Annotated in this window: 34 protein-coding genes and 3 pseudogenes (1 of these 37 running past the window's edge); 21 read left to right on the top strand and 16 right to left on the bottom strand. The window is 70.5% G+C overall.

Annotated features, from left to right (window positions below; all coding sequences use genetic code 11):
* From ACZ4WQ_RS36015 to ACZ4WQ_RS36005, 3 genes are all read right to left on the bottom strand, one after another.
* Positions 1–3301, bottom strand: the 5' end (the start) of a protein-coding gene (locus ACZ4WQ_RS36015; protein ID WP_468022720.1) for an amino acid adenylation domain-containing protein. It extends 3890 nt beyond the left edge of the window; 3301 of the gene's 7191 nt are visible here — the first part of the coding sequence; the start codon lies at positions 3299–3301; its stop codon lies off the left edge, out of view.
* 468 nt (positions 3302–3769) lie between these two features.
* Entirely contained in the window at positions 3770–5110 is a 1341-nt protein-coding gene (gene lysA / locus ACZ4WQ_RS36010) for a diaminopimelate decarboxylase (protein WP_311723924.1), read from the bottom strand.
* A 14-nt stretch (positions 5111–5124) separates the two neighbouring features.
* Positions 5125–5559, bottom strand: coding sequence for an SAV_915 family protein (locus ACZ4WQ_RS36005; RefSeq protein ID WP_311723923.1), 435 nt, complete (start codon positions 5557–5559; stop codon positions 5125–5127).
* 325 nt (positions 5560–5884) lie between these two features.
* Here ACZ4WQ_RS36005 and ACZ4WQ_RS36000 point away from each other — a divergent pair, with 325 nt between their 5' ends.
* Positions 5885–6451, top strand: a complete 567-nt coding sequence (locus tag ACZ4WQ_RS36000) for a universal stress protein (RefSeq protein ID WP_468022719.1) — start codon at positions 5885–5887, stop codon at positions 6449–6451.
* A 168-nt stretch (positions 6452–6619) separates the two neighbouring features.
* On the opposite strand, the gene ACZ4WQ_RS35995 is transcribed toward ACZ4WQ_RS36000, so the two are convergent.
* The 6 genes from ACZ4WQ_RS35995 to ACZ4WQ_RS35970 all read right to left on the bottom strand — a co-directional run bounded on the left by ACZ4WQ_RS35995 (position 6620) and on the right by ACZ4WQ_RS35970 (position 14605).
* Entirely contained in the window at positions 6620–7288 is a 669-nt protein-coding gene (locus ACZ4WQ_RS35995) for a potassium-transporting ATPase subunit C (RefSeq protein ID WP_468022718.1), read from the bottom strand.
* Between the two features lie 5 nt (positions 7289–7293).
* Complete coding sequence (gene kdpB / locus ACZ4WQ_RS35990; RefSeq protein WP_311723920.1) at positions 7294–9426, bottom strand: potassium-transporting ATPase subunit KdpB; 2133 nt, start codon at positions 9424–9426, stop codon at positions 7294–7296.
* On the bottom strand, positions 9423–11087 hold the full coding sequence (gene kdpA / locus ACZ4WQ_RS35985; protein ID WP_468022717.1) for a potassium-transporting ATPase subunit KdpA: 1665 nt from the start codon (positions 11085–11087) through the stop codon (positions 9423–9425). Before kdpA ends, kdpB begins: the two co-directional genes overlap by 4 nt.
* 8 nt (positions 11088–11095) lie before the next feature.
* Positions 11096–11185 (bottom strand): K(+)-transporting ATPase subunit F, encoded by a 90-nt coding sequence (kdpF, locus tag ACZ4WQ_RS35980; RefSeq protein ID WP_009326374.1) that lies wholly within the window; start codon positions 11183–11185, stop codon positions 11096–11098.
* A gap of 307 nt (positions 11186–11492) precedes the next feature.
* Entirely contained in the window at positions 11493–13961 is a 2469-nt protein-coding gene (locus ACZ4WQ_RS35975; RefSeq protein ID WP_468022716.1) for a sensor histidine kinase, read from the bottom strand.
* A gap of 122 nt (positions 13962–14083) precedes the next feature.
* Positions 14084–14605: a hypothetical protein gene (locus ACZ4WQ_RS35970; protein WP_398375210.1), complete on the bottom strand. Its 522-nt coding sequence runs from the start codon at positions 14603–14605 to the stop codon at positions 14084–14086.
* Between the two features lie 261 nt (positions 14606–14866).
* On the opposite strand from ACZ4WQ_RS35970, the gene ACZ4WQ_RS35965 reads away from it, so the two are divergent.
* Positions 14867–15241 (top strand): hypothetical protein, encoded by a 375-nt coding sequence (locus ACZ4WQ_RS35965; protein WP_311723917.1) that lies wholly within the window; start codon positions 14867–14869, stop codon positions 15239–15241.
* 28 nt (positions 15242–15269) lie between these two features.
* Positions 15270–17345: a hypothetical protein gene (locus ACZ4WQ_RS35960; protein WP_468022715.1), complete on the top strand. Its 2076-nt coding sequence runs from the start codon at positions 15270–15272 to the stop codon at positions 17343–17345.
* A gap of 52 nt (positions 17346–17397) precedes the next feature.
* Here the strand turns inward: ACZ4WQ_RS35960 and ACZ4WQ_RS35955 are convergent, their stop codons facing one another.
* Complete coding sequence (locus tag ACZ4WQ_RS35955; RefSeq protein ID WP_311723913.1) at positions 17398–19344, bottom strand: potassium transporter Kup; 1947 nt, start codon at positions 19342–19344, stop codon at positions 17398–17400.
* A 280-nt stretch (positions 19345–19624) separates the two neighbouring features.
* Here ACZ4WQ_RS35955 and ACZ4WQ_RS35950 point away from each other — a divergent pair, with 280 nt between their 5' ends.
* The 4 genes from ACZ4WQ_RS35950 to ACZ4WQ_RS35935 all read left to right on the top strand — a co-directional run bounded on the left by ACZ4WQ_RS35950 (position 19625) and on the right by ACZ4WQ_RS35935 (position 23748).
* Positions 19625–20614 (top strand): FecCD family ABC transporter permease, encoded by a 990-nt coding sequence (locus tag ACZ4WQ_RS35950; RefSeq protein WP_311723912.1) that lies wholly within the window; start codon positions 19625–19627, stop codon positions 20612–20614.
* Between the two features lie 2 nt (positions 20615–20616).
* Positions 20617–21723: a FecCD family ABC transporter permease gene (locus tag ACZ4WQ_RS35945; protein WP_398374929.1), complete on the top strand. Its 1107-nt coding sequence runs from the start codon at positions 20617–20619 to the stop codon at positions 21721–21723.
* An 18-nt stretch (positions 21724–21741) separates the two neighbouring features.
* Complete coding sequence (locus ACZ4WQ_RS35940; protein WP_394816745.1) at positions 21742–22560, top strand: ABC transporter ATP-binding protein; 819 nt, start codon at positions 21742–21744, stop codon at positions 22558–22560.
* Between the two features lie 129 nt (positions 22561–22689).
* Positions 22690–23748 carry an iron-siderophore ABC transporter substrate-binding protein gene (locus ACZ4WQ_RS35935; protein WP_398374927.1) on the top strand — a complete coding sequence of 353 codons (1059 nt, stop codon included), beginning with the start codon at positions 22690–22692 and terminating at the stop codon, positions 23746–23748.
* Positions 23749–23815: 67 nt separating this feature from the next.
* Here the strand turns inward: ACZ4WQ_RS35935 and ACZ4WQ_RS35930 are convergent, their stop codons facing one another.
* Positions 23816–25435 (bottom strand): MFS transporter, encoded by a 1620-nt coding sequence (locus ACZ4WQ_RS35930; protein ID WP_398374926.1) that lies wholly within the window; start codon positions 25433–25435, stop codon positions 23816–23818.
* 172 nt (positions 25436–25607) lie between these two features.
* On the opposite strand from ACZ4WQ_RS35930, the gene ACZ4WQ_RS35925 reads away from it, so the two are divergent.
* Positions 25608–26243: a TetR/AcrR family transcriptional regulator gene (locus tag ACZ4WQ_RS35925; protein WP_398374924.1), complete on the top strand. Its 636-nt coding sequence runs from the start codon at positions 25608–25610 to the stop codon at positions 26241–26243.
* A gap of 1 nt (position 26244) precedes the next feature.
* Here ACZ4WQ_RS35925 and ACZ4WQ_RS35920 read toward each other — a convergent pair whose 3' ends face one another.
* From ACZ4WQ_RS35920 to ACZ4WQ_RS35905, 4 genes and pseudogenes are all read right to left on the bottom strand, one after another.
* On the bottom strand, positions 26245–26862 hold the full coding sequence (locus ACZ4WQ_RS35920) for a TetR/AcrR family transcriptional regulator (RefSeq protein WP_311724165.1): 618 nt from the start codon (positions 26860–26862) through the stop codon (positions 26245–26247).
* A gap of 54 nt (positions 26863–26916) precedes the next feature.
* Positions 26917–27157 (bottom strand): annotated as a pseudogene (locus ACZ4WQ_RS35915) (TetR/AcrR family transcriptional regulator); the annotation flags it as partial.
* 77 nt (positions 27158–27234) lie between these two features.
* Complete coding sequence (locus ACZ4WQ_RS35910; RefSeq protein WP_398374921.1) at positions 27235–28269, bottom strand: VOC family protein; 1035 nt, start codon at positions 28267–28269, stop codon at positions 27235–27237.
* Positions 28266–29141, bottom strand: a complete 876-nt coding sequence (locus tag ACZ4WQ_RS35905; protein ID WP_398374919.1) for an alpha/beta fold hydrolase — start codon at positions 29139–29141, stop codon at positions 28266–28268. Before ACZ4WQ_RS35905 ends, ACZ4WQ_RS35910 begins: the two co-directional genes overlap by 4 nt.
* 103 nt (positions 29142–29244) lie before the next feature.
* Here ACZ4WQ_RS35905 and ACZ4WQ_RS35900 point away from each other — a divergent pair.
* Positions 29245–29583 (top strand): annotated as a pseudogene (locus tag ACZ4WQ_RS35900) (amidohydrolase family protein); the annotation flags it as partial.
* Positions 29584–29675: 92 nt separating this feature from the next.
* Here ACZ4WQ_RS35900 and ACZ4WQ_RS35895 read toward each other — a convergent pair.
* Positions 29676–30134, bottom strand: a complete 459-nt coding sequence (locus ACZ4WQ_RS35895) for an Lrp/AsnC family transcriptional regulator (protein ID WP_311723903.1) — start codon at positions 30132–30134, stop codon at positions 29676–29678.
* 165 nt (positions 30135–30299) lie between these two features.
* Between ACZ4WQ_RS35895 and ACZ4WQ_RS35890 the strand changes: the two genes are divergently transcribed.
* The 12 genes and pseudogenes from ACZ4WQ_RS35890 to ACZ4WQ_RS35835 all read left to right on the top strand — a co-directional run.
* Positions 30300–30944 carry an AzlC family ABC transporter permease gene (locus ACZ4WQ_RS35890; RefSeq protein WP_398375208.1) on the top strand — a complete coding sequence of 215 codons (645 nt, stop codon included), beginning with the start codon at positions 30300–30302 and terminating at the stop codon, positions 30942–30944.
* Positions 30937–31266 carry a branched-chain amino acid transporter permease gene (locus tag ACZ4WQ_RS35885; RefSeq protein WP_398374917.1) on the top strand — a complete coding sequence of 110 codons (330 nt, stop codon included), beginning with the start codon at positions 30937–30939 and terminating at the stop codon, positions 31264–31266. Before ACZ4WQ_RS35890 ends, ACZ4WQ_RS35885 begins: the two co-directional genes overlap by 8 nt.
* 123 nt (positions 31267–31389) lie before the next feature.
* The gene (locus ACZ4WQ_RS35880; RefSeq protein WP_311723901.1) at positions 31390–31752 is read left to right on the top strand and encodes a DUF2089 domain-containing protein; all 363 of its coding nucleotides are present in this window, start codon (positions 31390–31392) and stop codon (positions 31750–31752) included.
* Positions 31749–32009, top strand: a complete 261-nt coding sequence (locus ACZ4WQ_RS35875) for a hypothetical protein (RefSeq protein ID WP_311723900.1) — start codon at positions 31749–31751, stop codon at positions 32007–32009. The genes ACZ4WQ_RS35880 and ACZ4WQ_RS35875 overlap by 4 nt, the downstream gene beginning before the upstream one ends.
* Positions 32010–32029: 20 nt before the next feature.
* Entirely contained in the window at positions 32030–32455 is a 426-nt protein-coding gene (locus ACZ4WQ_RS35870; RefSeq protein ID WP_398374915.1) for an SHOCT-like domain-containing protein, read from the top strand.
* A pseudogene (locus ACZ4WQ_RS35865) lies at positions 32412–33023 on the top strand (DUF4097 family beta strand repeat-containing protein). Before ACZ4WQ_RS35870 ends, ACZ4WQ_RS35865 begins: the two are co-directional and overlap by 44 nt.
* A 62-nt stretch (positions 33024–33085) precedes the next feature.
* Complete coding sequence (locus ACZ4WQ_RS35860) at positions 33086–34087, top strand: ATP-binding cassette domain-containing protein (RefSeq protein WP_468022714.1); 1002 nt, start codon at positions 33086–33088, stop codon at positions 34085–34087.
* Entirely contained in the window at positions 34084–34875 is a 792-nt protein-coding gene (locus tag ACZ4WQ_RS35855; protein WP_398377813.1) for an ABC transporter permease, read from the top strand. Before ACZ4WQ_RS35860 ends, ACZ4WQ_RS35855 begins: the two co-directional genes overlap by 4 nt.
* Before the next feature lie 120 nt (positions 34876–34995).
* The gene (locus ACZ4WQ_RS35850; protein WP_385343750.1) at positions 34996–35217 is read left to right on the top strand and encodes a hypothetical protein; all 222 of its coding nucleotides are present in this window, start codon (positions 34996–34998) and stop codon (positions 35215–35217) included.
* 66 nt (positions 35218–35283) lie between these two features.
* Entirely contained in the window at positions 35284–35745 is a 462-nt protein-coding gene (locus tag ACZ4WQ_RS35845) for an Lrp/AsnC family transcriptional regulator (RefSeq protein WP_311723895.1), read from the top strand.
* 127 nt (positions 35746–35872) lie between these two features.
* Positions 35873–48976, top strand: a complete 13104-nt coding sequence (locus ACZ4WQ_RS35840) for a type I polyketide synthase (RefSeq protein ID WP_468022713.1) — start codon at positions 35873–35875, stop codon at positions 48974–48976.
* Between the two features lie 71 nt (positions 48977–49047).
* Positions 49048–57671 (top strand): type I polyketide synthase (locus tag ACZ4WQ_RS35835; RefSeq protein ID WP_468022712.1); only part of this gene is annotated, 8624 nt, incomplete at its 3' end.

The raw sequence follows: 57671 nt of genomic DNA, 5'->3' as shown, positions 1-57671 counted from the left end.
AGCGGAACACGTCCTTGTAGAGGGAGGATCGACGCTGCTGACGGCTGTGGTAGATCAGGCCGAGTTGCATGCGAGTGAGCGGGTAGGCGTCCGAGGCCGAGCCCAGCCGTGCCCGGTCGATACCGGAGACCGTCTCGAAGGGGAGCGGTCCGCACTCGGCCACGTCGGTGGGGAATTCGTCGTGGTGGGCCCGCGCGGCCAGGCCGGCGACGGTGGAGTGCCGTACCAGGTCGGCCAGTGAGAAGCGCAGGCCGCGCTGCTCTGCCAGGGCGCGGATGCGCAGCATTTGCAGCGAGTCGCCGCCGAGCGCGTAGTAGTCGTCCTCGGCGCCCACCGGTCCGCACCGCAGCACCTCCTGCCACACGTCCGCCACGATCTCTTCGGCGGAGGTGAGCGGGCGTGAGACCGGTACGCCGCCGCGGGCCACCGGTTCCGGCAGCGCCCGGCGATCCGCCTTGCCGTTGGGCGTCAGCGGAATGCGGTCGAGCGGCACCAGCAGTGCCGGGATCATGAACTCCGGGAGCGTGTCGGCGAGATGGCGGCGGATGTCCGCGGCGGCGATCCCGTCCTCCGCGACGTAGTAGCCGACCAGATGGACACCACGCTCGTCATCGGTGCGGTCCACCACCAGGGCGTCCCGGACCCCGGGCACGGCGATCAGGGCCCCGCCGACCTCGCCCGGCTCCACGCGGTTCCCGCGGATCTTCACCTGGTCGTCGAGGCGGCCGAGGTATTCGAGCGTGCCGTCGGCGAGCCACCGCACGAGGTCACCGGTGCGGTACAGACTGCCTTCGCCGGTGAACGGGTCGGCGATGAACCGCTCCCCGGTCAGGGCGGGCCGGTTCAGATATCCCGCGGCCACCCCGGCGCCGCCGATCCACAGCTCGCCCGGGACCCCCTTGGGCTGCGGCTGCCCGTTCCGCCCCACCACATACAGACAGGTGTTGTCGATCGGCCGTCCGATGGGCACACGGCCGACGGGGCGGCCGGGCTCCCCGGGGCAGTCGTGGAACGTCACGTCGACGGTGGCCTCGGTCGGGCCGTACAGGTTCACCAGGGCCGGCGTGGCACGCTCGGCACCGTGGAAGATCCGGTTGAACCGGTCGACACGGGCGGCCGGCAGCGCCTCTCCGCTACAGAAGACCCGGCGCAGCGTCCGTGTTCCGGCGTGTACGTCCGGGTCCTGCTCCACGGCGTCGAGGAAGGCACCGAGCATGGACGGCACGAAGTGGGCGACGGTGACGCCCCGGTCGTGGATGGTCCGGCCGATCACGCGGGGGTCCTTCTCACCGCCCGGCGGCAGCAGGGCCACGCTCGCCCCCTCGATAGCCCACCAGAACAGCTCCCACACGGACACGTCGAAGGACACGGGCGTCTTCTGGAGCAGTACGTCGCCCTCGCCGATGGGGTACGCGCGCTGCATCCAGGCCAGCCGGTTGACCACCGAGTGGTGGCGGACCAGCACGCCCTTGGGCCTGCCGGTGGAACCGGAGGTGTAGATCACATACGCGAGGTCCGAGCCGTCGGCCGCCGGCTCCGGCGGGGAGTCGTCGCCATGCAGCAGGTCCGGGACGCGGTGCACGGGCACACCCGCCGCCGTCGAGATCCGTGGCTCGCTCTCGTCCGAGGTCAGGATGGCAGCCGGGCGGCTGTCGTCGAGCAGGAAGCCGATGCGCTCGCGCGGATATCCCGGGTCCACCGGGACATAGGCACCGCCCGCCTTGCCCACGCCCATCAGCGCGACGAGCAGGTCCGGGCCGCGCTCCATCATGACGGCGACCCGGTCGCCCGGGCCCACGCCGTCCGCCCGCAGCGCCCGGGCGACCTGGTTGGCGCGTGCGTCCAGTTCGGCGTAGGTCAGGGCGTCGTCGGGGCCCGGGCCCACCACGGCGATCCGCGCCGGGGCGCGGGCGGCCTGCCGCTCGAAGAGCCCGGAGAGGGTGGCGTCCCGCGGATACGCGACGCTCTCTCCCCTGCCGTGCCGGATCAGCTCCGCCCGCTCCGCGGCCGAGAGCATCGGCACCGCGGACATCGGCCCGTCCGCCATGTCCACAGCCGCTTCGAGGAGGTTTTTGAAGTGCTCCGCCATCCCTTCGACCGGGAAGTCGTCGTCGAAGACATCCGTGGCGTAATCCAGGTCGAAGCGGATTTCCGGGGAGTTGTCGAAGTCGAGCACCACCACCGAGAGGACATCCTGCTCATGGCAGGGCGATTCCATCGCCGTCTCGACATCGATGCCCGGGCCGGGGTCCGGGCGGCCGGCCCGGAGGTAGGACAAGGTGACGTCGAAAAGCTGCCGGTTTCCGCCGTCGGAATCGCGTAATCGGCGCACCACGTCCCCCAGCGCCGCCCGCTCGTGCACGCGCAGCGCGCGGGTGGCGGTCCGCGTCCGGTTGACGATGTCGCGCAGCGACATCCCATGGTGGGCGGGCAGGCGCAAGGGCAGGGTATTTGCGAAATGCCCCACCGTATCCATGAATTCCCTCGGCCGGTTCAGCACCGGAACGCCCAGGGTCACCTCTTCGGCGCGGTGCACCCGCGACAGATACGCGCCCAGCACGGTGGCGATATAGGGAAACAGCGGCAACTGGGCCTTGCGCACGCGGGCCGCCCACGAACGGTCCAGGCTGAAGGAATAACGCGCGGCTTCGCGGGGGGCGCTCGTCGGCTTCCTGGGGAACAGCGCGGGGACCGCGCCGGCGAGGGCGGAACAGTGGGCGGCCAGGTCCGCGGTGTTCTCCTCGGATCCCTGGTACGCGGCATCCCGCTCGGAGAACAAGCGGTACGACGGCGCGCTGTTCTCCGCGGCGGTGGCGCCCGCCGTCATCGACGCATAGCCGTCGAGGATCTCGGCGCTCACCTGTTTGAGCGCCCAGCCGTCCATCACCAGGTGGTGCGCGACCAGCTGGAGGTGCGTCACGCGGGCGCTCTCCACCAGGAGCACCGCCCGGACCATGGGCTGATCGCGCAGCGGCATCGGACGCTGCTGGAATGCGCGCACCCAGCGGCGGCAGGCCGCCGCCGGGTCGCCTTCCCGTGACAGGTCGGCCGTCTCCACGACGGGGATCCGGGGCTCGACCCACTGAAGAGGTGTCCCGTCCCGCTCGTCGAATCGCAGACGCAGCGCGTCATGACGCCGCAGGACCTGCTCGACGCATTGGCGGAGGACGTCGAGATTCACGTTCCCGGTGAGCTTCTCGTACAGCGAGACGTTGTACTGCGGTGATTCCTCGGATTGTGCGGCGGAGACCCATATGTCGAGTTGATATCGCGTTAAAGGGAAGGGCTCGGGCGAAGTCATTGTCACGAACTCCGGGTGAGACGATGAGGGTCGGCTACCGGTCGAACGAAAGAATGAGAAGACCGAGGTGAGGGCGCGCCAGAAGGCACCCACGGCGTTTTTCCGCGTCGGCGTAAGGGAAATCCAGTTCGTCGATGGCCGGGAAGCGCGTACGGCGGTCCCGGGTCAGGGAAGGAGAACAGGGAACTGCACTGTTCCTTGAATTTCTTCTTATCGACAGTCGGCGGATCTGCACGGAAAAGGGCGGCTCGGCGAACGTAGCTTAGCCTGCACCAGAGAAAGCGGCCACTGTGACGTGCGCCACTTTATCCTTGCGATGAACGGTGGCTGATACTCCGTTTTCAATCCCCGTCGCTTCAAACCGTGAATTCTCCCATATTTTCCGGGTGAGTTGCCGCGCATACGGGAAAACCTCCGGACGAGCACCGGGCCATTACTCGTCCGGAGGTGACCGGGGAGGTGGCGGGATTACAGGCCCACGTCGCGGCTGCGGATGTCGTCGAGGGACTCGCGGCGGACGAGGAGCCGGGCACGGCCGACGTGCACCGCGACCACGGGTGGACGGCCGACCAGGTTGTAGCCGGAGGCCATGGACAGGTGGTAGGCGCCCGCGACCGGGACTGCGAGCAGATCTCCGGGGCGCAGGTCGGCGGGGAGGTCGATGTCGGCGGCCACGATGTCCCCCGCCTCGCAGTGCCTGCCGACGACGGTCACCCGGGCCAGGTCGGCGCTGCCCTCCCTGCCGACCAGGCGCGGTGCGTACCGCACGCCGTACAGCGCGGGCCGGGGGTTGTCGCTCATGCCGCCGTCCACCGCGACAAAGGTGTGGTCGCCGGTGTGCTTCACCGTGAGCACGCGGTACAGGGCGATGCCGGCGGGGCCCACGACGGCCCGACCAGGTTCGATCATCAGGCGGGGCACGGAAAGACCGGCCGCCGCGCACGCCTGTGTCAGCTCCGCATGGACCCTGCACGCCAGCGCGGTCAGGTCCAGACGCCTCTCACCGGGACGGTAGGCGATTCCGTGGCCGCCGCCGAGGTCGAGTTCGGGCAGGACGAGGCCGTGCTGCTCGTGCAGCCGGGCCATGAGGCCGACCATGCGCCGTACAGCGGTCAGATACGGCTTCACGCTGGTGATCTGCGAGCCCAGATGGCAGTGCAGGCCGGTCAGTTCGAGCTGCGGCTGATCGAGGATCCGGGCGATGGCGTGCTGGGCGTAGCCGTCGGAGACGGACACACCGAACTTCTGGTCCTCGGTGCCGGTGCGGATCTTCTGGTGGCCGCCCGCGCCGATACCGGGCACCACGCGGACCATCACCTTCTGGTGGCCCTCCGGCCCTACCGCGGCGGCGAGCCGGGCGATCTCCGACGGGCTGTCGATGACGATGCGGCCCACGCCGAGGCGCAGTGCCAGCTCCAGATCGTGCGGCGTCTTGGCGTTGCCGTGCAGGACCATGCGCTCGGGCGGGAAGCCGCTGGTGACGGCGAGTTCCAGCTCTCCTGCGGAACACACGTCGAGGCCGAGGCCCTCCTCGTCCACCCAGTGGATCATGGCCCGGCACAGAAACGCCTTGGCCGCGTACAGCACTTCGGCGTCGGGAAAGGCATGCCGGTAGGTGCGGCAGCGTTCGCGCACCTCGGCCTCGTCGAGGACGTAGACCGGGGTGCCGAAGTGTTCCGCCACTTCGGCGAGGGGCACCCCGCCGACGGTCAGGTCACCGGGCCGGGGCTCGGTGGCAGAGGCCGGCCACACCGACAGGGCGTCGGCGCTCGCGGTGGTGGTGACGTGCGGCTCGTGAACCGTGGTCATGGTGTGCTCCTCGCTCAGCCGAGCCACAGCGACAGCGCCGACACGAGGGCGGCGGCGCCGGTCACCCGCAGCGCGCCGACGGCCCGCGGATCCCAGGTGTCCGGGCGCGAACCGCGCGCGGCAGGCCGATCCGGACTGTGGACCGCCTCGCCACCGGGGATCGGCGCCGGGGCGCTGAACTGCGGGTCCACGGTCACGGTGGTGACCCCGAGCGGTGCGGTCAGCGCCCGCAGGGCGGGCTCGGAGAGCCTGATCCACGGCTGGTCCGCGCCGAGCGTGGCCAACAGCGCGCGCTCGGAGGTGAAGCCGACAGCCGTACGGTCGCCGAGGGGGGTGCGGAACAGCCGGGTCACGCACCCCCTCGGGCCCGGCCGGACAGGAACGTGCAGCAGTCCGGCCGGGAAACGATCGGCGGGCTCAGGGTCTTCGTCGTACTGGATGTCCGTCACGGAATGCCTCCTGGAGGATCCGAGGTGGTTGAACGGAATGAGCTGGGTCGGCCCCGGACGCGGGGAGGCCGACCGGGGCTCACCCACGACGCTACGCCCGGCCGCCCCCTCCCCCGGACGCCTCCTGACGGGATGCTGACGGAGTTCGGGGAATCGCTGACGGAACGCTGACGCCCCGGGTGGGCGCCCCGGGTACGGCCATCAGAAGCATGCCAAGGAATGGTCCGCGGGCTGTCGCGGAGCCCCGTCCTGGAGTGGGATGGCCACGGTCGCATGGTGAATCGCCCGCGGAGACCGTCCGTGGGCCGTGAGGAACGGTGACGTGATGTCGGAGTCCGACGCGCCCTGGCCCGCTCGTGTGGTGGTAGGGGTGAGCGGCTCGCTGGGGAGTCACACCGCGCTGTGCCGGGCCGCCCGCGAGGCCCGGCGCCGGAACGCCGAACTGTGGCCGGTCCTCGCCTGGGAACCGCCCGGCGGGGAGCTCGGGGCGCGCCGGACGGCGGCCGCTTCCCCCTGCACCGTCGACTGGCAGTGCCTCGCCCGGGAGCGGCTGCTCGCCGCACTCGACGACGTGTTCGACGCCGCTGGTCCCGGAGTGGCTCTCCACCCCCTCGTCGCCCGTGGCGCCCCTGGCCGGGCGCTGGTGGAGATCGCCGACCGCGAGGACGACGTCCTGGTCGTCGGCGCCGGACGGCGTGGCCGCCTGCGCCGAGCGCTGAGCCGCTCGGTCAGCCGCTACTGTCTCGCGCACGCGACCTGTTCCGTCCTCGCGGTGCCGCCGTCGCCGCTGGCGGCCCAGCTGGCGTCCGTCCATCGCCGCAACGCCTGGCGGTGGCGCCTGGACACACGGCGGCTGGAGGGCCCGGCCGAAGCCCTGCCGCCCGACGCCTGAGGCCTCTCTTGCCCACCAGGTGGGCCAGGCAGTCGGCGTGCGGGATCTGCTCCAGGCCGCGCAGCATGTTCTCGTTTCCGTTGAACAGTTTGGTGATACGCCGTAGGGAGCCGACGATTCCGGAACGTGTCCGGGCCGTCGGCTCCCTCCGCCGTTCGACTGAGCGCGTCAGCTCTTCGCCACGAGGCCCTTGAGGGCGATGTTCAGCTCGAGCACGTTCACCCGGGGCTCGCCGATGAAGCCGAGGGTGCGGCCCTCGGTGTGCTCATCGACCAGCTTCCGCACCTGGGAGACGGACAGGCCGTTCCTCTCGGCGACGCGGTGGACCTGGAGGTCGGCGTAGTCCCGGGAGATGTCCGGGTCCAGGCCCGAGCCGGATGAGGTCACCGCCTCGGCGGGCACATCGGACGGCTCGACCCTGTGGCCGGGCACCGAGTTGTCCTTGACGACTGCGGCCTTGGCGTCCTTCACCCACTGGATGAGCTCCTCGTTGTCCGCGGAGCGGTTGGTGGCGCCGGAGAGGATGAGCTTGTACTGGGTGTTGACGCTGTTGCTGCCGAGGCCGTTCTGCGGGCGGCCCTGGAACCACTTGAGGTCGGGCTCCGGCGTTTCCTGGCCCTTCTTCAGCGGCAGGTTGTAGGACTGCCCGATCAGGGACGAGCCGACGACCTTCCCGTCCGCCGTGATCTCGGAGCCGTTCGCCTTGTCGCTGAACAGCCCCTGGGCGAGGCCGGTGATGACCAGCGGATAGATGACGCCCGTCACCAGGGTCAGCATGAGGAGGGCGCGCAAGCCCGCGCCCAGCAGCCGGGCGGTGTTCTTCAGGGAGTTGTTCATGTCCTTCAGCCGATCCCGGGGATGAGCGAGATGAGCAGGTCGATGAGTTTGATGCCGATGAAGGGCGCGACGAGCCCGCCGAGGCCGTAGATGGTGAGGTTGCGGCGGAGCATCTTGTCGGCGCTGACCGGGCGGTACTGGACTCCGCGCAGAGCCAGCGGCACCAGCGCGATGATGATCAGCGCGTTGAAGATGACCGCGGACAGGATCGCGGAGTCGGGCGAGGACAGGCCCATGATGTTGAGCTTGTCCAGCCCCGGATAGACCGCCGCGAACAGGGCCGGGATGATCGCGAAGTACTTGGCGACGTCGTTGGCTATGGAGAACGTCGTCAGGGCGCCCCGGGTGATCAGGAGTTGCTTGCCGATCTCGACGATCTCGATGAGCTTGGTCGGGTTGGAGTCGAGGTCGACCATGTTGCCGGCCTCTTTGGCCGCCGAGGTGCCGGTGTTCATCGCCACGCCGACGTCCGCCTGCGCCAGCGCGGGCGCGTCGTTCGTACCGTCACCGGTCATCGCGACCAGCTTGCCGCCCGCCTGCTCGCGCTTGATGAGGGCCATCTTGTCCTCGGGGGTGGCCTCGGCGAGGAAGTCGTCGACGCCTGCCTCCTCGGCGATCGCCTTGGCCGTCAGCGGGTTGTCACCGGTGATCATGACGGTCTTGATGCCCATGCGGCGCAGTTCCTCGAACCGCTCGCGCATGCCCTCCTTGACGACGTCCTTGAGGTGGATGACACCGAGGATCCGGGCGCCCTGATCGTCTCGGACCGCGACCAGCAGGGGCGTACCGCCCGCCTCCGAGATCCGGTTGGCGATCTCGTCCGCGTCCTTCGCGACCGTGCCGCCCTGCTTCTGGACCCAGGCGACGACCGAACCGGCGGCGCCCTTGCGGACCTTCCTGCCGTCGACGTCGACGCCCGACATACGGGTCTGGGCGGTGAAGGCGACCCACTCGGCATCGGTCAGCTCGCCCTGGTGCCGCTCGCGCAGCCCGTACTTCTCCTTCGCGAGGACGACGATGGAACGGCCCTCGGGTGTCTCGTCGGCCAGCGACGACAGCTGCGCGGCGTCCGCGACCTCGGCCTCCGTGGTGCCGCGCACCGGCACGAACTCCGCTGCCTGGCGGTTGCCGAGGGTGATGGTGCCGGTCTTGTCGAGCAGCAGGGTGGACACATCACCGGCGGCCTCGACGGCCCGGCCGGACATGGCGAGCACATTGCGCTGGACCAGCCGGTCCATGCCGGCGATGCCGATCGCGGACAGCAGCGCGCCGATCGTGGTGGGAATGAGGCAGACCAGCAGGGCCACCAGCACGACCATGGTCAGGTCCTTGCCCGCGTAGTCGGCGAACGGCGGCAACGTGGCGCACGCGAGAAGGAACACGATCGTCAGGGACGCGAGCAGGATGTTCAGCGCGATCTCGTTGGGCGTCTTCTGCCGGGCCGCGCCCTCGACGAGATTGATCATCCGGTCGATGAAGGTCTCGCCCGGCTTCGTCGTGATCTTGATGACGATGCGGTCGGAGAGCACCTTCGTTCCGCCGGTGACGGCGCTGCGATCGCCGCCCGACTCGCGGATGACGGGTGCCGACTCGCCGGTGATGGCCGACTCGTCCACCGAGGCGACGCCCTCGGCGACGTCGCCGTCGCCGGGGATGATGTCGCCCGCCTCGCACACGACCAGGTCGCCTATTCTCAGCTCGGTGCCCGGCACCCGCTCTTCCGTGGCACCGCTGAGCCGGCGTGCGACCGTGTCGGTCTTCGCCTTGCGCAGGGTGTCGGCCTGCGCCTTGCCGCGCCCCTCGGCGACCGCCTCCGCGAGGTTCGCGAAGACCACGGTCAGCCACAGCCAGGCGCTGATCGCCCAGCCGAACCAGTCGGTCGGGTCCTGACACGAGAACACCGTCGTCAGGACCGAGCCGACCAGCACCACGAACATCACGGGCGACTTGACCATCACCCGCGGGTCGAGCTTGCGGAAGGCGTCCGGCAGCGACCTGACGAGCTGCCCGGGGTCGAACAGGCCCGCGCCGACACGGCCCTCGGCGGGCCTGTGCCCGGTGGGTACATCGCTGTGCGGCGCCCGGGTCGGAGTGGCTGTGGACATCGGGTCCTCGTGCTTCTTGGTATCGGTGGTCATGCCGCCATCCCCTCGGCGAGCGGGCCCAGCGCGAGCGCCGGGAAGTACGTCAGCCCGGTGATGATCAGGATCGCGCCCACCAACAGGCCGGTGAACAGCGGCTTCTCGGTCCGCAGGGTGCCCGCGGTGGCCGGAACGGGCTTCTGCTCCGCGAGCGAGCCCGCCAGCGCCAACACGAACACCATCGGTATGAACCGGCCGAGCAGCATCGCCAGGCCGATCGTGGTGTTGAACCACTGCGTGTCCGCGTTCAGGCCGGCGAAGGCGGAACCGTTGTTGTTGGCCCCGGATGTGTAGGCGTAGAGGATCTCGGAGAACCCGTGCGCCCCGCTGTTCGTCATGGAGTTGCCCGGGGTCGGCAGGGCCATCGCCGCGGCCGTGAAGACGAGCACCAGGGTGGGGGTCACCAGGATGTACAGGGCGGCCAGCTTGATCTCGCGGGTGCCGATCTTCTTGCCCAGGTACTCGGGCGTGCGGCCGACCATCAGTCCCGCGATGAACACCGCGATGATCGCCATGATCAGCATGCCGTAGAGGCCGGAGCCCACACCGCCGGGCGCGATCTCGCCCAGCATCATGCCGAGCATGGTGATGCCGCCGCCCAGGCCGGTGAACGAGGAGTGGAAGGAGTCCACCGCGCCGGTCGAGGTGAGCGTGGTCGCCACCGCGAAGATCGACGAGCCGCCGACACCGAAGCGGACCTCCTTGCCCTCCATCGCCCCGCCCGCGATCTCGAGCGCCGGGCCGCGGTGGGCGAACTCCGTCCACATCATCAGCGCCGTGAAGCCGATCCAGATGGTGACCATCGTCGCGAGGATCGCGCACCCCTGCTTCACCGAGCCGACCAGGACGCCGAACGTCCGGGTCAGCGAGAACGGGATCACCAGGATCAGGAAGATCTCGAAGAGGTTGGTGAACGGGGTGGGGTTCTCGAACGGGTGGGCGCTGTTGGCGTTGAAGATGCCGCCGCCGTTGGTGCCCACCTCCTTGATGGCCTCCGTCGAGGCGACCGCGCCCCCGTTCCACTGCTGTGAGCCGCCCATGAACTGGCCGACCTCGTGGATGCCGGAGAAGTTCTGGATCGCGCCGCACGCCACCAGGACGACAGCCGCGATCGCGGCGACCGGCACCAGGATGCGGACCGTGCCGCGCACCAGGTCGGCCCAGAAGTTGCCCAGCTCACCGGTGCGCGAACGGGCGAAGCCGCGCACCAGCGCCACGGCCACCGCCATGCCCACCGCGGCCGAGACGAAGTTCTGCACGGCCAGACCGGCGGTCTGTACGACATGGCCCATGGCCTGCTCGCCGTAGTACGACTGCCAGTTGGTGTTGGTCACGAACGACGCGGCCGTGTTGAACGCCTGGTCCGGGTCGATCGAGGCGAAGCCGAGCGAGCCGGGCAGCACACCCTGAAGCCGCTGGAGCAGATACAGAAACAGCACACCGGCCGCGGAGAAGGCCAGCACACCGCGCAGATACGCGTGCCAGCGCATCTCGGTGTCGGGGTTGGCACCGATCCCCTTGTAGATCCACTTCTCGACCCGCAGGTGCTTGTCGGAGGAGTAGACCCGGGCCATGTAGTTGCCGAGGGGGATGTGGACGAGCGCCAGCGCCGCTACGAGCGCGATCAGCTGGAGCACGCCGGCGAGAACGGGACTCATGACGGGGCTCAGAACCTCTCCGGGAAGATCAGGGCGAGGACGAGATAGCCCAGCAGGGCGACGGCCACGACGAGGCCGACCACATTTTCGGCGGTCACAGCTTCGTCACCCCCTTGGCGACGAGAGCCACGAGCGCGAACACCGCGATCGTGGTGACGACGAAGGCCACGTCGGCCATCGCGAGCTCCTAGTGAGATTCGAACGAGAATGACAAGCACGGACGAATCGAGGAAAGCGCCTTTGTGGCTGGTTTCGGCCGTCGTTGACGGCGCTCTTACGGCCGCCCGCGCAGCCTTGACGCGTCCCTTACGGCCGCCGCTTCGGGCCCCGACCGCCGCTTTGACGCATCCCTGACGCGCGTGTGGCGCACACCACCGGGATGGGGGCGGCCAGGCGGCCACGGAGCTACCGGGAGTACGCCGCCCGCTCCGCGAACGGCAGGGAGAGCACCATCGTCAGGCCGCCGCCGGGGGTGTCCTCGGGGACGAGCGTGCCGTCCATCGCCTCGGTCAGGCCCTTGGACAGAGCCAGCCCCAGGCCGAGTCCTGTGGTGTTGTCGGTGTCGCCCAGCCGCTGGAACGGTTCGAAGATCCGGTCCCGGCCGGTCCGCGGCAGGCCGGGACCGCGGTCGACGACACGCAGCTCGACCCGGCCCGCGTGGGCGCCGGCGGTCAGGACGACCTTGCCGCCGGGCGGGGTGTGGCGGGCGGCGTTTTCGACCAGGTTGGCGATCACGCGCTCCAGCAGGGGCGGGTCGGCCAGGACGGCGGGGATCTCTTCCAGCTCCCCCACCTCGACGTCCGGGGTGTCGGCCAGCACCGCCGGGAGAACCTCTTCGAGCATGGTGCCGCGCAGTTCGAGGGTGAGAACGCCGGCCTGGAGACGGCTGAGGTCCAGCAGGTTCTCCACGAGCCGGCTGAGCTTGGCGAGGGACTCGTCGGCAGTGGCGAGCAGCTCCTGGCGGTCCTCGTCCGAGAACTCCACATCCCGGCCGCGCAGCGAGGTCACGGCCGCCCGGCCCGCGGCGAGCGGCGTGCGCAGATCGTGCCCGACGGCCCGCAGCAGTGCCGTACGCATCCGGTCGGCGGCCTTGATCGGCTCTATCTCGGCCGCGGCCTCGGCGAGCCGGGCCCGCTCGACGGCGGAGCCGACATGCGCGGCGAACGCGGCCAGCACGCGCCGTTCGGAGGACGGGAGGGGACGGCCGCGCAGCACGAGGAAGGCTCCTGGGCCCGCGGGCACGGCTGTCACGCCCTCCCCGTCGGGCGGCTGCTCCTGGACGAGGTCCGCCGACTCCATGCCGAAGGTCTCCCGCGTACGCTCCAGCAGCGCCGGAATGGTCGCCCCGCCCCGCACGATCGTCCCGGCCAGGGACGACATGGTCTCCGCCGCCGCGGTGGCGCGGGCCGAGCGTCGCGAGAGCCGCAGGGAGCGGTCGACCACGCCCGCGACGGTGGCGGCGACGATCGCGAACACGGCGAGCGCCGGCATGGCGTCGGGGTTGTCGAGGGTGAAGGCACCGATCGGCGGGATGAACCAGTAGTTCAGCAGCAGGGACGCCGTCACCGACGCGATCACCGCCGAGGCCACCCCGCCGATGCACGCCACGCCCACCACCGTGAGCAGGAACAGCAGCGTCTCACTGGTGAGGTTGAACGTGTCGCGCACCTGGTCGAGGAAGACGGTGAGCAGCACGGGCAGGACCAGGCCGGCCAGCAGACCCGCGACCCGACGGGGCCCGCCGAGCGTCCTGCGCCGGGACGGCAGCAGCATGCCGCGTCCGGCCCGCTCATGGGCGACCGTGTGGACGTCGATGTCCCCGGACAGCCCGACCACCGTCTCGCCGGTGCCACGCCCGCCGAGGAACCGCTCGATCCGTCCGCGCCGACTCGTGCCCAGCACCAGCTGGGTGGCGTGTTCGGCCCGGGCGAACTCGACCAGAGCGGTGGCCACATCGTCCCCGACCACCGAGTGATAGCTGCCGCCGAGCTCCTCCACCAGCCGGCGCTGCCGGGCGAGCGAGGCGTGCGAGGCACCGGCGGCGAGCCCGTCGCTGCGGGTGATGTGCACGGCGAGCAGATCGCCGCCCGCGGACCGGTCGGCGATCCGGGCCGCCCGCCGGATCAGGGTGTCCCCCTCGGGCCCGCCGGTGAGCCCGACGAGCACCCGCTCCCGGGTCTCCCGCACCCTGCCTGTGGCGTCCTCGGCGCGGTACGTCCGAAGCGCCTCGTCGACCCGGTCGGCCACCCACAGCAGGGCGAGTTGCCGCAGGGCGGTCAAGTTTCCGGGCCGGAAGCGGTTGGCCATGGCGGCGTCGATCTCCTCGGGGGCGTAGATGTTGCCGTGCGCCATGCGACGGCGCAGCCCCTCGGGCTCCATGTCCACCAGCTCGATCTGCCGGGCCCGCCGGACGACCTCATCGGGGACGGTCTCGCCCTGCGGCGCCCTGGTGATCCTCTCGACGACATCGTTGAGGGACGCCAGATGCTGGATGTCGACCGCGGTGATGACGTCGATGCCCGCGGCGAGCAGTTCCTCGACGTCCTGCCAGCGCTTGGCGTTGCGACCGCCGGGCACGTTGCTGTGCTCGAACTCGTCCACGATCGCGACCTGGGGGCGGCGCGCGAGCACCGCGGCGAGGTCCATCTCCGCGAAGTCCCGGCCACGGTGGACGCGGTGGGCGCGCGGCACGACCTCCAGGCCGTCGAGCATCGCCTCCGTACGGGGCCGCCCGTGGCACTCCACGAACCCGACCACCACGTCGGCGCCGCGCGACGCCCGGCTGCGGCCCTCCTCGAGCATGCGGCAGGTCTTGCCCACGCCGGGGGCCGCCCCGAGATAGACCTTGAGCCGTCCAGCCCGTACGTCACTCATCAGCCCTCAGCAAAGCGTCGGTTCGCGCCCCGGCCGTGGATCTTGACGCTTCTCTTGCGCTGCGCGCGGAGAGATTGACACCGCCTTGACGAGGCCCGGTCGGCCATGTCCGGCGGATCTCTCTACTCCAGCCCGGAGGCCCTGAACACGTCCCGGGCCGTTCCCCCGTCGATGCGCTCGCCCAGTTGCCACAGGGTGCTCACGCCGTACCGCAGGGTGCCGCGCTCGCGCGAGCGGCGGGCCCCGGCGTCCAGCCGGTGCCACAGCAGCGAATTGGCGACCAGGATCTCGGGGTCGAGGGCCACCGAGCCGCCGTACGCGTCCCGCAGGACGAGGCGGGTGGCGATGGCGCCGTCCCGCCGCACCGAAACCAGGGCGTCGGTGCACACCCTGCGCTCGCGTACGAGGCCACGCACCGCGAGCCACCCGTCGCCCGCGCTCACCCGTGGCGGCCGCAGCGCGATGAGCACCAGCACCCCCAGCACGGCCCACAGATCGGCGCGCGCCACGGTGAGCCCGCCCGAGCCCCAGTCGAGCAGGAGCGTCAGCCCGGCGAACCCCAGTGCGCAGAATCCCGCGCACCGGGCGTCCGGCCGCCAGTGGCAGTCACCGGTCGTGCCGTCGGGCCTGGCTCCCCTCTCCATGCGGTTCACGTGAGGCACGGTGCGCGGCAGTGCGCCCGGCCGGGCACCGAGACTGACGCCGCCCTGACGCCGTGGCGCCCATCCTTGACACCGCTCTGACGCCCGACCCGCACGATGTGTTCGGGGGCGTCAGAGCGCCGTCAATGTTGGCCGCCGCGAGCGTTATCAAGTCGTCAGAGTTGCCGAACGGCGTCGGCGAGCGCCGTCGGCGCTGCGTAGCGTGTTCCGCCATGACCATGAGATCGAGGGGGGACGGCGCATATGTCGTTCGATGACGAATGGCAGCGGGCCAAGGCCCTGGTGGCCGGGCGGGACGACTTGGGGCGGGTGGGTCACGCCGCGTACCGATTGCACGGCGGGCTGCGCGCCGCCGGTCGGCACGCGAAGGTCAACAGCGAGGCCGCGGGGGCCGAACTCGCCAAGGACCACTTCGCGACCGGCTCCGCGCTCACCAGGCTCGCGGACACCTGGCAGACGCAGGTGGACACGCTGCTGGAGGCGTGTGCCCATATCTCCAACCACCTGGACCACTCCGCCACGCGCTACCGCGAAGAGGACGCCAAGATCGAGACCGGGATGCACGACGCGCGCAGGCGGCTGATGACCCCGTCCCGGATCGCCGAGTACTACCGCTAGAGCGACGAGAGGCACGAGGGACACGGGGATGACCGAGCTGACGTTCGAGCACGTCCTGCACGCGCGTCTGAGCAGGCTCAATGACGCGGTCGAGGACTGGTCGGCCATGATCACCAAGCTGGAGGAGCTGGCCGACGAGGCCCGGAGCGGGCTGAAGGCCCGGTCGGACACGGCCCGCTGGGAGGGCGCGAACGCCGCAGTGACCAGGCCGTTCGTCGACAAGACCGCCCAGGAGTTCGAGGACGCGCTCACCCAGGCCACCAGCATCCGCAACGTCCTGCGCGACGCGCTGGCCGCCTTCACCGCCGCCAAGGAGGCGCTGCGGCAGATCGCGGACCACCCTCCCACCAGGGTGACGATCTGGCCCGACGGTGTCGTCGTACGCTCCCTGCACCCCGACCGGCGTGGCACGGGCAACACCGACCCCGGCCCGTCCGCCGAGACCGTGGACGCCGTACGGGACCGGATCAAGCACGCCGTCGACCAGGCAGCCGAGGCCGACGAGACGGTGGCACGAGCGCTCGACGACATCCTGGCCGGGCACCCGTACGACTTCGGCAGCGACCACTACACCTCCCTCGAGGACTACCGGCGGCAGGACCGCGAGCAGGCGGCCAGGGACGCCGACGCCGCCCTCGCACTGGCCGCCCAGGGCGCCTCGCTGACCGACGCGCGGTTGGCCCGGCTCGACTCGCTGCTCGCGGCCAACAGGGACGACCCCGTCTTCGCCGAGCGCTTCGCCACCGGTCTGGGCGCCCGGTCCACGCTCGACTTCTACGCGGCCCTCACCGACCCGCGCCGGTCCCCGCGTCCCGGCGGCGCACGCGTGAAGGAGCTCGGCGAGATACAGAAACACCTCGGGCTGGTGCTGGCCCAGGCGTCGCACAGCGACAGCCCGCGGATGCGCGCGTGGAAGAGGGAGGTCATCGATCTCGGCCCGCGGGTGCTCGACCTGCCCGACCACCAGAGCGCGTACGGCTTCCAGGTCATGAGCAACCTGATGCGCGACGGCGTGTACGACAAGCGCTTCCTCAGCGACTACGGCAACGCCCTGGTCGGAACGGACCGGGCCATGAAGGTGCCGCGCAACTTCTGGAACGGGCCGCTCGTCCAGAACAACCATCTCGACTTCGGCGCCGGCACCGACTTCGGCCGCGACCCCATGACCGGCTTCCTCAAAGCGCTCGGCCACCACCCCGCGGCCGCCACGGAGTTCTTCGCCACCACCGCGCCACGGGACAACGCCCAGTACCTCCTCCGGGACCGCCCCGCCTTCCCGGACGGCCCGCCCGGCGACCCCGTCGCGAGCCGGGACGCCACCGGCGCGGCGCTCTTCGCCGCGGTCACGGGCCTGGACCCGGACGACAGGAACGCGCCCTTCGTGGAACACACCACCGACCACCGAAGGGTCCTGGAGCGCTCACTCGGCTATCTCGCGCAGACGGGAGACGGCTTCCCACCGGAGATGCGGGACGACATGGCGAAGGTCCTCGCCAACCACGGCGACGAGGTGCATCGCGCCGCCGGCGCCCTCGACCCCGGATCCAGCCCGCTGGACCGCGCACAGCTGCTGGAGGTGGCCAAGCAGATCTCGCGGGACCAGGACGCGTACGGCGTTCTCAACGAGGGCCTCAACCGCGAGATGGTCCGCGACATCCACGCGGACGGCACCGGCGGCACGGGCGATCCGCGGGAGACGCTGCTGCGGGCCGGGCACACGGTCGGCTTCCTGGAGGAGGCCCGCTGTCTGGCGCTGGAGACCGGCAAAGAGGACCCCTCGTGGAAGGCGAAATGGGGCTACCACCTCGTCGGCGGAGCGGCCAACTTCATCCCCGGCGTCGGCGACATCGCCCAGCGCGGCGTCGACGCGGTCGCGTACGCCTGGCAGCAGGAGGAGCAGCGGCGGATCCACGAGAAGCTGAGCGCCGACAACAGCGAGACCTTCACGGTGCGGGAGGGGCTGCTGGCGGCGCTGGCCGACGAGTGGGCCAAGGCCAACCCGGGCCACCCGGACGCGGACGCCCCCTACATCCTGAGGAACGACATCGGCGGCGCGGCGTACGACGGCAACGGCCGGGCGAAGGGCCTGGCGGGTGTCCGGTGACGCCGCCGACCGCGTTCCGAGCCCCGGACCGCCCTCGGCGGCCGGCGCGCGCCTACACCTCGATGCGCGAGCCCATGATGACCGTGCGGTCGCGGGGAAGGCCGAAGTACTCGGCGGCGTCGGCCGTGATGTAGGAGGTGGCGATGAACAGCCGCTTGCGCCAGGGCGCCATCGTTGTGGCCGTCCCGCGCCGGAGCTCGATCTTCGACAGGAAGTAGGACGCCTCGTCGAGCCGCAACCGCCCCTCGGTCCGGGCCGGATCGAGCATCGCCAGCGTGCCGGGCGCGTCCGGCGTCTCCATGTAGCCGAACCGGGCGGCGACATAGACGATCCCGTCGTCGGCGTAGCCGAGGTCGTCGATGACGGTCCGCTCGTCGGCGGGGACGCGGGGCACGGGCTCGGTCTCGATGGACAGGATCACGACGTGGTCGTGGCGCACGTGGTTGTGCTGAACGTTGGCCCGCAGGGCCAGTGGCGCGGTCTGCCTGCCCCGGTTGAGGAAGACCGCCGTGCCGGGGACCCGGAGCAGCGTCGCTCTCCCGCCGCGGAGCTGTTCGATGAACTCGCTCAGCGAGCCCTCGAGCCGTACCCGCTCCGCGGTGACGAGCTCACGGCCGCGCTGCCAGGTCGTCATGATGGTGAACACCGTGAGGCCGATCAGCAGCGGCAGCCATGCGCCGTGGACGAGCTTGGTCAGGTTGGCCGCCACGAACAGCAGGTCCACGAGGAGCAGCGCGGTCGCGCCGATGGTGAGCAGCCAGACGGGCGTGCCCCACTTGGCGCGGGCGACGTGGAAGAACAGCAGGGTGGTGATGGTGATGGTGCCGGTGACCGCCATGCCGAACGCGAAGGCCAGCGCCGTGGAACTGCGGAAGGCGAAGATCAGGGTGAGGACCGAGACCATCAGCAGCCAGTTGACCCAGGGGACATAGACCTGGCCCATGGTGGACTCGGAGGTGTACGCGATCCGCAGCCTCGGCAGATAGCCGAGCTGGGCGGCCTGTGAGGCCACCGAGTACGCGCCGGTGATCACCGCCTGGGAGGCGATCACCGTCGCCGCCGTGGCCAGCAGGACCATAGGCAGCCGTCCCCAGTCGGGTGTGAGCAGGAAGAACGGGCTGCTGATGTTGCGCGGATCGGCGAGGATCAGGGCGCCCTGGCCGAGGTAGCTCAGCACGCACGCCGGGAAGACGAGGACCAGCCAGGCGCGGGTGATCGACCGGCGGCCGAAGTGGCCCATGTCGGCGTAGAGCGCCTCGGCGCCGGTGACCGCGAGCACGACCGCGGCCAGGGCGAAGAAGGCGGTGCCGAAATGGCCGTACAGAAAGCCCAGGGCGTACGTCGGCGACAGCGCCCTGAGGATCTCCGGGTGGTCGGCGATGCCGAGGACACCGCATGCGCCGATGGCCAGGAACCAGGCGATCATCACCGGCCCGAACACCCGGCCCACCGCCGCGGTTCCCCTGCGCTGCACCACGAACAGGACCACGATGATCGCCGCTGTGATCGGCACGACCGCGCTTTCCAGCGACGACTCGACGACCTTGAGCCCCTCGACCGCGGACAGCACCGAGATCGCCGGGGTGATCATGCTGTCGCCGAAGAACAGCGACGCGCCGAGGATGCCCAGCGCGGCCAGTGCGGCGGTGGCGCGCCGGCCCTGCTGTGAGTTCCACCGTCGCAGCAGCGTGATCAGCGCCATGATGCCGCCCTCGCCGTCGTTGTCGGCGCGCATCGCCAGCAGCACATAGGTGACCATCACGATGATCACCACCGACCAGAACACGAGCGACACCACCCCGTACACGTTCTCCGTGGTGACCGGGACGGGGTGTGGGTCGCTCGGGTTGAACACGGTCTGGAGGGTGTAGATCGGGCTGGTTCCGATGTCGCCGAAGACCACCCCGAGCGCGCCGACCACCAGCCCGAGACGCGCCGTGTCGTACGCGCTCGGCCGACGAGCCTCCGGCGGCAGCGCCGCGGAACCGCGATCGACCATCGTGTTCCTCCTCCGCGTGGGCTGCCGCGCCGCGGGCCTGGTGCCTTGGAGCGGACGATACCGATCCCACCGCGCGACGGGTCGGATGCCGTGCTGTGCGTCGCGCGCGGCTCAGCCGGAGGTTCGCGATCAAACTAAGGTAAGGTTTACCTAATCAAAGGGGGCGCTGAGTGGGGGATCCCATGTTCCGCAGGGCGATGAAACCACTCCGGATTCAACGGAGTTGCCCGTCGGAGACCACGCGGTGAGGCGAGGCGAGAGAGCCCGTCCCCTGCTGCTCATGACGCTGCTGGTCGTGGCGCTGGGGATGATCTGTCTGCTGTCCCTGACCCTCGGCGCGGCCAGTGTCCCGCCGGACCAGGTGGTGCGGGCGCTGTTCGGCGACCCGCCGAGCCGGCTGGTGGACAACGTCGTCTGGTCGGCCCGGGTGCCGCGTACCGCGCTCGGCCTCACGGCGGGCGCCGCGCTCGGCCTGTCCGGCGCCGTCATGCAGGCCCTGACCCGCAATCCGCTCGCGGACCCCGGGGTGCTGGGGGTCAGCGCGGGCGCGTCGTTCGCCATCGTGCTGGCGGCGGGGGTCTTCGGGCTCGGCTCGTTCCACGGGTACATCTGGTTCGCCTTCGCCGGCGCGCTCGCCGCGAGCGTCCTGGTCTATCTCCTCGGCGGGCTCGGGCGCTCCGGCCCGTCACCGGTCAAGCTGGCCCTCGCCGGCATCTCGGTGACCTCGCTGCTCTCGTCGCTCACCAGCGCCGTCGTGCTGACCGACCCCGACGCGCTGGACCGCTTCCGCTTCTGGTCGGCCGGTTCGATGGCGGACCAGGACGGTGCCACGGTGCTGCGTATGCTGCCCTTCCTTCTCGCGGGCGCCGCCCTGGCCCTCGCCTGCGCACCGGCCCTCAACAGCCTGGCCCTCGGCGACGACGTGGCGACCTCGCTGGGGCGGCGGCTGGGCCTGGTCCGGCTCCAGGGGGTCGCCGCGATCACCCTGCTGACCGGCGCGGCGGTCGCGGCCATCGGGCCGGTCGTCTTCATCGGCCTGGTGGTCCCTCACCTCGCCCGCGTCCTCGCCCAGTCGGCGGGGCTCGGCCCGGACCACCGCTGGCTGCTGCCGCTGTCCGCCGTGCTCGCTGCCGGTCTGCTGCTCGCCGCGGACATCGTCGGCCGGATGATCGCCCGGCCCACCGAGGTGCAGGCCGGGGTCATCGTCGCCTTCATCGGCGGGCCGTTCTTCATCGCCCTGGTCCGCCGGCGCAGGCTGGCGGAGGTGTGACGATGGCCGTCTTCCGCTCCACGCCCCGGCCGCCGAGGAGCCCGGCCGCCGAAGGACGTCCGCCCCTAGGGTCCTTCCGCGGCTACCGGCTCACCGTACCGCCCGTGTCCGGGATTCTCCGGCCCCGGCTGGTGGCGCTGTGCGCGCTGCTCGCCGCCGCCGTCTTCCTCCTGTTCTGCTGGGGACTGTCGATCGGCGACTACCCGATCGCCTTCACCGATGTCGTACGCGCCCTGACCGGCTCCGGCGACCCGGCCACCGTCCTGGTGGTCCGGGAGCTCCGGCTGCCGCGGGCCCTGGTCGGCCTGCTGGCCGGGATCGCCTTCGGCGTCTCCGGTGGCCTCTTCCAGACCATGACCCGCAATCCGCTCGCCAGCCCGGACATGATCGGCCTCACCCAGGGCGCGGGCACCGCCGTGGTGGCGGGCATCGTGCTGGGCTGGGACGGCGGGCTCGGCACCCAGACGCTCGGACTGCTCGGCGCGCTCGTCACCGCGGTGGCCGTGTACGCGCTCGCCTGGCGGCGCGGCGCCACCGGCTACCGGATCATTCTGGTGGGCATCGGGGTGGCCTGGATCTGCACCAGCGCCACCGACTACCTGATGGCCAAGGGCGGCCGCTTCCAGGCGCAGGCCGCCCTCGGCTGGCTGGTGGGCAACCTCAACGGCCGGACGTGGTCCCAGACCGTGCCGCTCGTCGCCGCCCTGGCGGTGCTGCTGCCGACGGCGCTGCTGCTGGGCCGGCTGCTGCGCACCCTGCAACTCGGTGACGACGTCGCCACCGGCCTCGGCACCCGGGTGCAGCCGGTGCGGCTCGCCGTCCTGCTCACCGGCGTGGGGCTGATCGCCTTCGCCACTGCGGCGGCCGGCCCGGTCGCGTTCGTGGCGCTCGCCGCACCGCAGATCGCCCAGCGGCTGGCGGGCACCGCCTGGCCGCCCACGGTCGCCTCGGGGCTGGCCGGGGCGCTGATGGTGCTCGGCGGCGACCTCATCGCCCGCACCCTGATCTCCGGCACGGAGCTGCCGGTGGGAATCGTCACCGGCGTGCTCGGCGCGCCCGTCCTGCTCTGGCTGCTCGTCCGCGCCAACCGCGCGGGCTCAGGAGGTTGATCCATGTCGGCTGATCCCCTGTCGGCGCCCGACCCGGACCTGCGGGCGAGTGGTCTGCGCCTGGCCTACGACAACCGGCCGGTGGTGGACGGCCTCGACCTGGCCGTACCCCCCGGCCGGATCACGGCCATCGTCGGCGCCAACGCCTGCGGCAAGTCCACCCTGCTGCGCGCCCTGGCCCGGCTGCTCGCGCCGCGCGGGGGCGCCGTCCACCTCGACGGCCGGGATCTGCGCTCCATCCCGACCAGGGAGCTGGCCCAGCGGCTGGGCATCCTGCCCCAGAGCCCGGCCGCGCCGGACGGGCTGACCGTCATCGACCTGGTGGGGCGCGGCCGTTCACCGCACCAGACGTGGTGGCGGCAGTGGTCGAGCGCCGACGAGCAGGCCGTTCACCGGGCGCTGGCCGCCACCGGCATGGCCGAGCTGGCGGACCGGCCGCTGGACGAACTGTCCGGCGGCCAGCGCCAGCGCGCCTGGATCGCCATGGCGGTGGCCCAGGGCACCGCGGCGCTGCTGCTGGACGAGCCGACGACCTATCTGGACCTGGCGCACCAGATCGATGTCCTGGACCTGGTCACCGACCTCAACCGGCGGGAGAGCCGCACCGTGGTGATGGTGCTGCACGACCTCAACCAGGCCTGCCGCTACGCCGACCACGTGGTGGCCATGAAGGCGGGGCGGATCGTCGCCGAGGGCGCCCCCGCCGAGGTCATCACCGCCGAGACGGTCGAGGACGTCTTCGCCCTCAGCTGTCAGGTCGCCCCGGACCCGGTCAGCGGCACCCCGATGGTCATCCCGATGGGGCGCCACCACCGGGAGCGCCGGATATCGACTTAGCGCCGGCCTGGTGGCTGGGGACCGAGTCCGCCTCCTGGGGTGGGCCACCGAGTGCGCGGCCCGCGGCCGCACACCCACCACGCACCGTCACGGCACCGACCCGACCGACCCGACCATGAAGGACCACTGATGCGCGGCTCTTTGAGAGGCACCCGGCTCGCCGCGGTACTCGCCTCCGTACTGCTCCTGTTCGGCACCGCCACCGCCTGCGGCTCCGGGGAGGACTCCGGGACCGACGACGGGAAGCCGGCCGCCTCGGGCGGCGCCTTTCCGGTGACCATCGCGCACAAGTACGGCAGCGCCACCGTCAAGAGCGAGCCCAAGCGGATCGTCACGGTCGGGCTGACCGACCAGGACGCCGTGCTCGCCCTGGGCAGGGTTCCGGTCGGTACCACCGAGTGGAACGGCGGATACAAGGGCGCCATCGGCCCCTGGGCCCGGGACGAACTGGGCGACGCGGAGACGCCGACCGTGCTCAAGGACACCGGCACGGGGCCGCAGACGGAGAAGATCGCCGCGCTCCGGCCGGACCTGATCCTCGCGGTCTACGGCGGCCTCACCAAGGAGCAGTACGAGACCCTGTCGAAATTCGCGCCCGTGGTCGCCCAGCCCAAGGAGTACAACGACTTCGGCGTTCCGTGGCAGCGGCAGACCGAGATCATCGGTACCGCGCTCGGGCAGCAGACCAAGGCGAAGGAGCTGGTCAAGGGCGTCCAGGCCGATTTCAAGGCCGCGACCGCCGAGCACCCGGCCTTCGCGGGGGCGGACGCGGTGATGGCCACCCCCTACGACGGCATCTTCGTCTTCGGCAGCCAGGACCCCCGCTCCCGTGTCCTCACCGATCTCGGCTTCACCCTCCCCGCCGACCTGGACAAGGTGATCGGTGACGAGTTCGGCGCCAACATCAGCAAGGAACGCACCGATCTGCTGGACACCGACGCGATCGTGTGGATCGTCGCCGACCCGGCCGAGGACGAGGCCAAGCTCGGCAAGAACCCCCTCTACGCCGATCTCAAGGTGGCCGAACAGGACCGCGAGGTGTTCGTCAAGGAGTCCAGCGACTACGGGAACGCCATCTCCTTCGTGACAGTCCTGAGCCTGCCGTACACGCTCGACCGGCTGGTCCCGCAACTGGCCGCCGCGGTCGACGGCAAGCCCGCCACCAAGGTGACACAGCCCGCGTCCTGACCGCGACGGGCGCCTGCCCGGCCTCGTCGGGGCGAGGCCGGGCAGGGTTCCCGGGGGTCCGGGCGGATCACCGAACGGCGTCCGCGTGCTCCTCGGCCCGGTCCGCTTCCGCCACCGGCCCCTCCTCGCGGTGCTTTCCCGCGGCCTTTCGGGCGGGCAGGACCGCGACGACGATCAGGGTTCCTACGGCCATGATGGCGGCGCCGATGAGGCTGGTGTGGGCGACGGCGTGGGCGAAGGACTCATGGACCGCGTCGACCAGGGCCTGGGCCTGCTGGGGCCCGCCGCCGGGGTTCTTCGCGACCTGCTCGGCGACGGCGAGGCCGCCACCCGCCGAGTCCTTGGCGATGTCCAGCGCGGCGGCCGGGAGGTGGCCGCCGACCAGGTCGGTCAGCTTGTCGCGGTAGGCGGTGCCCAGCAGCGAGCCGAGGATCGCGATGCCCAGGGAGCCCCCGAGTTCCAGCGCGGTGTCGTTGGCACCGCCGCCGACGCCCAACTCCGACTCGGGGAAGGAGCCCATGACGGTGTCGGTGGCCGGGGCCAGGCTCAGGCCGATGGCGAAGCCGAGCAGCAGCAGCGGCGCCAGGAAGTCGGTGTACGTCGAGCCCGACTCGATCCGCGTGAGCAGGAAGACGCCCGCCGTGCCGATCGCCATGCCGGTCCCGACCACCGGCTTCACGCCCAGCTTCGGGGCCAGCCGGCCGGTCACCGCGGCGCCGGCGAAGACGGCTCCGGCCAGCGGCAACAGTCGGATGCCGGTCTCCAGCGCGTCGTAGCCGAGGATGAACTGGAGGAACTGGGTGGCGTAGTAGATCGAGCCGAAGGTGCCGAAGAAGAAGAACAGCACCGCGAGCATCGAGCCGCTGAAGGCGCGCTCCTTGAACTTGCGCACGTTCAGCATGGGGTGCGGGTGGCGCAGCTCCCAGGCGGCGAAGGCAAGCAGGCCGACGCCGGCGACCACGGCCGCGGTGACCGGGCCGACGCCCCACCCGAAGTGCGGACCCTCGATGGTCGCGTAGACCAGGCTGCCGACGGAGACGATCGAGAGCAGACCGCCGACGTAGTCGATCCGGCCCATCTTCTCCGCCTTGGACGGCGGCACCAGGAGCAGCGCGCCGACGACGCCGAGGACCGCGACGGGGACGTTCATCAGGAAGGTGGAGCCCCAGGCGTGGCTCTCCAGAAGCCATCCGGCAGCCAGCGGGCCGGCGGCGATGGCGAGGCCGGAGGTGGCGCTCCAGGCCGTGATGGCCTTGGCGCGCTCCGCCCTCGGGAAGATCGCGACGAGCAGGGAGAGGGTGGCCGGCATCACGACGGCGGCGCCCACACCCATGATCGCGCGGGCGGTGATGACCAGGTTGGTCTCGTCGACCAGGCCGCCCATCACCGAGCCGCCCGTGAAGATCAGCAGGCCCAGGATCAGCGCACCGCGGCGGCTGTACTTGTCCCCGATCGAACCCAGTACGAGCATCAACGCGGCGTACGGGACCGTGTAGCCGTCGATGACCCACTGAAGGTCACTGCTGGACAGGCCGAGATCCCGGGTCATGTCGGGCGCCGCCACGATCAGTGACGTGTTCGCCATGACGACGATCAGCAGGCTCAGGCACAGCACCAGCAGGGCCCACCAGCGCCGTGGATAGGGCGCCGTCATCTTCTCGGCCGGTGTGTTGACGAAGAACGGCATCGGAGCTCCTCAGTGCGTAGCGGCGGCTACGGGTACGCGCGGATCGGCGGGAGCAGTGCGAGCACGGCCACGGCACCGCGGGCAGTTATTTGCTCATCGATGTGCAGACTAGTTTGTTGCCCATCGACGTGCAAATATTGAGCCGCCCTCTCCCGTCGACCGGAGGTCCGACATGACCAGCACGCATGTCACGGGGGGCGAGCGCCGCCGGACGCGGCACACCCGGGCCCGCATCCTCGAGGCGGCACGGCAGGAGCTCGGCCGCGATCCCGACAGCAGCCTCACCGACATCGCCGAGGCCGCCGGCGTGGTGCGCCGCACCGTTTACGACCACTTCGCCGGCCGGCCGGCGCTGATCGAAGGGCTCGCCGCGGACGCCGCTGAGGCGCTGAGACGCGCCCTCGCGGGTGTGGCGGCCCCGGACCCCGACCCCGTCACCGCCATGGCGCGCTTCGTCCTGGCCCTGTGGCCCGTCGGCGACCGCTATCGCATGCTGCTGAGGCTCGCGCCCCAGGACCTGGGGACGGAACGCGCGAACGAAATCCTCTCCCCCGCCCGCGACATGGCGACGGCGATCATCGAGCGCGGGCAGCAGCAGGGCGTCTTCCGGACCGGCGTCCCGCCCGCGCCGCTGAGCAGAGCACTCGAGAGGCTTCTGCTGGCACTCCTGGAGTGCGTGAACACCGGGACCTTGAACGACGACGGCACACGCACCGCGACGGCCGCCCTGATCGCGGTGGGCGCGGACGGCCGCCTCGCCGTCGCCCGGGTCCAGGGACTCGGCCGTACGGAGCCCGTCGGCGCCTAGGTCAGCCGTCGGAGGCTTCGGCTCGCAGCTCCGACGCCATGTCCTCGACGATCGCGGTCGCCGACTGATCGGACACACCCGCCGCGACCAGCGTGGCCACCGCGGTGCGCGTCCCGTCGTCCTCCCACGTCCCCGCGTTGACGCTCTCCAGCAGCGAGAGGGTCAGGGCCTCCAGGGCGGCGCTCAGCACCGCCGCGGGCAGGTGGTCGTGGAACACGCCCGCCCCCTGACCTCGCTCCAGGATGGCGGTGGCCTCGTCGCGGGCCGGGGCGAGGATCTCGGACACCCGTTCCGTGCCCAGGTCCTGGCGGGCGAGCGCGAGAAGCAGCCGGTAGCGGTCGCCGACGGGCCAGATCGACAGCACGAACCGGGCCAGGGCCCGCTGGGGCGTCTCCTCGGCGCCGGGCGCCCGGGTCACGACGCCGCGCAGAGCCTCGGACGCCTCCTCGGCGAGGGCGTCCAGCAGGGCCGCGCGCCCCGGAAAGTGCCCGAAGAGCGTACGGCGGACCACCCCGGCGGCCCGCGCGATCTCCTCCAGGGTCACATCGGGGTTCCGGCCGAGCTCCTCCCGGGCGGCGGCCAGGATGCGGGCCCGGTTGGAGCGCGAGTTGCGCCGCATCGGTTCGCGGACGGTGGCGCGGACGGCAGGCTTGGGCAAGGCACTCATCCCTCGTCAGTCGAGCTCGGGCAGCGGGCGCCGAGCGACGTCGCGGGCGCCCCCCGGCGGGACGCCCGGCATGTGCGGCAGCATCTCGGCGGGGTTCGACGCGGCCTCGTCACCGTCGAGTTCCGGGGAGGCGAACCGCAGCTCCACCAGCGCCGGCAGGGAGCCGCCCAGGGGGCAGCGCCACGGTCGGGTCGGCGACGGTGAACCGGCCGGAGGCGACACCGGCCTCCAGGTCACGCAAGGCGCGCGGGACGCCGCTCGAAACGGTTGCGGGACGGTGCTGACGTCGGCATACGTGTGAGTCTAGCAACGCGGGCTTCGACGTCACAGTTCTGGTGATTTCATCACCTTTCCCTGTTTTCCGGCGCCGCTGAGGGCCGGAACGGTCTTCTCCGGGCGGGCGAGGGAGCGGGCCGCGAGGCGGAACTGGGCGAGTTTGTCGACGATGGTCCGGCCGGCCGGGGTGTGGCCCCAGACGCTGATGCCCTGGTGCGTGCTGGGCTCCCAGGTGCTCTCGTCGATCACGAGGGGGTTCCAGCCGACCTCCCACTCGAAGCCCGAGGGGGTGCGGGCGTAGTACGACAGCTCCTTGTCGTTGGTGTGCTGACCGACGGACAGGGCCATGTCGAAGCCCAGTTCATGCACCCGCTCATAGCTGCGAGCCAGGTCGTCGAGGCCGGCGGCCTGGATGTTGAGGTGCTGGACGCGGGTGTGGACCGGGTCGATCGGCAGACCGCGGACGGCGGCGATCGCGAGGGAGTGGTGGCGCTCGTTGACGCGCAGGAAGCGGATCCTGAGCTTGACGCCGCTGATGGTCTCGTCGATGCAGTCGGTGAGACGGGCGTCGAAGACGGTGCTGAAGTAGCCGCGCATCAGGGCCGGTCTGGCCGAGGTGATCGCGACATGGCCCATGCCCGAGTCACCCGTGATCCATCCGGACGCGAGCATCCGCAGGGGTTCCGGCGAGACGACCGGCGTGGTGTAGATCTCCTGGGTGAGGCCCTTGGGCCCGGGGAACCGCAGCAGGCGTTCGACTCCGCGTGTCCTCGCCTCCTCGGCACTGCCCTCCACGACGGGGACGCCATGGGCGCGTACCCGGGCCTCGATCCGCTCGAGGGTCGCGTGGTCGTCGAGGTGCCAGCCGGTGGCGACGACGTCCTCGGCAGGTCCGCACCGCAGCAGGAAACGGCATTCCTGGTCGTCGAGGCGGAAGCGCATCAGGCCGGCGTCGAGGTCGTCGTGGTGCATGCCGATGGCGTCGGTGCCGAAGCGGCGCCAGTCGGCGAAGCGGTTGGTCTCGATGACGAGGTAGCCGAGATGGACCGCGCCGAAGACGGACGGGGCGTCGTACGTGCTCACCGGCGGCCTGCCAGGAAGTCGGCGCACATCCGGTTGAACAGCTCGGCGTGCTCCCACTGCACCCAGTGGCCGGTGTTCGCGACCATGTACAGGTCGCAGTTGGGCATGCGCCCGGCCAGCATCCGGCCACCGCTGGACCGGTTGACCCTGTCCGCGGCACCCCACAGCACGAGGGTGGGCACGGACAGCCGGGCGAGCCGGGCATCTCGGGTGAAGTCCATCTTCCACAGGGTGCGCAGCGCCTTCGGGCCGGAGGGGCGACGCAGCGGCGGATTCGCGATGACCTCGGGGTCGATGCTGTCCCGGTAGCGGGCGTCGATGATCTCGTCGGGCACCTGGGCTGCGTTGAAGACGAGGTAATCGCGGATGAACTTCTCCAGTTTCAGCCGTGACGGCCCTTCGCCGGTGTAGTAGTTCAGCAGGCTGCTGAGGCCCGGCGTCGGCACGAACAGACGGGTGGTGCCGACGCCACCGGGGCCCATCAGCACCATGCGGCCGACCCGGTCGGGGGTGTCCAGGGCCAGGCGCAGCGCGCAGGCGCCGCCGTAGGAGTCGCCGACGAAGTGGGCCTTGTCCAGGCCGAGTCGGTCGAGCAGGCCGCGGACGTTGTCGGCGAGGTAGCCGAAGGGGTCGGTGCCGTCGACGCCCGTGGTGCTGCGTCCGTACCCGGGCAGGTCGGGCACGATGACCCGGTACTTCTGGGCCAACTCGGCGATGTTACGGCTGTAATTGGAGACGCCGGAGGCGCCGGGGCCGCCGCCGTGCAGCAGCAGGACGGGCGGGCCGTCACCGGTCTGCGCGACGAAGATCTTCTTGCCGGCGATGTCGAGCAGCGACTCCTGCATCGGCGGCGGTGCGGTGTGCGCGGTCATCGTGGTCGGTCCTTACGAGGTGGTCGAGACGGACGTGCGCGGTGCGAGGGCGAATCCGGCCGGGGGCGGCGGGAGCGGGGCGCCGGCGGGCGCGGCGGCTAGAGACTTCCGCGGCTTCTACTTCGACACCGCGCTCTCCTCCAGTCCCGCCGCCCTGCCCACGCTGTTCGCCTTCGCCCGCCCCGGCCATGTCCTGTTCGGCAGCGACTGGCCGTTCGCGCCCGCCGCCGCCGGCCAGTACTTCACCAACGGCCTCGACAGCGGCGTCGGCCCCGGCACCCTCTCGGCCGTCAACCGCACCAACGCCGAAGCGCTCTTCCCCCGCCTGGCCGGCGCCCCCACACCTGCTCCGGCCCGTCCGCTCCCGGTGCGCCTGCGCCAGTCCGCGCAGCGGGCCGGCGCCCGCCTCTTCTTCAAGCTCATCCAGCCCGGGACCAACTGAGAGCCCCTCACCACCGGCTACGGGGAGTTCACGCCCGTGGCGGCCTCCTGCTCCTCGTAGGCCGAGCCGTAGGCCGGGCCGGAGGCCGGACCTCAGGCCTCGGCCTTGATCTTCTTCATGGCGAGGTGGGATGTGATCCGCTGGACACCGGGCAGACCGGTCAGCTTCCCGGTCACAAAACCCTCGTAGGCCGCGTGGTCGGCAACGGCCACGCGGAGGAAGTAGTCGGGGCGGCCGAACATCCGGTGGAAGTCCACGACCTCGTCGTATCCGGCCACCGTGTCCTCGAACGTCTCGATGGTCTTCTGGTCGGTGGCGTACACCTCGACCTCCACCCACACCTGGAGGCCACGTCCGAGGGCGACGGGGTCGACGACCGCCCGATAGCCGACGATGACGCCGGCCTCCTCGAGACGCTTGACCCGGCGCAGACAGGGCGCCGGGGTCAGGCCGACCCGTTTCGCCAGCTCGAGATTGGTCAGCCGACCATCCTGCTGGAGTTGAAAGATAATTGCGCGATCGACAGCATCTAGTTGCGATTGATTGCCCATGATCGGATCCTAACGCCACTATTGGCAATCAAAATGCCCGATTTTCCTTCTATCATTTCTCATATGCGAGAACTGACTGTCGCAGAACACTCCACCCTCCCCCATCCCGCCCCGCCTCCCGGTGCCGCCTCCGACCTCCGGTCCGCTCTCAAGGACTCGGGCTCCGTGGGCCTGGGACTGGTGCCCCTGGGGCTCGCCTTCGGAGTGTGCGTGACCCAGTCCGGTCTCGACTGGTGGTGGGCGAGCGTGTTCACCAGCCTGATCTACGCCGGATCGTTCGAGTTCCTGCTGGTCGGCCTGCTGGGCGCGGCGGCGCCATTGACGACGATCGCCCTGACCGCCTCCCTGGTGAACGTCCGCCACGTCTTCTACGCGCTGTCCTTCCCCCTGGACCGTGTACGGGGCGGACTCGCCAAGGCCTACAGCACCTTCGCCCTCACCGACGAGGCCTACGCCCTGACCACCGGCGAGCGGGCACGTTCCTGGTCCGGGCGGCGCGTCATCTGGCTCCAGGGCTTTATGCACCTGTACTGGGTCGGTGGGGCCACCGCCGGCGCCCTGCTCGGTTCGCTCATCCCCGACGGTGTCACCGGGCTCGACTTCGCCATGACCGCCCTCTTCGCCGTGCTGGCCGTCGACGCGGTGCGCGAGCGGCGCGGCGATCTGCCCACCCCCCTCCTGGCGCTGCTGAGCGCACTGGTGGCGCGGCTGGTCCTGCCCGGTCAGCTGCTGTTGGGCGCCTTCGCCCTGTTCACCACCGCGCTTCTGGCGCGCCACGCCATCGCGCGCAAGGGGGCCTCACATGCCTGATCCCCTGTACGTCCTCCCGGCGGTCGCCCTCTCCGCCGCCGTCACCTGGGCGCTGCGCGCCCTCCCCTTCACCCTCCTGGCACCCCTGCACGCCAGCCGGACCATCCAGTACCTGAGCACCCGCATGCCGGCGGGGGTCATGGTGATCCTGCTCGTGTACTGCCTGCGGGACGTGCCGATGAGCGCGTCCGGCGCGGTGGCCCCACTGGTGGCGCTCACCGCCACGGTCGGCCTCCACCTGTGGCGCCGCAGCGCCCTGCTGAGCATCCTGACAGGCACGGCCGCCTACGTCGCCCTCACCAGCACTGTCTTCGCAAGCTGACGACTTCGCAGGCCGAACCATTGAAGCTCAGATCAGAGAAATTAAGCTTTACGCGTTGACGCCTTAAAAAACTCAAGATAAAAATGAATCAACAGCATGCCGCCGAGAACAGGGGAGCCGAGGGTGGACTGGCAGGAACTGACGGACCTGACGCAGGGGCAGCCGTTCGTGGTCGAGCGGATCCGGCTGGTCGGCAGCGGCGTCGCGGTCGAGGGTCAGTTCGAGCCGCCGCAGCTGGCACAGCTCGGCGTCGACGACCAAGTGTTCGTCGCCGCGTTCGTACGGTCGCACGGTTCGATCAAGGAGATGGAGCGGATCTTCGGGGTGAGCTACCCGACGATCAAGTCCCGGCTGAGACGGATCGCCGAGCACCTCGATTTCGTCGACACCGACCCGGCGCCCACCAGCGCCGACGTCATCGACCGCCTACAGCGGGGGGAGATCAGCGCCCAGGAGGCGCTGGCCGAGCTGGAGAGGTCCCGATGATCCCGCAGCTGGTCACGGTACGCCGTCGCCGTCCCGACGGCCGCTGGCGGCGGCTGTACGTCCCGGTCCTGCCGGTAGCGCTGGTGTTATCGCCGCTGCTGCTGCTCGCCGTGGTGGGCGGAGTGGTCGCATGCCTCGCGACCCAGGTGAGCCCGGTGGGCGCGCTGCGCGGCGCCGGGCAACTGCTGTGGGCGCTGCCCGGCACCCGGTTCGAGATCGACCAGGGCCGAACAGCCGTGCTGGTAAGCATCAGATGAGCCCGAGGGGAAGAGCAACGATGAACGAGCAGCGCCGCCAGATCCTGGAGATGCTGGCCGTGGGAAAGATCACCACGGACGAGGCCGAGCGGCTGATGGACGCCCTCGAACGAGAACAGCCCGAGTCGCCGCCGGGAGCCACGACCCGCCCCAAGCGCCGGCCCAAGTACCTGCGCGTGGTGGTGAGCTGGGCGGACTACGGCGACGGGCCGGGCCACATCAACGTCCAGGTGCCGCTACAACTGCTGCGCGCCGGGGTCCGGCTCACGAGCCTCATCCCTCCCCAGGCGGTCACCAAGGTCAACGCGGAGCTGCACAAGTCAGGGGTACCGATCGACCTCGCCGAGCTCAAGCCGCAGCACCTCGAGGAGCTCGTCGAGCACCTCGACGAGGTCACCGTCGATGTCGACGACCCCGGCGGAAAGGTGCAGGTGTTCTGCGAGTGACACCGCCGCGGTCTCGGCCGTCCTCGACATCCCCGCGAGACACGTCCGGTTCATCGCGGCCGACCGGGCCGACACCACGGTCGAGGTCCTGCCCGCGGACGCCCTGAAGGGCCGCGACGTGAAGGCGGTGGAGCAGACCACGATCGATACGGCGACGGCGTCCTGTGGATCGAGGCCTCACCGGCGAAGAACCGGATCCTCGGCAGCTCCGGATCCATGTGAGGTGACCATCCAGCTGCCCGCCGGCTCGGCGACCTCGCCTTCGAGGGCACGCAGGGGCTCGGTCAAGTTCTACGAGGCCGCGAGCGCCCGCCTCACTCTCCTCGCCGGCAACGTGTCGGTCGACCGCCGGGACGGCGGCCCCGCGGAGATCAACACCCCAAAAGGCGACATCCGGATCGCCGAAGCCGTGCGCGGCACGGTCGTACCGTGCACCCAGGCCGACGACGTGTCGGGCGACGCCGCCCGCGGAGTCTCCGCCTCCCTGGACGCCGTCACCACCGTTGGCCTGAATGTCCACGCGACCACCGCCCACGGCAACGTCGGCATCGTTCGCGCCCATACCTGAGCACCGGCCCCGCCAACTCACGCACTCCCCCCGTCACTTCTGCCTTCGAATAGGAGGGCCTCATGCCTTCTTCTGTCATGCCCACATCCAGTCGGGGCGATGGTCCCCAGTCGCCGGCCGCCATCTCCACCGTCGGCCTGCGCAAGTCCTACGGCGACAAGACCGTCCTCGACGGCATCGATCTGCACATCCCGGCCGGGTCCGTGTTCGCGCTGCTCGGGCCCAACGGCGCCGGCAAGACCACCGCCGTGAAGATCCTCTCCACGCTCATCTCAGCCGACGGCGGACAGGCGCAGGTCGCGGGGCACGACCTCGCCACGTCACCGGACGGGGTGCGTGCCGCGATCGGTGTCACCGGGCAGTTCTCCGCCGTCGACGGCCTGATCACCGGCGAGGAGAACATGCTCCTCATGGCAGACCTCCACCACCTCTCCAAGCGCGAGGGACGGCGGGGCGCCGCCGAACTCCTGGAGCGGTTCGACCTGGTCGAGGCTGCGAAGAAGCCCGCCTCCACCTACTCCGGCGGCATGAAACGCCGCCTCGACATCGCCATGACCCTGGTCGGCAACCCACGGATCATCTTCCTCGACGAACCCACCACCGGCCTCGACCCACGCTCCCGCCACAACATGTGGCAGATCATCCGCGAACTCGTCACCGACGGCGTCACCGTCTTCCTCACCACCCAATACCTCGACGAAGCCGACGAACTCGCCAACCGCATCGCCGTCCTCAACAACGGCACCATCGCCGCCGAAGGCACCGCGGAAGAGCTGAAACGACTGATCCCCGGCGGACACATCCGCCTCCGCTTCACCGACCCCGGCGCCTACCAGACCGCCGCCACCACGCTCCGCGAGGCCACTCGCGACGACGAATCCCTCGCCCTCCAGATCCCCAGCGACGGCAGCCAACGCGAACTGCGCTCCATCCTCGACTGGCTCGACACCGCCGGCATCGAAGCCGACGCACTCACCGTCCACACCCCCGACCTCGACGACGTCTTCTTCGCCCTCACCAGCCCGGCCGACGTCCCCAACCAGTCCAAGGAGAACGTCCGATGAGCGCCCTCTCCCTCGCCGCCCGCGACTCGAACACGATGCTGCGCCGCAATCTGCTGCACGCGTGGCGCTACCCCTCCGGAACCCTGAACCTGCTGCTCACGCCAATCATGATGCTGCTGCTCTTCGTCTATATCTTCGGCGACGCGATGAGCGCGGGCATCGGCGGCGGCAGCGCCGACCGCTCCGAATACATCGCCTACGTCGTCCCGGGCATCCTGCTGATGACCATCGGCAGCACCGTCATCGGGGCCGCGGTGTCCGTCTCCATCGACATGACCGAAGGCATCATCGCGCGCTTCCGCACCATGGCGATCCACCGCGGCTCGATTCTCATCGGGCACGTCGTCGGCAGTGTCTTCCAGTCGATCGCCAGCGTGATCCTCGTCGGCGCCGTCGCTGTCGCCATCGGCTTCCGGTCCACGGACGCCACGGCCCTGGAGTGGCTGGCGGCGTTCGGGCTGCTCACGCTGTTCGCCCTGGCACTCACCTGGATCGCCGTCGGCATGGGCATGGCCAGCCCGAACGCCGAAGCAGCCAGCAATATGGCCATGCCGCTGATCCTCCTCCCGCTCATCTCCAGCGCCTTCACCCCGATCGGCGCGATGCCTGACTGGTTCCGGCCGATCGCCGAGTACCAGCCCTTCACACCCACCATCGAAACCCTGCGCGGCCTGCTCCTCGGCACCGACATCGGCCACAACGGGTGGATCGCGGTCGCCTGGTCCATCGGCCTGGCCGCGCTCGGCTACCGCTGGTCGACGGCGTCGTTCAAGCGCGACCCGAAGTAAGCGGCACAAGCGCGCGGGCCACCTCCCACAGCTCGTCCCGCCCCAGCCCGGAAGGGCCGCCGCCCCTGACGTCAGCACCACAGCAGGAGATGCCATGGATACCAGAATTCATGGCATCCAATGCCTCACAGAAGTCTCCTCCACACCGCCCGCGATGGACGCACCGAGGGCGCGCAGTGGTGTGCGGTCCGGTCGGCAACGGGCAGCGCCCTCTACGGCGAGAGCGTGGGCCTCGGCAACGGCCGACTCGACATGGTGTCGGTCATCGAGGCCATCGAGGCCCGTACCGAGGCGATCGACCCGGCCACCGCCCGCCTGCCCCACCAGGACACCACGCCCTGACAGCTCGCCCGGCCAACGGCACCTGATGCCTCAGATGCCTCACAACAGGAAGAAGGGCAGGTCTCCGTGAAGGAGCTGGACGCCATCGACCGCCGCATTCTCCGGGTGCTCCAGGAGAACGGCAGGATCCAGAACGTCGAACTGGCAGAGAAGGTGGGGCTGTCGCCCTCACCCTGCCTGCGCCGGGTGAAGATGCTGGAAGAGGCCGGAGTGATCGAGCGCTATGTGGCGCTGCTCAACCCGGCGAAGATCGGCATGGGCCTCACCGTGTTCGCCCGGATCTGGCTGACCGGGCAGGACGCCGAAACCGTTGAACACTTCACCGAGGAAGTGAAGCGGCTGCCCCAGATCGTCGAATGCCACCTGATGGCGGGCGACTGCGACTTTCTACTCCGCGTGGTGGCAGCGGATCTCGACGCCTACCGCAAGTTCCAGCTCGACCATCTGACACGCATCAGGGGCGTGCAGAGCGTCAAGACGGAGATCCCGATGCAGAAGATCAAGCTGACTTCCGAACTTCCGCTCTAAGACAACTGTCACCACGGCGTTGAGGCACTTTCAAGTCTGAACCGACCGGCCCTCTACCGGACTGCCATATAAGTCCATGAACGTCTGGTCCTGACTGTTGCCTCTGCCGGATTTGGAGATGGTTCACTTGCCCAAGCCTCGGGGCGAGAGCGCGGCCGCCGGTCTTCCGTGGATCCTCTCCGGGCGTACCACCGCCGCCCTGCTCGCTCAGGCGCGACGGCTCCATGACCACGTCGCCGACCACCCTCGGCTCCCGATGGAGGACATCGGCCACTCGCTGGCGCACACGCGTCCGGCGTCGGCGCACCGCGCGGCGGTGCTCGCCCCGGACCGGGAGGGGTATCTGCGGGGGCTCGACGCGTTGGCCCGGGGCGAGGACGCCCCCGGTGTCGTCCGGGGCACGGCGGCGGCTGCGGGCGACGGCGTGGTGTTCATCTTTCCCGGCCAGGGCACCCAGTGGCCCAGGATGGCGGCGGATCTGCTGACGACCAGCCCCGTCTTCCGGCAGGCCATCGACGACTGCTCGGACGCTTTCCAACCACACGTCGCCTGGTCGCTGGAGGCGGTGCTCCGGGGTGCTCGTGGCGCGCCGCTCCTGGAGCGGACCGATGTGGTGCAACCCGCGTTGTTCGCCGTCATGGTCGGGCTGAGCGAGCTGTGGCGGTCCCACGGGGTCGAGCCGACGGCCGTCGTCGGACACTGCATCGGAGAGATCGCCGCGGCTCATGTGGCCGGTGCCCTGTCGCTCTCCGACGCGGCGCGGGTGGTGATCGAGTGCAGCCGCGCCGAGATGGCGCTCTCCGGATGCGGGGCGTCGATCGCGGTCGCACAGTCCGAAGCGCAGTTGCGTCCGCTGCTGCGGCGGTGGGCGGGCAGGCTGACGATCGCCGCGGTCAACGGCCCCATGGCGACGGTCGTGGGCGGCGATCGGGAAGCCGCCGAAGAACTGCTGGCCCACCTCGCCGACACCGGCGTCCGGGCCCGCGAGGTGGCGATCGACTTCGCCGCGCACACGGCCTTGGTGGACGTGCTGAGGGATGATCTGCTCGGCTCGCTGTCGTCGATCGTCGCGGGGGCCTCGCGGGTGCCGTTCTACTCGTCGGTCACCGGGGGGCTCCTGGACACCGAAGGACTCGACGCGTCCTACTGGCACCGGAACGTCGCCACCACGGTCCGGTTCGAGAGCGCGACGACGGAGGTGCTGCGGGCGGGGCAACGGTGCTTCGTCGAGGTGAGCCCGCATCCGACGCTGGCCATGTGCGTGCAGGCCACCGCGGAGGAGGTGGTCCGCGGCGAGCGTGTGGTGGTCACGCCGACACTGCACCGTGGCCAGCCGGGACTGCACGGATTCCGCGCCGCGCTGGCCGAGCTGTACGTACGGGGCGCGCCGATTGATCCCGTACCGGCGTTCTCGGTGCCCGGCGGCCGTCCGGTCGAGCTGCCGACGGATACGTCCGCCGGCCCAGACGGCCCCGACGACACCGCGGAACCCGGCACATCAGCCCTGGTGGACCGACTGGCTCCGTACTCTGTGGCAGAGCGCAAGCGGCGGCTGTGCGACCTGGTCCGCGCTGAGGCCGCCCATGTCCTCGGGAGCGTCGCCGAGGCCGACGCCGCGCTCCCCACCGTGGCGCGACAGGAGAACTTCGGCGCCATCGGCTTCGACTCGGCAGCCGCGGTCCAACTGCGCAATCGGCTCAGCGACGCCGCCGGGCTGCTTCTGCCCTTCACTCTGGCCTTCGATCACCCGACGCCCACCGCGGTCGCCGACCATCTGCACTCCCTCCTCTTCGCCCCCGAGGACACCGGCGCGGAGCCGAGCCCGGCCGACGGCCGCGGTCCGGCGGCCCCGGGGGTCGCGGCGATCACCGACGAGGAACCGATCGCCATCATCGGCATGGCCGGCCGGTTTCCCGGGGGCGCGCGCACCCCGGAGGAGCTGTGGGAGCTGCTTGCCGACGGCGTCGACGCGCTCTCCCCCTTTCCGGTGGACCGCGGCTGGGATCCGGAGAAGTTCTACGACCCGGACCCCGCCCGGCCCGGCACGTACTACCAGCGGGAAGCCGGTTTCCTGCGGGATGCCGACAAGTTCGACGCCGAGTTCTTCGGGATCAGCCCGCGCGAGGCGGTGGCGATGGATCCTCAGCAGCGACTGCTGCTGGAGACCGCGTGGGAGGCCATCGAGCGGGCGGGCATCGCCCCGGAGACGTTGCGCGGGAGCCGTACCGGGGTGTTCGCGGGTGTGGCTCCGCTCGACTACAGCCCCCGCATGCACCAGGCGTCACCGGAGCTGGAGGGCTATCTGGTCACCGGCAATATCGGCGCCGCCGCCTCGGGGCGGATCTCCTATGTCCTGGGCCTGGAGGGGCCCGCGATATCCGTGGACACGGCGTGTTCCTCGTCCCTGGTGGCGCTGCATCTCGCGATCCAGGCGCTGCGGTCGGGGGAATGCTCGCTGGCGCTGGCCGGCGGGGCGACCGTGCTGTCGACCCCCGGCATGTTCATCGAGTTCTCACGGCAGCGGGGACTGGCGCCGGACGGGCGCTGCAAGGCCTACGCGGCCGGGGCCGACGGCACCGGCTGGGGCGAGGGCGCGGGCATGCTGCTCGTGGAGCGGCTCTCCGACGCTCGCCGGCTCCGGCACCGGGTCCTGGCAGTGGTGCGGGGGTCGGCCGTCAACCAGGACGGGGCGAGCAACGGCCTGACGGCGCCCAACGGTCCGTCACAGCAGCGTGTCATCCGCACGGCCCTGGCGAACGCCCGGCTGACGGCCTCGGACGTCGACGCGGTGGAGGGGCATGGCACGGGCACCAAACTGGGCGACCCGATCGAGGCGCAGGCGCTCCTGGCGACGTACGGGCAGGGCCGGTCGGGTGACCGGCCGTTGTGGCTGGGGTCGGTCAAGTCGAACATCGGACACACCCAGTGGGCCGCCGGCGTCATCGGAGTCATCAAGATGGTGCTGGCCATCCGGCGCGGTGTGCTGCCGCGCACGCTCCACGTGGACAGGCCGTCCGACTACGTGGACTGGTCGGCCGGGGCGGTGCGGCTGTTGACGGATTCGGTCGCCTGGCCGGACCACGGTCACCCGCGCCGAGCCGGTGTCTCCTCCTTCGGCGTCAGCGGCACCAACGCCCACGTCATCCTCGAAGAAGCACCCGCCGCGGAGCCCGCCGACACCTCGGACGGCAGCCCTCTGGCCACCCGCCCGCCACTGCCTCTGCCCTGGGTGATCTCAGCGAAGTCCGCGCAGGCGCTGCGCTCTCAGGCACGACAGCTGCACGCGTTCGTGAGCGCCGAGCCGGAGCTGGATCCGGCCGATGTGGGGCACTCGCTGGCCGTGGGCCGGTCGGCCTTCGATCATCGCACCGTCGTCCTGGGCCAGGACCGCGCCGACTTCCTGCCCGGTCTGGAGGCGGTGGCATCCGGCGAGCCCCATGCTTCGGTGGTGACCGGTCTGGCGGGCAGGGCCAGTGCCCGGGTGGTGTTTGTGTTTCCGGGTCAGGGTGGTCAGTGGGCCGGGATGGGACTGCGCCTGCTGGAAACCTCACCCGTCTTCGCCCAGTCCATCAACGACTGCGAACAAGCCCTCGCCCCCCACACCGACTGGACCCTCACCGACATCCTCCACCGTCCCGACACCGACCCCGCCTGGCAACGCGCCGACATCATCCAACCCCTCCTCTTCTCGGTCATGGTCTCCCTGGCCGCCCTCTGGCGCTCCCACGGACTCCACCCCGACGCCGTCATCGGCCACTCCCAGGGCGAAATCGCCGCAGCCCACGTCAGCGGCGCCCTCACCCTCCCCGACGCCGCCAAGATCATCGCTCTGCGCAGCAAAGCCCTCCACGCCCTCCACGGACAGGGCGGCATGGCCGCGGTTCCTCTGCCCGAACAGGACGTCACCGAACTGATCCACCAGCGCTGGCCGGGCCAGCTGTGGGTGGCAGGCGTCAACAGCCCCCAGTCCACCGTCATCTCCGGCGACGCCGACGCCCTCACCCAGGCCGTCGAACACCTCAATGCCCGCGACGTACGCGCCAAGCGCATCCCCGTCGACTACGCCTCCCACTGCCCCCACGTCGAAACCATCAAAACCGAACTCCTGCGGCTCCTCGACGGCATCACACCCCAGCCCGCGACCATCCCCTTCCACTCCACCGTCGACGGAGAATGGAAGGACACCACCGGACTCGACGCCCGCTACTGGTACCGCAACCTCCGCCAACCCGTCCGCTTCGCCGACGCCATCCACACCCTCACCCAGGAAGAACACCACACCTTCATCGAAATCAGCCCCCACCCCACCCTCACCCCCGCCATCCAGGACACCACCGACACCACCGACATCCCCGTCACCGTCATCAGCACCCTCCGCCGCAACCACGACGACCACCACCAACACCTCCACTCCCTCGCCCACGCCCACACCACCGGCCACCCCATCACCTGGCAACCCACCCACCAACACCACAACCACACCGACCTCCCCACCTACCCCTTCCAACACCAGCGCTACTGGCTCAACACCCCCACCGAAGGCGTCGAGCCCGGTACGGACATCTCGGCGGCCCGCTTCTGGGAAGCCGTCGAAGGCGAGGACACCAACGCCATCGCCACCCTCCTCGATGTCGCACCGGGCACCTCGCTGGACGCGCTCCTGCCGGCCCTGTCAGCTTGGCGCAAGGAGCGCCGAGACCAGGCCGTCACCGATACCTGGCGCTACCAGGAGGTCTGGAAGCCGGTCGTTCTCTCCGACACGGGTCGTCTGCCACTCGGCGGCTGGCTGATCGCGATCCCGTCGCGACAGGCCGAGCACCCGCACGTCGACGCCATTCTGGACGGTCTGGCACGCCATGGGCTGCCCACCGTCCCTCTCCTTCTCGACGGCGCCCACACCGACCTCCCGCTGCTGGAGCAGCACCTCGCACAGGCGATGGCGAAAGCTTCGAGTGGTGACCGCGCCGTCGCCGGTGTGCTCTCCCTGCTCGCGCTCGACGAGGAGCCGCATCCGCACCACCCCGAGGTGCCGCTCGGCACCGCCCTCACCCTCACCCTGGTGCAGGCCCTCATCAACCGCGACAATTTCGCGGCGCGTTTGTGGTGTGCCACCCAGGACGCCGTCGCCGCCGCCCCCTCCGACGAGCTCGGCCATCCTCTCCAGGCCATGGTCTGGGGGCTGGGACGCACCGCCGCCCTGGAACACCCGGATCTGTGGGGCGGGCTCATCGACCTCCCCGCCGACCTCACCGAGCGGGGCCTGCGCCACCTCATTGATGCCCTGACCAAGTGCCACGGCGAACAAGAACTCGCCCTGCGCGCCACGGGTCTGCGTACCCGGCGCCTCGCCCGAGCCACCTCGACGGTCGCCACCGCCCCCGAGGACACCCGGCACTGGACGCCCACCGGCACTGTCCTCATCACCGGCGGTACTGGAGCCATTGGCTCCCTCCTCGCACAGCGGATCGCCGAGCGCCACCCCGACTGCCATCTGCTGCTGGTGAGCCGCCGGGGGCCCGACGCCCCCGAGGCCACCGCGCTCCATGACCGGCTCACCGATCTGGGCGCCACGGTCACCCTCGCCGCCTGCGACGTCGCCGACCCCGACGCGCTCGCCGGTCTCATCGCGGGTATCCCTCCGACCCGTCCTCTCACCGCGGTCGTTCACACCGCCGGTGTCCTCGAGGACAACACGCTCACCGCGCAGACGCCGCGCCATCTCACGTCCGTTCTGGGGCCCAAGTCCCACGCCGCCCATCATCTGCACGCGCTCACCCAGGACCTTTCCCTCGACGCGTTCGTACTCTTCTCGTCCGTGGCGGCCCCCTTCGGCGCCACGGGCCAGGCCAACTACGCCGCCGCCAATGCCTATCTCGACGCCCTCGCCGAGCACCGCCGGGCCCGGGGGCTCGCCGCCACTTCCATCGCCTGGGGCAACTGGGGCGGCGACGGGCTGGCCGGCACGCACACAGCGCAGGCGTACCTCCGCAAGCGCGGGTTTCCGCCCATGGCGCCGCACCTGGCGCTCGCCGCCCTGGAGCAGGCCGTCCTCTCGCCCCACGCCCAGCTGGTCGTCGCCGATATCGACTGGGGGAAGTTCCCGCCCGCCCCGCACACCCGCGACATCCAGGGAAGCGGCCCCGCCCCCGGGGCCGCGGACAGCAGCGGCGGCACAGGACCCGGCGACGGCACTCGCGGCACCACCGCGAACCTTGCGGCCCGCCTCGCCGGTCAGAGCCCGGCCGAACGCTACGACACGCTCCTCGGCCTCATCGGGTCCCACACGGCGGCCGTTCTCGGGCACTCCAACTCTGAGGCGATCGCCGCGGATCGCGCGTTCCGCGAGCTGGGATTCACCTCCGTCACGGCCGTCGAGCTCCGCAACCACCTCGTGGCGGCCACCGGACTGCGTCTGCCGTCCAGCCTCGCCTTCGACCGTCCGACCCCCGCCAAGCTCGCGGCCCACCTGTTGGCGGAGTTGACGGAGCCGGGCCCGGGCGATCCGGCCGCCTCCGCCACCACGAGCAGCGTCCCGGCCGGCGGGGCGAGCGCCGCGAGGAACGCCGACGAGGTGGACACCGCCGACCCCGTGGCCATCGTCGGCTGGGCCTGCCGCTATCCCGGCGGGATCGCCTCCCCCGAGGACCTGTGGACCTTCATCACCGCGCACCGGGACGCCGTCGGGGACTTCCCGACCGACCGTGGCTGGGACCTGAAGAGGCTCTTCGACCCCGACCCGGACCGGCGGGGTACCTCCTACAGCCGACAGGGGGCCTTCCTCCACGACGCGGGCGAGTTCGACGCCGAGTTCTTCGGGATCAGCCCGCGCGAGGCGGCCGCCATGGACCCCCAGCAGCGGCTGCTTCTCGAAACGTCCTGGGAGGCGCTCGAACGAGCCGGCATCAACCCGCAGGACCTCCAGTCCAGCCCGACCGGGGTGTTCACCGGGAGCAACGCCCAGGACTTCACCGCCCAGCTGCGGCAGGCACCACCGGAGGTGTCGGAGGGCTATGCCCTGACGGGCAGTTTCAACAGCGTCGCCTCGGGCCGCATCTCGTACGCGCTCGGTCTGGAGGGTCCCGCGGTCAGCGTGGACACCGCGTGCTCGTCGTCGCTCGTGGCGCTCCATCTGGCATGTCAGTCGCTGCGGGCAGGCGAGTGTTCGCTCGCCCTGGCCGGCGGTGCCACCGTGATGACCAGCCCCTTCAACTTCGTCGAGTTCTCCCGTCAGCGGGGCTTGGCGGCGGACGGAAGATGCAAGGCGTTCTCCACCACGGCCGATGGCACCGGCTGGGGCGAGGGTGTGGGCATGGTGGTGGTGGAGCGGCTGTCGGACGCGCGGCGCAACGGCCATCACGTGCTGGCCGTCGTACGCGGCAGCGCGGTCAACCAGGACGGTGCCAGCAATGGGCTGACGGCTCCGAACGGTCCCTCGCAGCAGCGTGTCATCCGGGCTGCCCTGGCCGCCGCCGGGGTGGCCGCAGCCGACGTGGACGCGGTCGAGGCGCACGGCACGGGAACGACGCTCGGCGACCCGATCGAGGCCCAGGCCCTGCTCGCCACATACGGGCAGGGGCGGCCGGCGGACCGCGCGCTGTGGCTCGGTACGGTCAAGTCCAACATCGGGCACACCCAGTCGGCCGCCGGGGTCGCCGGGGTCATCAAGACGGTACTGGCCCTGCGGCACGGGGTGTTGCCGCGTACCTTGCATGTGTCCGAGCCGACGCCACACGTGGACTGGTCGGCGGGTGCTGTCCGGCTGCTGACCGGCGACCAGCCGTGGCCGGACACCGGGCGTCCCCGGCGGGCAGGTGTGTCGTCCTTCGGCGTCAGCGGCACCAATGCCCATGTGATCCTGGAGCAGGCGCCGCCCGTGGAGGCTCCCGCGAAGACCGTGTTCCCGGACCCGCTGACGCTGCCCTGGCCCATCTCCGCGACATCGGAGGAGGCGTTGCGCGCCCAGGCCCGGCGGTTGCGCGCATACGTGGCCGAACGCCCCGATCTCGACCCCGCCGACGTAGGGCGCTCTCTCGCGACAGGGAGGGCGGTGTTCGAGCACCGGGCGGTGCTCCTCGGCAACGGTCCCGACGACTTCCGGCGCGCTCTCGACGACCTCGCGGCAGGCGAGCCGAGCGGGAAGGTCGTCCAGGGCTCGGCCACGGGCCGGGGAAAGATCGCCTTCGTATGCTCGGGGCAGGGCACCCAGCGCTCCGGCATGGGCCACCAGCTCTACCGCACGTCCACGGTGTTCGCCCGTGCCCTCGACGAGGTGTGCGCCCATCTCGACCCGTACCTGGAACACCCCCTGACGGAGGTGCTGTTCGCCGACGAGAAGAGCGAGACTTCGGCGCTGCTGCACCGGACCGCCTACACCCAGCCGGCCCTGTTCGCCCTCCAGACCGCGCTGTACCGCCTGGTCACCGAGGAGTTCGGGCTGGCCCCCGACTACCTGGCCGGCCATTCCCTGGGCGAGCTGACCGCCGCCCACCTGGCGGGCGTCCTCAGCCTCCCCGACGCCGCGGCGTTGGTCGCGGCCCGCGCCCTGGCCATGCAGCGCCTTCCCGCCACCGGCGCCATGGTCGCCGTCGAAGCCACCGAGGCCGAGCTGCGCCCCCGGCTCAGCGGCCTGGAGGACCGGGCCGACATCGCCGCGGTCAACGCTCCCGGTTCCCTCGTCCTCACCGGCGACCACGACACCGTCCACCACATCGCCGACGCCTTCCGCGCACAGGGCAGGAAGGTCACCTCGCTCCAGGTCGGCGGCGCCTTCCACTCCCCGCAGATGGACCCCCTGTGCGACGAGATCGAGCGCACCGCCGAGAGCCTGACCTACCACCGGCCCCACACCCCGCTGGTCACCGCGTCGGCCGCCGACGAGAGCGCGCACGGGTCCGAGCGGGTTGAGGAAGGCGGGTCCGGGCCGTGCACGGACCCGGGCACTCCGGAGTTCTGGGCTCTCCAGGCGCGCCGCACCGTCCACTACGCGAGCGCCGTCGAGCGACTGCGCGCCCGTGGCGTGAACACCTTCCTCGAACTGGGCCCCGACGCCACGCTCACCGCCCTCGTCCACCGCAATCTCCCCGACCACTCCCCCGTGGCTGTCTCCCTCCTCCATCCGGACCAGTGCGAGACGCAGAGCGTCCTGACCGCGCTCGCCACGGTCCACGCCCACAGCCGGCCCATCGCCTGGGGCCGCCACTACGCCGAGCGGCCACATCCGGCGCCGCGCCACGCGGAACTGCCCACGTATGCCTTTCAGCACCGGCGCTACTGGCTGCCCACCCCCGTGGCGAGCGGCGATGTGACGACCGCCGGGCTCGACGCGGCGGAACACCCCCTCCTCTGCGCCGCCGTGCAACTCGCGGATGGCGACGGCTGCCTGCTCACGGGTCGGCTGTCGCCGCGCACACATCCTTGGCTGGCCGACCACGCCATCGCCGGGACCGTCGTGCTGCCCGGCACGGCGTTCGTGGAGCTGGCGCTGCGGGCCGGGGACCAGGTCGGATGCGCTGGGCTGGAAGAGCTCACCCTGCACACTCCGCTGACCATCCCCGCCGAGGGCGAGGTGGTGCTCCAGGTGGCGGTGGGCGCCGCCGACGAGACAGGCCGCCGTGAGCTGAGCATCCATGCCCGGACGGACGTGGACGGCGACGGGGGCTCCCCGGGTGATCGGTGGACGCGGCATGCCGACGGCTCCCTGACGGCGGCCACCCCCGACGGTGAGGGCGCTCGCGACAGCGCCGGCGGGGCCTCCGGTGAGGGCATCGATGACGACTTGGCGGCATGGGCCGCGGTGTGGCCGCCCCCGGGGGCGGAACCCTTGGACCTCGACGGGGTGTACGACCGGTTCGCCGAGGCGGACTTCGGCTACGGGCCCGCGTTCCAGGGCCTGCGCGCCGCATGGCGGTACGGTGGCGAGACGCTGGCGGAGGTCCGCCTCCCGGATCAGCCGGCCAGTGAGGCGTCGCGTTTCGGGCTGCACCCCGCGCTCCTCGACGCGGCGCTCCAGACCATGTGGCTGGTGACGCCTGACGGCGAAGCAGCGCCGGAGCAGCTGGGAGGACCCGACCAGGGTCTGCCGTTCGCCTGGCGCGGAGTGTCGCTGCGCGCAGCGGGACCATCCGCCCTGCGGGTACGCCTGCGACGGCTCGGGCCCGACACCGTGGCCGCCACCATGGCCGACGAGACGGGCCGACCGGTGGCATCAGTGGAGTCGCTGACGCTGCGCCCGGTGTCCGGGCACACCTTGCAGGCCCCTGATGCCACCGAGGCCGCCGTCCGCGACGCCCTGCTCGGTCTGGACTGGACGGAGGTACCGCGGCCTGAGGCGCAACCGGCTCCGGGGCGGTGCGCGGTGATCGGAGCCGACGGCCTTGGTCTGAGGCCCGCGCTCAGGGCTGCGGCGGGCGACGGGCGGTGGCCGGGCCTGGAGGTCATGGACGACCAAGCGGCCCAGGCGGACCCGGCCGATCTGAGCGTCCTGGTGCAGTCCCTGGTGGCGCGCGGCCCCGTCCCGGACGTTGTCATCGCCACCTGCCAAACGGATGACGGAGCCGAGACCGTACGAGCCAGGACCCGGCAGGTGCTGGAGCTGCTCCAGCAGTGGCTCGCCGAGGAGCGGCTGGCCGGTGCCCGCCTGGTGCTGGTCACCTCCGGCGCCGTGGCAACCGGTCCGGCTGAGGGAGTGACGGACCTGGCGGGCGCGGCGGCCTGGGGACTGGTGCGTTCCGCCCAGTCCGAGCATCCGGACTGCTTCGTCCTGGTCGACGTGGACGGATCGGAGGAGTCCCGAGCCGCACTGCCCGCCACCGTCGGCCTCGGGGAACCACAACTGGCGGTCCGCGGCGGCCGGATGCTGGCCCCCCGCCTGGTACGGAAGTCGGCCGGTTCCACCACCGACGACGGCCTCGTGCTGCCGCGGGGACCGGAGAGCTGGCGGCTGGAGTGTCCCGGCGCCGGCAGCCTGGACGGGCTGGCCCCGGTGGCCTCCCCAGCCGCCACGATGTCGCTGGGCCCGGCTGAGGTACGGGTGGCGGTGCGTGCGGCGGGGCTGAATTTCCGCGATGTGCTGCTCGCGCTGGGCATGATGCCCGGAAACACGGGCCTGGGCAGCGAGGGCGCGGGGATTGTCCTCGAAGTCGGTGCCGAAGTCACGGACCTTGTCGCGGGCGACCGGGTCATGGGGGTCTTCCCTGCCGCCTTCGGCCCAGTCGCCGTGGTCGAACGCGCGACCCTGGCGCGCATGCCCAACGGGTGGTCGTTCGCCCAGGCCGCGTCGGTGCCTGTCGTCTTCGCGACCGCGTATTACGGCCTGGTGGATCTGGCGCGCCTGCGGCCGGGGGAATCGGTGCTGATCCATGCCGCCGCGGGCGGAGTGGGCATGGCCGCCACGCAGATCGCACGTCATCTGGGAGCCGAGGTCTACGCCACCGCCGGCCCGGGCAAGTGGCACGTGCTGCGCGCTCAGGGCATTCAGGACGACCACCTCGCCTCCTCGCGCACCCTGGACTTCGCGCAGCGCTTCACGGCCACCAGCGGGGGGCGGGGGGTCGACGTCGTCCTGAACTGCCTGTCCCAGGAGTTCGTCGACGCCTCCCTGCGCCTGGTGGTCGGCGACGGCGGCCGGTTCCTGGAAATGGGAAAGACCGACATCCGCGATCCAGAGCGGCTGGCCATCGACCATCCGGGCCTGCGCTATCAGGCATACGACCTGATGGAAGCCGGACCGGAGCGGGTCGGGGAGATCCTGCGCACCGTACTGGACCTGTTCGGCCGCGGTGTCCTGGCGCCCCTGCCGACGACCTGTTGGGACATCCGACAGGCGGAGCACGCCTTCCGCCATCTACAGCAGGGCCGCCATATCGGCAAGAACGTCCTCACTCTGCCCACCGACTGGGACCCCGCCGGCACGGTACTGGTCACCGGCGGTACGGGCGTGCTGGGCGCGGCCCTCGCCCGCCACCTGGCCGCCACCGGCCGGGCCCGCCATCTGCTCCTGGCCAGCCGGCGCGGACCGGACGCCCCTGGCGCCGACGAGCTGCGCCGGGAGCTGAGCGAACTGGGCGCCCAGGTGACCATCGCCCCATGCGACCTCGGCGACCGCGCGTCCACCGCACGGCTTCTGGAGTCGGTGCCCGACGAGCAGCCACTGACGGCCGTGGTTCACGCGGCGGGGATCGTGGACGATGCCACCATCGGCTCCCTCACCCCTCGCCACCTCGACACCGTTCTGGCCGCCAAGGTCGATGCCGCCCGGCATCTGCACGAGCTGACGCGCCATCTGGACCTGGCAGCGTTCGTGCTCTTCTCCTCGATCGCCGGCGTCGTGGGCTCGCCAGGGCAGGGCAACTACGCCGCGGCCAACGCCTTTCTCGATGCGCTCGCCTATCAGCGGCGCGCGGCAGGGCTCCCGGCGGTGTCCCTGGCCTGGGGACTGTGGGAGGAGGCCAGCGGAATGACCGGCCACCTCGACCGGACCGACCACACCCGCCTGGCCCGGCTCGGCATCAAGCCGCACACCACCTCACAGGCGCTGTCCCTCTTCGACGCCGCGGTCACCCGCCACCAGCCCGTCCTCGTCCCCGCGCGCCTGGACCTCCCGGATCCGAGCTCCGGCGCACCGACCCTGCCGCCCCTGTACCGGGGCCTGGTCAGCTCCGAAGCGCGCCGGACCCGCCCGAACCGCCGCACAGCCGGAGCCGGTCCTTCGGCGCTGCGTGCCCGCCTCAGTGGGCATGACCCGGCCGGACAGCACGACATCGTGCTCGCGCTGATCCGTTCCCATTCCGCTCTCGTCCTGGGCCACAACGAGCCGGACGCCATCCATCCCGGCTCTCATTTCCGCGCCCTCGGCTTCGACTCCCTGACCGCCGTCGAGCTCCGCAACCGGCTGAACACTGCCACCGGCCTCCGGCTCCCCGCCACCCTCGCCTTCGACCACCCGACGCCCGGCGAGCTCGCCACATACGTCAAGGATCGAGTGCTGCACAACGGCGGCACGGCGACGGTGGCCCCTGTGCTGGCCGAACTCGACAGGCTGGAAGCGGCCATGTCCCGGGTGGAGAAGGACGACGCGATCCGGTTCAGGATCGTCACCCGTCTTCAGTCCCTTCTCCTGAAGTGGAACGGGTCGGACGGCACCGCGGACCACAACGACGGCGCGGACCGGCTGGCCTCCGCGACGGCCGGCGAAGTCCTGGACTACATCAAAAACGACCTCGGCCTCTCCTGAATCGACGAGACCCGCCCGCGTCCTCCGCAGTTCTTCAAACGTGTTCAAGGACGCTCAAGGAAGTGATCCCAGTGGTGCACGAAGACGAGCTCCTCAGCTATCTGAAGCGGGTAACCGCCGACCTGGACCGGACTCGCCGTCGTCTTTACGAGGTCACCGAGCGGGAACAGGAGCCCATCGCCATCGTCGGCATGGCATGCCGCTTCCCCGGCGAGGTCCGGTCCCCGGAGGACTTCTGGCAGCTCATCGTGGCGGAGACGGACGCGATCGGGGATTTCCCCACCGACCGTGGCTGGGACGTCGAGCGGCTGTACGACCCGGACCCGGACCGGTCCGGCACCTGCTACACGCGACACGGTGGCTTCCTCCACGACGCTGCCGGATTCGACGCCGAGTTCTTCGAGACCTCTCCGCGTGAGGCGCTGGCGATGGACCCGCAGCAGCGGCTGCTGCTGGAGGCCTCCTGGGAAACCTTCGAGAGCGCCGGCATCGACCCGGCTTCCGTACGCGGCAGCCGAACCGCCGTGTTCACCGGTATCAACCCGCCGGACTACCCCGTCGGACACGCCTCGCGCCCCCCGGAGTCCGCAGAGGGCTTCATCCTCACCGGCAGCGCGGGGAGCATCGCCTCGGGCCGAATCGCTTACGCGCTCGGGCTGGAAGGGCCTGCGGTCACCGTGGACACGGCGTGTTCGTCGTCTCTGGTGGCCCTGCACCTGGCCTGCCAGGCGCTGCGGGCGGGGGAATGCTCCATGGCGCTGGCGGGTGGGGTAGCCGTCATGTCCACCCCACGCATTTTTCTGGAGTTCGCGCGGCAGCGTGGGTTGTCGGTGGATGGGCGGTGCAAGGCGTATGGGGCTGGGGCGGATGGTACGGGGTGGGCTGAGGGTGTGGGGATGTTGTTGGTGGAACGGCTGTCGGATGCGCGGCGGCTGGGGCATCGGGTGCTGGCGGTGGTGCGGGGCAGTGCCGTCAACCAGGACGGGGCGAGCAACGGTCTAACCGCGCCGAACGGTCCGTCGCAGCAGCGGGTGATCCGGCAGGCGCTGGCCAGTGCGCGGCTGTCCGCGGTGGATGTGGATGCGGTGGAGGGGCATGGGACGGGTACGCGGCTGGGTGATCCGATCGAGGCGCAGGCGTTGCTGGCCACGTACGGGCAGGAGCGGTCTGCTGATGCGCCGTTGTGGCTGGGGTCGGTGAAGTCGAATATCGGGCATGCGCAGGCCGCGGCGGGTGTCGCGGGGGTCATCAAGATGGTGATGGCCATGCGGGAAGGGCTGCTGCCGCGGACATTGCATGTCCAGGAGCCGTCGCCGCATGTGGACTGGACGGCGGGGGCGGTACGGCTGCTGAGCGAGGCCATGCCCTGGCCGGAGACCGACCGGGCCAGGCGTGCGGGCGTGTCGTCGTTCGGGGTGAGCGGCACCAACGCGCACGTCATCCTCGAACAGGCACCACCGGAGGCCCACCACAACCTCGCGGACACCTCTTCGGCGTCGTTTCCCTGGATGGTGTCGGCCAAGTCCGAGCCGGCACTACGCGCCCAGGCAGCACGACTGCACGCGTACCTGACGGCCCACGGCGAGGCCGACCCGGCCGACGTCGGACACGCGCTGGCCACCAGCCGCACCCCCTTCGAACACCGCGCCGTACTCCTGGGCCCCGGCCGCGAGGACTTCCTCCACGGCCTGGCGGCACTGGCGGCCGGTGAGGAGCACGAGGGGCTTGTGCGCGGCGTGGCGTCCGGAGCGGGGAAGCTGGCGTTCCTCTGCTCGGGGCAGGGCACACAACGCCCCCGCATGGGATACGAGCTCTACCAGGCCCTCCCGTTGTTCGCCGAGGCCCTCGACGAGGCCTGTACCCACCTCGATCCGTATCTGGAACAGCCTCTGCGGGATGTGATGTTCGCCGAGCCGGACACCGACACGTCCCGGCTGCTGGACCAGACGCTCTATGCCCAGCCCGCCCTGTTCGCTCTTCAGGTCGCCCTCCACCGCCTGGTCACCGAAGGCCACGGAGTCACGCCCCACTTCTACGCCGGACACTCCCTCGGCGAGATCACCGCAGCCCACCTCACCGGCATCCTCACCCTCACCGACGCGGCCCGCCTGGTCACCACCCGCGCCCGCCTCATGCACACCCTCCCCACCACCGGCACCATGACCACCATCCAAGCCCAACCCCACGAAGTCCAAGAACACCTCACAGGCCTCGAGACGCAGGTGTCCATCGCGGCCGTCAACGCCCCCGGATCCGTCGTCATCAGCGGCGACCGAGATGCCGTGGACACTGTTGCCGCCAAGTTCCGGGCCATGGGGCGGAAAACGACCCCGCTCAATGTCAGCGCGGCCTTCCACTCACCCCACATCGACCCCATCCTCGACGAGCTCCGCGACACCGCCCAAACCCTCACCTACCACCAGCCCCACACCCCCCTCATCACCACCGACCCCACCGGACAAAACCCCACCACACCCGAATACTGGACCCACCAAACCCGCAACACCGTCCACTACACCCACACCACCCACCAACTCCACACCCATGGTGTCACCACCTATCTCGAACTCGGACCCGACACCACCCTCACCACCCTCACCCACCACAACCTCCCCCACCACACACCCCACACCACCGCCCTCCTCCACCCCCACCAACCAGAAACCCACACCACCCACACCGCCCTCGCCCGCCTCCACACCCACGGCCACCCCACCACCTGGCACCAACAACACCACACCCACCACCACACCAACCTCCCCACCTACCCCTTCCAACACCACCACTACTGGCTTCATCTCTCCGAGCCGCAAGCCGACCAGCACGCTCCTCGCACCGTCACGGCCGAATCGCCCGCCACGGCCACCCTCCGTCAGCGGCTCTCCCACCAACGACCGGACGAGCAGCAGCAGATCCTCCTCGACGTCGTTCGTGCGCATATCGCCGCCGTCCTCGGCCACCAGAGCCCCCAGAAAATCCAAGCCGAGCGCGCATTCAAGGAACTGGGCTTCACCTCGCTGACTGCCGTCCAACTGCGCAATCGCCTGTGCGAGGCCACCGGGCTGACCCTCGCATCTACCATCGTCTTCGACCACCCGAGCCCCGCCGCGCTCGTGCAGCATCTGCGCGAGCAGTTTCTGGGTACGCAGGGCGAAATCATCAGCCACGTCCCCCTCACGGCCGCCGGCACGGGCGAACCCATCGCAATTGTCGGCATGGCATGCCGCTATCCGGGGGACGTGCAGTCCCCGGAACAGCTATGGGATCTCCTCGTGGCCGAGCAGGACGCGATCTCGGGATTCCCGACCGATCGCGGCTGGGACCTCGACAAGCTCTACGACCCGGACCCCGAGCGATTCGGAACGTCGTACACGAGAGAGGGGGGATTCATTCACCACGCGGGCGAATTCGACGCCGAATTCTTCGGCATCAGCCCGCGCGAGGCCCTGGCCATGGATCCTCAGCAGCGAATGCTTCTCGAGGTCTCCTGGGAAGCCTTCGAGCGGGCAGGAATCGACCCAACCTCCGTGCGTGGCACGCAGACCGGGATCTTCGCCGGGCTGGCCTACCACGACTACGCGCAGCGCTTCCCGACCGCTCCCGAGGGGTTCGAGGGATACCTCGTTCATGGAAGCGCGGGCAGTATCGCCTCGGGGCGCGTCGCCTACACCCTCGGTCTGGAAGGGCCGGCGGTCACCGTGGACACGGCGTGTTCATCGTCGCTGGTCGCACTGCACCTGGCCTGCCAGGCGCTGCGGTCCGGAGAATGCTCGATGGCCCTCGCCGGCGGGGTCACCGTCATGTCCACCCCGGCGGCCTTCATCGAGTTCTCCCGGCAGCGTGGGCTGTCTCCGGACGGACGATGCAAGGCGTTCTCAGCCACAGCCGATGGCACCGGCTGGGGCGAGGGTGTGGGCATGGTGCTGGTGGAACGGCTCTCGGACGCGCAGCGGCTCGGGCATCCCGTCCTGGCCGTGGTACGGGGGACGGCGGTCAACCAGGACGGAGCCAGCAACGGCCTCACCGCACCCAACGGCCTCTCGCAACAACGTGTCATCCGCCAGGCCCTCGCCAACGCCGAGTTGACTCCGGCCGCCATTGACGCGGTGGAGGGACACGGTACGGGGACCACGTTGGGCGACCCGATCGAGGCGCAGGCCCTCCAGGCCACGTACGGTCTGGACCGGCCCGCGGACCAGCCGCTTTGGCTCGGCTCGATGAAGTCGAACATCGGACACGCCCAGGCGGCAGCCGGGGTGGGCGGCGTCATCAAGATGGCGCTGGCGATGCGGCAGGGGTTGCTGCCGCGGACATTGCACATCGAGGAGCCGTCGCCGCACGTGGACTGGTCTGCGAGCGGGCTGCGGCTGCTGACGGAGGCCACGCCCTGGCCTGAGACCGGCCGCCTACGGCGTGCGGGCGTGTCGTCGTTCGGGGTGAGCGGCACCAACGCGCATGTGATCCTCGAACAGGCACCACCACCCGCCGAAGCCCCGGCAAATGGTGAAGACGCTTCAACGCCACCTTCGCTGTCTGTGCCTTGGGTTGTGTCGGCGAAGTCCGAGGATGCGCTGCGAGCGCAGGCGCGGCAACTGCGTCAATACCTCGCTTCCGACCCGGAACTCGACTTGGCCGACGTCGGATACGCGCTGGCCAACGACCGTGCCGCCTTCGAGCACCGTGCGGTACTCCTGGGTCCCGGCCGCGAGGACTTCCTCCACGGCCTGGCGGCACTGGCGGCCGGTGAGGAGCACGAGGGGCTTGTGCGCGGCGTGGCGTCCGGAGCGGGGAAGCTGGCGTTCCTCTGCTCGGGGCAGGGCACACAACGCCCCCGCATGGGACACCAGCTCTACCAGGCCTTCCCCCTGTTCGCCGAGGCCCTCGACGAGGCCTGCGCCCACCTCGACCCGCACCTGGAACAGCCCCTGCGGGATGTGATGTTCGCCGAGGCGGACACCGACGTGTCCCGGCTGCTGGACCAGACGCTCTACGCCCAGCCCGCCCTGTTCGCCCTCCAGGTCGCCCTCCACCGCCTGGTCACCGAAGGCCACGGAGTCACGCCCCACTTCTACGCCGGACACTCCCTCGGCGAGATCACCGCAGCCCACCTCACCGGCATCCTCACCCTCACCGACGCGGCCCGCCTGGTCACCACCCGCGCCCGCCTCATGCACACCCTCCCCACCACCGGCACCATGACCACCATCCAAGCCCAACCCCACGAAGTCCAAGAACACCTCACAGGCCTCGAGACGCAGGTGTCCATCGCGGCCGTCAACGCCCCCGGATCCGTCGTCATCAGCGGCGACCACGACGCCGTGGACACCATCGCCGCGCAGTTCCGCGCCATGGGGCGCAAGACGACCCCGCTCAATGTCAGCGCGGCCTTCCACTCACCTCACATCGACCCCATCCTCGACGAGCTCCGCGACACCGCCCAAACCCTCACCTACCACCAGCCCCACACACCCCTCATCACCACTGACCCCACCGGTCAAGACCCCGCCACACCCGGCTACTGGACCCATCAGACCCGCAACACCGTCCACTACACCCACACCACCCACCAACTCCACACCCACGGCGTCACCACCTACCTCGAACTCGGACCCGACACCACCCTCACCACCCTCACCACCCTCACCACCCTCACCCACCACAACCTCCCCCACCACACACCCCACACCACCGCCCTCCTCCACCCCCACCAACCAGAAACCCACACCACCCACACCGCCCTCGCCCGCCTCCACACCCACGGCCACCCCACCACCTGGCACCAACAACACCACACCCACCACCACACCAACCTCCCCACCTACCCCTTCCAACACCACCACTACTGGCTCAACACCACCCCAACCCCCAACACCACCAACGTCCGGTTCTTGGATTCGCTGGAGAAGTACGACGTCGATGCAGTGGCCTCCGCCCTGTCCATCGACCGTGACTCCTCTCTCGAGACCGTCCTGCCGGCCCTCTCCGCCTGGCGCAAGCGCCACGACGACCAGACCGTCATTGATTCCTGGCACTACCGCGAGGAATGGAAGCCGGTCACTCTCCCCCAGGCCAGCACCAGGTCGCCCGGCACCTGGCTCGTGGTCGTGCCCGCTCTTCAGAGTCCTCACGCCCTTATCGACCTCGTCGCCGATGCCCTGCATCAACTCGGGGCGCGGACCATCAAGCTCACCCTCGACTCTTCCTACTCTGATCCCGAAACCGTCGCTCAGCAGCTCACTGAGCACAGCGACGGCGTGAGCATCGATGGTGTGCTCTCGTTTCTGGCCTTCGACGAGGAACCCCACCCCGAACACCCCCACATCCCCACCGGAACAGCCCTCACCCTCACCCTCACCCAAACCCTCACCACCCACCCCCACATCACCGCACCCCTATGGGCCCTCACCCAAACAGCAACCATCACCCACCCAACCGACACCCTCAACCACCCCACCCAAGCCCACATCTGGGGACTCGGACGCACCACCGCCCTCGAACACCCCGACCAATGGGGCGGACTCATCGACCTCCCCACCACCCTCACCCCCCAACACCTCCACCACCTCACCACCGCCCTCACCACCCAACATGATGAGCGCGAGCTCGCGCTACGTTCCACCGGACTTCACGCCCGACGTCTGATCCGTACAACCGCCCACTGCACACCCCACGACCCCCAACCCTGGAAACCCCACGGAACCATCCTCATCACCGGCGGCACCGGCGCCCTCGGCACCCACATCGCCACCTGGATCGCCACCCACCACCCCCACTGCCACCTCCTCCTCACCAACCGACAAGGACCCAACACACCCCACGCCACCCAACTCCACCACCAACTCACCCAACTCGGCGCCACCACCACCATCACCACCTGCGACACCACCAACCCAACCCAACTCACCAACCTCCTCAACACCATCCCCCCAACCCACCCCCTCACCACCCTCATCCACACCGCAGGAGTCCTTGACGACGCAACACTGGCCACCCAGACTCCCGATCATCTGTCGACCGCCCTGGGCCCCAAGGCATACGCCGCCCACCTTCTGCATGACCTCACCCGGCATCTGGACCTCGACGCCTTCGTCCTGATCTCCTCCACAGCAGCCACCTTCGGCAGTCCGGGTCAGGCCAACTACGCCGCCGCCAATGCTTATCTCGACGCCCTGGCCCAGCACCGCCGCGACCAGGGACTCCCCGCCACCAGCATCGCCTGGGGGCTCTGGGAGCACGGCGGCTTGGCCAACGCCGAAATCACCGGGCACCTGGCGCGCCGAGGCCTGCTCCCCATGCCCACCGAACCGGCACTCACCGCGCTTTCGCAAGCCATCGTCGCGCCGGGGCAAGCCCACCGCATCATCGCTGACATCGACTGGAGCACCTTCGCCGGCCTTCTGAGCCACACCGGCGAATTCGTTCCGCTCATCCAGGACATTCCCGAAGCCCGGACGCAACGTACTCGGGATGTGGTGGATCAGCAGTCCGGCACGGCTCTGCATCGACAGCTCGCCGACCGGAACCCGAGCGAACAACAGGAGTTGCTTCTCCGGCTCGTACGGACCCAGGTGGCTGCGGTCCTGGGACACAGCGACATCGACGCGGTGCCCCCAGACCGCCCCTTCAAGGATCTCGGACTCGATTCCCTCGCCGCCGTCGAGACCCGCAACCGGCTGACCGCCGTCACCGAGCGGCGCCTCCCCACCAGCCTCATCTTCGATCACCCAACGCCGACCAAGCTCGCCCGGTATGTGCAAGCCCAATTGATGGGCGAGGGATCCGCCTCAGCGAGCGCGGTGGTGCCCAGCCCCGCCATCAACGCCGACGACGACTCCATTGCGATCATCGGCATGGCGTGTCGCTTCCCGGGAGGCGTCAGTACGCCCGAGGAGTTTTGGGATCTCATCCTCATGGAACGGGACGCGATCGCGGACTTCCCGACGAACCGTGGCTGGGATCTCGAGGGAATCTTCCATCCTGATCCTGCGCACAAGGGCACCTGTTACACGCGGCAGGGCGGCTTCTTGTACGACGCGGCCGAATTCGACCCCGCCTTCTTCGACATCAGTCCCCGCGAGGCACTGGCCATGGACCCGCAGCAGCGGCTCTTGCTGGAGACCAGCTGGGAGGCGCTGGAACGGGCGCACATCGACCCACGGTCGCTACAGGGCAATCCTGTCGGCGTCTTCACCGGCATCAACGCTCAGGACTATGCGATCCACCTGGAGCGTTCACAGGAGTCCGTTGAGGGCTATGTCCTCACCGGCAGTTCGAGCAGCATCGCATCGGGCCGAATCGCTTACAGCTTGGGGCTGGAGGGGCCCGCGGTCACCGTGGACACGGCGTGTTCGTCGTCCCTCGTCGCCCTGCACCTGGCCTGCCAGGCGCTGCGGTCCGGGGAGTGCTCCATGGCCCTCGCCGGCGGGGTCACCGTCATGTCCACCCCCACCACCTTCGTCGAGTTCGCTCGACAACGGGGGCTGTCAACAGACGGTCGATGCCGCGCCTTCTCTTCTACCGCCGACGGAACGGGCTGGGGCGAAGGTGTGGGGATCTTGTTGGTGGAGCGGTTGTCGGATGCGCGGCGGTTGGGGCATCGCGTGTTGGCGGTGGTGCGGGGCAGTGCCGTCAATCAGGACGGGGCGAGCAACGGTCTAACCGCGCCGAATGGTCCGTCGCAGCAGCGGGTGATCCG

This window comes from Streptomyces sp. NPDC028305, from assembly GCF_055569495.1.
Note: the sequence above shows the minus strand (reverse complement) of the source record. Positions and strands in the feature narration are given on the sequence as shown.

Bases quoted from the DNA above. Each gene is read 5' to 3' on its own strand.
- kdpB (WP_311723920.1), bottom strand. From the start codon at position 9,426: ATGACCACCGATACCAAGAAGCACGAGGACCCGATGTCCACAGCCACT.
- ACZ4WQ_RS35905 (WP_398374919.1), bottom strand. From the start codon at position 29,141: ATGACCGCGCACACCGCACCGCCGCCGATGCAGGAGTCGCTGCTCGAC.
- ACZ4WQ_RS35965 (WP_311723917.1), top strand. From the start codon at position 14,867: ATGTCGTTCGATGACGAATGGCAGCGGGCCAAGGCCCTGGTGGCCGGG.
- ACZ4WQ_RS35855 (WP_398377813.1), top strand. From the start codon at position 34,084: ATGAGCGCCCTCTCCCTCGCCGCCCGCGACTCGAACACGATGCTGCGC.
- ACZ4WQ_RS35960 (WP_468022715.1), top strand. From the start codon at position 15,270: ATGACCGAGCTGACGTTCGAGCACGTCCTGCACGCGCGTCTGAGCAGG.
- ACZ4WQ_RS35945 (WP_398374929.1), top strand. From the start codon at position 20,617: ATGGCCGTCTTCCGCTCCACGCCCCGGCCGCCGAGGAGCCCGGCCGCC.
- ACZ4WQ_RS35975 (WP_468022716.1), bottom strand. From the start codon at position 13,961: ATGAGTGACGTACGGGCTGGACGGCTCAAGGTCTATCTCGGGGCGGCC.
- ACZ4WQ_RS35870 (WP_398374915.1), top strand. From the start codon at position 32,030: ATGAACGAGCAGCGCCGCCAGATCCTGGAGATGCTGGCCGTGGGAAAG.
- ACZ4WQ_RS35955 (WP_311723913.1), bottom strand. From the start codon at position 19,344: ATGGTCGATCGCGGTTCCGCGGCGCTGCCGCCGGAGGCTCGTCGGCCG.
- ACZ4WQ_RS35850 (WP_385343750.1), top strand. From the start codon at position 34,996: ATGCCTCACAGAAGTCTCCTCCACACCGCCCGCGATGGACGCACCGAG.
- kdpA (WP_468022717.1), bottom strand. From the start codon at position 11,087: ATGAGTCCCGTTCTCGCCGGCGTGCTCCAGCTGATCGCGCTCGTAGCG.
- ACZ4WQ_RS35860 (WP_468022714.1), top strand. From the start codon at position 33,086: ATGCCTTCTTCTGTCATGCCCACATCCAGTCGGGGCGATGGTCCCCAG.
- ACZ4WQ_RS36000 (WP_468022719.1), top strand. From the start codon at position 5,885: ATGTCGGAGTCCGACGCGCCCTGGCCCGCTCGTGTGGTGGTAGGGGTG.
- lysA (WP_311723924.1), bottom strand. From the start codon at position 5,110: ATGACCACGGTTCACGAGCCGCACGTCACCACCACCGCGAGCGCCGAC.
- ACZ4WQ_RS35875 (WP_311723900.1), top strand. From the start codon at position 31,749: ATGATCCCGCAGCTGGTCACGGTACGCCGTCGCCGTCCCGACGGCCGC.
- ACZ4WQ_RS35895 (WP_311723903.1), bottom strand. From the start codon at position 30,134: ATGGGCAATCAATCGCAACTAGATGCTGTCGATCGCGCAATTATCTTT.
- ACZ4WQ_RS35925 (WP_398374924.1), top strand. From the start codon at position 25,608: ATGACCAGCACGCATGTCACGGGGGGCGAGCGCCGCCGGACGCGGCAC.
- ACZ4WQ_RS35970 (WP_398375210.1), bottom strand. From the start codon at position 14,605: ATGGAGAGGGGAGCCAGGCCCGACGGCACGACCGGTGACTGCCACTGG.
- ACZ4WQ_RS35995 (WP_468022718.1), bottom strand. From the start codon at position 7,288: ATGAACAACTCCCTGAAGAACACCGCCCGGCTGCTGGGCGCGGGCTTG.
- ACZ4WQ_RS35930 (WP_398374926.1), bottom strand. From the start codon at position 25,435: ATGCCGTTCTTCGTCAACACACCGGCCGAGAAGATGACGGCGCCCTAT.
- ACZ4WQ_RS35920 (WP_311724165.1), bottom strand. From the start codon at position 26,862: ATGCGGCGCAACTCGCGCTCCAACCGGGCCCGCATCCTGGCCGCCGCC.
- ACZ4WQ_RS35885 (WP_398374917.1), top strand. From the start codon at position 30,937: ATGCCTGATCCCCTGTACGTCCTCCCGGCGGTCGCCCTCTCCGCCGCC.
- ACZ4WQ_RS35950 (WP_311723912.1), top strand. From the start codon at position 19,625: ATGACGCTGCTGGTCGTGGCGCTGGGGATGATCTGTCTGCTGTCCCTG.
- ACZ4WQ_RS35935 (WP_398374927.1), top strand. From the start codon at position 22,690: ATGCGCGGCTCTTTGAGAGGCACCCGGCTCGCCGCGGTACTCGCCTCC.